The sequence below is a fragment of the Ruegeria sp. CDSA079 genome (assembly GCF_059612245.1).
In genome coordinates, this window is the sequence record NZ_JBXWQF010000017.1 from 56,469 (window position 1) to 98,371 (window position 41,903).

37 protein-coding genes (1 of these 37 only partly in view) are annotated in these 41,903 nt (G+C 56.7%); 15 read left to right on the plus strand and 22 right to left on the minus strand.

Annotated elements, in window-relative coordinates; translation table 11 throughout:
* From xdhA to AC2FJZ_RS16565, 7 genes are all read left to right on the plus strand, one after another.
* Window positions 1-301, plus strand: the 3' end of a protein-coding gene (gene xdhA / locus AC2FJZ_RS16535; RefSeq protein WP_496778995.1) for a xanthine dehydrogenase small subunit. 1,058 nt of this gene lie to the left of the window's left edge; only the last 301 of its 1,359 coding nucleotides appear in the window; its start codon lies off the left edge, out of view; the stop codon is at window positions 299-301.
* Entirely contained in the window at window positions 298-2,700 is a 2,403-nt protein-coding gene (gene xdhB, locus AC2FJZ_RS16540; RefSeq protein WP_496778997.1) for a xanthine dehydrogenase molybdopterin binding subunit, read from the plus strand. The genes xdhA and xdhB overlap by 4 nt, the downstream gene beginning before the upstream one ends.
* Window positions 2,700-3,635 (plus strand): xanthine dehydrogenase accessory protein XdhC, encoded by a 936-nt coding sequence (gene xdhC, locus AC2FJZ_RS16545; RefSeq protein WP_496668778.1) that lies wholly within the window; start codon window positions 2,700-2,702, stop codon window positions 3,633-3,635. Before xdhB ends, xdhC begins: the two co-directional genes overlap by 1 nt.
* Entirely contained in the window at window positions 3,632-5,149 is a 1,518-nt protein-coding gene (locus AC2FJZ_RS16550; RefSeq protein WP_496778998.1) for an ABC transporter ATP-binding protein, read from the plus strand. The genes xdhC and AC2FJZ_RS16550 overlap by 4 nt, the downstream gene beginning before the upstream one ends.
* Window positions 5,150-5,212: 63 nt before the next feature.
* Entirely contained in the window at window positions 5,213-6,295 is a 1,083-nt protein-coding gene (locus tag AC2FJZ_RS16555) for an ABC transporter permease (RefSeq protein ID WP_496779000.1), read from the plus strand.
* Entirely contained in the window at window positions 6,295-7,215 is a 921-nt protein-coding gene (locus AC2FJZ_RS16560) for an ABC transporter permease (RefSeq protein ID WP_050604173.1), read from the plus strand. The genes AC2FJZ_RS16555 and AC2FJZ_RS16560 overlap by 1 nt, the downstream gene beginning before the upstream one ends.
* A 32-nt stretch (window positions 7,216-7,247) precedes the next feature.
* Complete coding sequence (locus AC2FJZ_RS16565) at window positions 7,248-8,321, plus strand: BMP family ABC transporter substrate-binding protein (RefSeq protein ID WP_496779002.1); 1,074 nt, start codon at window positions 7,248-7,250, stop codon at window positions 8,319-8,321.
* 79 nt (window positions 8,322-8,400) lie between these two features.
* Here the strand turns inward: AC2FJZ_RS16565 and AC2FJZ_RS16570 are convergent, their stop codons facing one another.
* From AC2FJZ_RS16570 to ugpB, 6 genes are all read right to left on the minus strand, one after another.
* Window positions 8,401-9,150 (minus strand): DeoR/GlpR family DNA-binding transcription regulator, encoded by a 750-nt coding sequence (locus AC2FJZ_RS16570; protein ID WP_496779004.1) that lies wholly within the window; start codon window positions 9,148-9,150, stop codon window positions 8,401-8,403.
* Window positions 9,151-9,171: 21 nt separating this feature from the next.
* Window positions 9,172-10,149, minus strand: a complete 978-nt coding sequence (locus tag AC2FJZ_RS16575) for an HAD-IIA family hydrolase (RefSeq protein WP_496779006.1) — start codon at window positions 10,147-10,149, stop codon at window positions 9,172-9,174.
* Window positions 10,146-11,231 (minus strand): ABC transporter ATP-binding protein, encoded by a 1,086-nt coding sequence (locus tag AC2FJZ_RS16580; protein WP_496779008.1) that lies wholly within the window; start codon window positions 11,229-11,231, stop codon window positions 10,146-10,148. Before AC2FJZ_RS16580 ends, AC2FJZ_RS16575 begins: the two co-directional genes overlap by 4 nt.
* Before the next feature lies 1 nt (window position 11,232).
* Window positions 11,233-12,081 carry a sn-glycerol-3-phosphate ABC transporter permease UgpE gene (gene ugpE, locus AC2FJZ_RS16585; protein WP_496779010.1) on the minus strand — a complete coding sequence of 283 codons (849 nt, stop codon included), beginning with the start codon at window positions 12,079-12,081 and terminating at the stop codon, window positions 11,233-11,235.
* Entirely contained in the window at window positions 12,081-12,962 is an 882-nt protein-coding gene (ugpA, locus tag AC2FJZ_RS16590) for a sn-glycerol-3-phosphate ABC transporter permease UgpA (RefSeq protein WP_496668767.1), read from the minus strand. The genes ugpE and ugpA overlap by 1 nt, the downstream gene beginning before the upstream one ends.
* Before the next feature lie 76 nt (window positions 12,963-13,038).
* Window positions 13,039-14,355 (minus strand): sn-glycerol-3-phosphate ABC transporter substrate-binding protein UgpB, encoded by a 1,317-nt coding sequence (gene ugpB, locus AC2FJZ_RS16595; RefSeq protein ID WP_496668766.1) that lies wholly within the window; start codon window positions 14,353-14,355, stop codon window positions 13,039-13,041.
* A gap of 482 nt (window positions 14,356-14,837) precedes the next feature.
* Here ugpB and AC2FJZ_RS16600 point away from each other — a divergent pair, with 482 nt between their 5' ends.
* A complete protein-coding gene (locus AC2FJZ_RS16600; RefSeq protein WP_496668764.1) occupies window positions 14,838-15,836 on the plus strand; it encodes a LacI family DNA-binding transcriptional regulator in 999 nt (332 codons plus the stop codon).
* Here AC2FJZ_RS16600 and AC2FJZ_RS16605 read toward each other — a convergent pair whose 3' ends face one another.
* A complete protein-coding gene (locus tag AC2FJZ_RS16605) occupies window positions 15,837-16,970 on the minus strand; it encodes a Gfo/Idh/MocA family protein (protein WP_496668762.1) in 1,134 nt (377 codons plus the stop codon). It lies immediately after the preceding gene.
* 38 nt (window positions 16,971-17,008) lie between these two features.
* Window positions 17,009-18,112, minus strand: a complete 1,104-nt coding sequence (locus AC2FJZ_RS16610) for a Gfo/Idh/MocA family protein (protein ID WP_496779012.1) — start codon at window positions 18,110-18,112, stop codon at window positions 17,009-17,011.
* A gap of 112 nt (window positions 18,113-18,224) precedes the next feature.
* Between AC2FJZ_RS16610 and iolC the strand changes: the two genes are divergently transcribed.
* Genes iolC through AC2FJZ_RS16625 form a run of 3 tightly spaced genes read left to right on the plus strand, consistent with a single transcriptional unit; the run spans window position 18,225 to window position 20,887 of the window.
* Window positions 18,225-19,205: a 5-dehydro-2-deoxygluconokinase gene (iolC, locus tag AC2FJZ_RS16615; RefSeq protein WP_496779014.1), complete on the plus strand. Its 981-nt coding sequence runs from the start codon at window positions 18,225-18,227 to the stop codon at window positions 19,203-19,205.
* A gap of 9 nt (window positions 19,206-19,214) precedes the next feature.
* Window positions 19,215-20,051 carry a 5-deoxy-glucuronate isomerase gene (locus AC2FJZ_RS16620; RefSeq protein ID WP_050604164.1) on the plus strand — a complete coding sequence of 279 codons (837 nt, stop codon included), beginning with the start codon at window positions 19,215-19,217 and terminating at the stop codon, window positions 20,049-20,051.
* Window positions 20,048-20,887 (plus strand): class II fructose-bisphosphate aldolase, encoded by an 840-nt coding sequence (locus AC2FJZ_RS16625; RefSeq protein ID WP_496779016.1) that lies wholly within the window; start codon window positions 20,048-20,050, stop codon window positions 20,885-20,887. The genes AC2FJZ_RS16620 and AC2FJZ_RS16625 overlap by 4 nt, the downstream gene beginning before the upstream one ends.
* 15 nt (window positions 20,888-20,902) lie before the next feature.
* Here the strand turns inward: AC2FJZ_RS16625 and AC2FJZ_RS16630 are convergent, their stop codons facing one another.
* The 10 genes from AC2FJZ_RS16630 to iolG all read right to left on the minus strand — a co-directional run bounded on the left by AC2FJZ_RS16630 (window position 20,903) and on the right by iolG (window position 31,481).
* A complete protein-coding gene (locus AC2FJZ_RS16630; protein ID WP_496779018.1) occupies window positions 20,903-21,682 on the minus strand; it encodes a TIM barrel protein in 780 nt (259 codons plus the stop codon).
* A gap of 27 nt (window positions 21,683-21,709) precedes the next feature.
* Window positions 21,710-22,468: an SDR family NAD(P)-dependent oxidoreductase gene (locus AC2FJZ_RS16635; protein ID WP_496779020.1), complete on the minus strand. Its 759-nt coding sequence runs from the start codon at window positions 22,466-22,468 to the stop codon at window positions 21,710-21,712.
* Complete coding sequence (gene iolB / locus AC2FJZ_RS16640; RefSeq protein ID WP_496779022.1) at window positions 22,465-23,271, minus strand: 5-deoxy-glucuronate isomerase; 807 nt, start codon at window positions 23,269-23,271, stop codon at window positions 22,465-22,467. The genes AC2FJZ_RS16635 and iolB overlap by 4 nt, the downstream gene beginning before the upstream one ends.
* A gap of 47 nt (window positions 23,272-23,318) precedes the next feature.
* Window positions 23,319-24,500 carry a phytanoyl-CoA dioxygenase family protein gene (locus AC2FJZ_RS16645; RefSeq protein ID WP_496779024.1) on the minus strand — a complete coding sequence of 394 codons (1,182 nt, stop codon included), beginning with the start codon at window positions 24,498-24,500 and terminating at the stop codon, window positions 23,319-23,321.
* A gap of 48 nt (window positions 24,501-24,548) precedes the next feature.
* Window positions 24,549-25,448, minus strand: a complete 900-nt coding sequence (gene iolE, locus AC2FJZ_RS16650) for a myo-inosose-2 dehydratase (RefSeq protein ID WP_496779026.1) — start codon at window positions 25,446-25,448, stop codon at window positions 24,549-24,551.
* The gene (gene iolD / locus AC2FJZ_RS16655; RefSeq protein ID WP_496779028.1) at window positions 25,445-27,277 is read right to left on the minus strand and encodes a 3D-(3,5/4)-trihydroxycyclohexane-1,2-dione acylhydrolase (decyclizing); all 1,833 of its coding nucleotides are present in this window, start codon (window positions 27,275-27,277) and stop codon (window positions 25,445-25,447) included. Before iolD ends, iolE begins: the two co-directional genes overlap by 4 nt.
* 147 nt (window positions 27,278-27,424) lie before the next feature.
* On the minus strand, window positions 27,425-28,246 hold the full coding sequence (locus AC2FJZ_RS16660; RefSeq protein WP_050604157.1) for an ATP-binding cassette domain-containing protein: 822 nt from the start codon (window positions 28,244-28,246) through the stop codon (window positions 27,425-27,427).
* Between the two features lies 1 nt (window position 28,247).
* Window positions 28,248-29,354, minus strand: coding sequence for an ABC transporter permease (locus AC2FJZ_RS16665; protein WP_496668742.1), 1,107 nt, complete (start codon window positions 29,352-29,354; stop codon window positions 28,248-28,250).
* A gap of 68 nt (window positions 29,355-29,422) precedes the next feature.
* On the minus strand, window positions 29,423-30,343 hold the full coding sequence (locus AC2FJZ_RS16670; RefSeq protein WP_050604155.1) for a sugar ABC transporter substrate-binding protein: 921 nt from the start codon (window positions 30,341-30,343) through the stop codon (window positions 29,423-29,425).
* Window positions 30,344-30,467: 124 nt separating this feature from the next.
* The gene (gene iolG / locus AC2FJZ_RS16675; protein WP_496779030.1) at window positions 30,468-31,481 is read right to left on the minus strand and encodes an inositol 2-dehydrogenase; all 1,014 of its coding nucleotides are present in this window, start codon (window positions 31,479-31,481) and stop codon (window positions 30,468-30,470) included.
* Between the two features lie 518 nt (window positions 31,482-31,999).
* Between iolG and AC2FJZ_RS16680 the strand changes: the two genes are divergently transcribed.
* From AC2FJZ_RS16680 to AC2FJZ_RS16695, 4 genes are all read left to right on the plus strand, one after another.
* The gene (locus tag AC2FJZ_RS16680; RefSeq protein WP_496668738.1) at window positions 32,000-32,185 is read left to right on the plus strand and encodes a hypothetical protein; all 186 of its coding nucleotides are present in this window, start codon (window positions 32,000-32,002) and stop codon (window positions 32,183-32,185) included.
* 16 nt (window positions 32,186-32,201) lie between these two features.
* Window positions 32,202-32,426: a hypothetical protein gene (locus AC2FJZ_RS16685; RefSeq protein ID WP_496668736.1), complete on the plus strand. Its 225-nt coding sequence runs from the start codon at window positions 32,202-32,204 to the stop codon at window positions 32,424-32,426.
* Window positions 32,411-32,722: a hypothetical protein gene (locus tag AC2FJZ_RS16690; RefSeq protein ID WP_496668734.1), complete on the plus strand. Its 312-nt coding sequence runs from the start codon at window positions 32,411-32,413 to the stop codon at window positions 32,720-32,722. Before AC2FJZ_RS16685 ends, AC2FJZ_RS16690 begins: the two co-directional genes overlap by 16 nt.
* A 434-nt stretch (window positions 32,723-33,156) precedes the next feature.
* A complete protein-coding gene (locus AC2FJZ_RS16695; protein ID WP_496779032.1) occupies window positions 33,157-34,749 on the plus strand; it encodes a GMC family oxidoreductase in 1,593 nt (530 codons plus the stop codon).
* Between the two features lie 58 nt (window positions 34,750-34,807).
* On the opposite strand, the gene AC2FJZ_RS16700 is transcribed toward AC2FJZ_RS16695, so the two are convergent.
* From AC2FJZ_RS16700 to AC2FJZ_RS16715, 4 genes are all read right to left on the minus strand, one after another.
* Window positions 34,808-35,737, minus strand: a complete 930-nt coding sequence (locus tag AC2FJZ_RS16700; RefSeq protein ID WP_496668730.1) for a hypothetical protein — start codon at window positions 35,735-35,737, stop codon at window positions 34,808-34,810.
* 478 nt (window positions 35,738-36,215) lie between these two features.
* Window positions 36,216-37,631 (minus strand): FAD-binding oxidoreductase, encoded by a 1,416-nt coding sequence (locus tag AC2FJZ_RS16705; protein ID WP_496779034.1) that lies wholly within the window; start codon window positions 37,629-37,631, stop codon window positions 36,216-36,218.
* A gap of 119 nt (window positions 37,632-37,750) precedes the next feature.
* Window positions 37,751-38,008 (minus strand): DUF4242 domain-containing protein, encoded by a 258-nt coding sequence (locus AC2FJZ_RS16710; RefSeq protein ID WP_058274660.1) that lies wholly within the window; start codon window positions 38,006-38,008, stop codon window positions 37,751-37,753.
* Window positions 38,009-38,035: 27 nt separating this feature from the next.
* Window positions 38,036-41,635 (minus strand): adenylate/guanylate cyclase domain-containing protein, encoded by a 3,600-nt coding sequence (locus AC2FJZ_RS16715; protein ID WP_496779036.1) that lies wholly within the window; start codon window positions 41,633-41,635, stop codon window positions 38,036-38,038.
* Window positions 41,636-41,903: the final 268 nt, after the last annotated feature.

Sequence of the window (41,903 nt, forward strand, 5' to 3'; positions counted from 1 at the left end):
CGTTTGCGGGTGTTTCAATGTCACGGTTTCGGACGGCAGCGTCACACAGGCACGTATCGCTTTCGGCGGCATGGCCGGAGTTCCGAAACGGGCAACGCATGTCGAGGCCGCGCTGATCGGCAAACCCTGGACACGCGACGCCATTAAAGCCGCGCTCTCTGCCTTTGCTGACGATTACGCACCACTCACGGACATGCGCGCCTCGGCCACCTATCGTCTGGAGACGGCCAAAGCGATGCTGGAACGCTATTTCCTCGAAGACCAGGGTGAGATCACCAACGTGCTGGAGGTGTCGGCATGAGCGTAACCAAACCCCTCCCACACGATGCGGCCCCGCTGCATGTGTCCGGCTCAGCACGGTATGTGGATGACATCCCGACGCCCAAGGGCACGCTGCATCTGGTATTTGGCCTCAGCCCGATCGCAAAGGGCAAGATCACCGCGATGGACTTATCGGATGTGAAGGCCGCCGAAGGTGTCGTGATGGTGATGACGGCCGAGAATCTGCCTTTCGCCAATGACGTCTCACCCTCGATCCATGATGAGCCATTACTCTCAGACGGCACGGTTCACTATATCGGCCAGCCCGTGTTTCTGGTTGTCGCAACCAGCCATCTGGCCGCCCGCAAGGCCACCCGTCTGGGCAAGATCGACTATGCCGAAGACACACCAATCCTGACGGTCGAAGAGGCGCTTGCCGCTGACAGCCGGTTCGAGGACGGACCGCGCATGTACGCCAAAGGTGATGCGGACGCCGCCATCGCAAGCGCGGCGCACGTCATCGAAGGCACGTTTGAGCTTGGCGGACAAGAGCATTTCTATCTGGAAGGCCAGGCCGCTTTGGCGGTGCCAAATGAAGGCGCGGATATGCTGGTGCACAGCTCGACCCAGCACCCGACTGAGATACAGCACAAGGTTGCGGATGCCTTGGGCGTTCCGATGCACGCCATCCGGGTTGAAACCCGCCGTATGGGCGGCGGCTTTGGTGGCAAGGAAAGTCAAGGCAACGCATTGGCCGTTGCCTGTGCCGTTGCCGCGCGCGCCACAGGCAAAGCCTGCAAAATGCGCTATGACCGCGACGATGACATGATCATCACCGGCAAGCGCCATGCCTTCCGAATTTCCTACAAGGCCGGGTTCGATGAGAATGGCCACATTCAGGGCGTGTCTTTCCTCCACTATGCGATCTGCGGCTGGGCGCAGGACCTGTCCCTGCCCGTCGCCGACCGCGCAATGCTGCATTCGGACAATGCCTATCTGCTGCCCAATGCGCGGATCGAAAGCCACCGATTGAAAACCAACACTCAATCCGCCACCGCCTATCGCGGATTTGGCGGCCCGCAAGGCATGGTGGGTATAGAACGGGTTATGGACCACGCGGCACATGCACTTGGTCTGGACCCGGTCGAGCTGCGCCGCCGGAACTACTATGAACCGGCCCACGCAGTCGTCGAGCCTGCACCAGTCGAAAAGCCTCTGGGCCATCCCGACCCGCGTGAAGACTTGACCAGCCGGGGCGCTGTAGAGACAGGGGACGCCCCCATGCGCCCGTTGCCCGCAGGTGGCAACACGACGCCCTACGGCATGGAGATCAGCGATTTCGAACTGCACGGAATGACCGAGGCGCTACTGAAGTCCAGCGACTACGCTGCGCGCAAAGCGGCTATCGATAAATGGAACGCCGAGAACAGTGTGATCAAGAAGGGCATCGCCTTTTCTCCGGTCAAGTTTGGTATCTCCTTCACTCTGACCCACCTGAACCAGGCCGGTGCTTTGGTGCATGTGTATCAGGATGGCTCGGTCCATCTGAACCACGGCGGCACCGAAATGGGTCAGGGACTGTTTCAGAAAGTGGCGCAAGTCGCGGCCTCACGCTTCGGCATCCCGCTGGAGATGGTCAAGATTACCGCCACCGACACCGCCAAAGTACCGAACACATCGGCGACGGCAGCGTCTTCGGGCAGTGACCTGAACGGCATGGCAGTGAAAGCCGCCTGTGATACGATTCGCGACCGGATGGCAGACTATCTGGCTGAACGGCATCAGGCCAATCCTTCTGCCGTCACATTCTCCGACGGCCACGTTTCGGTGGGCGAAGAGCGCTATACCTTCGCCGAAGCTGCAGCGCTGGCCTATCAGGGCCGGATCAGCCTGTCGGCAACGGGTTTCTACAAGACACCCAAAATCGAATGGGACCGGATCGCAGGACGCGGACGTCCATTCTTCTACTTCGCCTATGGTGCGTCGATAACCGAGGTTGCCGTTGACACGCTGACCGGCGAGAACCGCATCCTGCGCACCGACATCCTGCATGATGCGGGTGCATCGCTGAACCCGGCGCTGGACATCGGACAGGTCGAAGGCGGCTATGTGCAGGGCGCAGGCTGGCTGACGACCGAGGAACTGGTCTGGGATGGCAAGGGCAACCTGCGCACGCACGCGCCCTCGACCTACAAGATCCCCGCCTGCTCCGACCGGCCCGACATTTTCAATGTCACGCTTTGGGGTGGTGCAAACCGCGAGGACACCATCTATCGCTCGAAAGCGGTCGGGGAGCCACCTTTCATGTTGGGCATCTCGTCATGGCTGGCCCTGTCCAACGCGGTGGCAGCCTGTGGCGACATGTACCCTGCACTCAACGCACCTGCCACCGCTGAAGAAGTCTGGCGCGGTGTCCAAAGGATGAAGGGAGGCATCTGATGGGATTTGATCTGGAGGCTTTGAGGGAGGCAGTCAAAACCCACGGACAAGTGGTCCGCGTGGTCATTGCCGGGATCAAAGGATCATCCCCGCGCGAAGTCGGCGCGGCCATGCTTGTCTGGAAGGACGGGCAAAGCGGCACCATAGGTGGCGGTACGCTGGAATTTCAGGCGGCCGAGGCGGCGCGGGCACAAACCCAAGCTTCGCGCCTGACCCACCACGCGCTTGGACCCGAGATGGGACAATGTTGCGGTGGCGCGGTTTCGTTGCTCAGCGAGGTCTATGACCGCGCGGCGCTGGAAACGCTGGATGAAACACTCATCGTGCGTGCCACATCTGGCGGGGAGATGCCGTTATCGGTCAAACGATTGCTGGCAACCGCGCGTGGCCAGGGGATCACTCCTGAACCCCAGATAGTCGACGGCTGGATGATCGAGCCGGTGCACAAACCAACCCGACACCTCTGGATCTGGGGTGCCGGTCATGTCGGACGGGCTCTGGTGGATGTTCTGTCACCGCTGCCCGACCTTGCAATCACCTGGATCGACACCGGTCCGGATCGGTTTCCGACCACCACTCCCAAGGGTGTAACCGTGGTTCCGGCAGTAAAACCGGCCGAGCTGGTCCGACACGCACCGACCGATGCCGAGCACCTTGTGCTGACATATTCACACAATTTGGACCTGGAACTGTGCAACAGGCTGCTTTTGCATGATTTCCGCTTTGCGGGACTGATCGGCTCGGCTACGAAATGGGCGCGATTCCGGTCGCGGCTGGCGGCGCTTGGGCATTCGCCCGAGCGGATCAGCCGGATAACCTGTCCGATTGGCGATCCGAACCTGGGCAAACACCCGCAGATGATCGCCGTTGGCGTTGCCGCGCAACTGTTGCGCCCGGCCTGGCAGAACGAGTTGAAGAAGGACCTGAGCGCGTGACCACTCCACTATTGAGCCTGCAAGGGCTAACCAAAGCCTATCCCGGCGTCGTGGCCAATGATCAGGTGTCTTTCGACATCGGCGAGGGCGAAGTTCACGCCCTGCTGGGGGAAAACGGCGCCGGAAAATCGACACTGGTCAAAATGATCTATGGATTGGTGAAGCCTGACAGCGGCACCATGCTGTTGCGCGGCCAGCCTTTCGCGCCCCCTGAACCTCGATCTGCACGGGCTGACGGTATTGCAATGGTGTTTCAGCACTTTTCGCTCTTCGACGCGCTGAATGTGGCCGAGAACATCGCGTTGGGGATGGAGAATCCACCGCCAATGGGCGATCTGGCCTCACGTATCCGCGAAGTGTCCGAGGCATATGGCCTGCCACTGGACCCGTTCCGCACTGTTGGGGATCTGTCCGCAGGAGAGCGTCAGCGGGTCGAGATCATCCGCTGTCTGTTGCAAGACCCCAAGCTGCTCATCATGGACGAGCCGACGAGCGTGCTGACTCCACAAGAAGTCGACATCCTGTTTGAGACGCTGAACAAGCTGCGCTCCGAAGGCACATCGATCCTCTATATTTCGCACAAGCTTGAAGAAATCCGGACGCTGTGTGATCACGCGACGATCCTGAGACTGGGTAAGAATGTGGGCGAATGCGTGCCCGCCGAGACATCCGCGCGGGACATGGCCGAGATGATGGTGGGCTCGACCCTGCAGACGCCTGAACGCTCGGGGCGTGACTTTGGTGAGGTTGCTCTGGATGTCACTGGGCTATCAGTGCCGTCGCCGTCGGAATTCGGCACGGCGCTGAAGAACATCCACATGACCGTCCGCAAGGGCGAAGTTCTGGGCATTGGTGGCGTTGCCGGGAACGGACAGGATGAATTGCTGGGTGTGCTGTCGGGTGAAATCCTGACCGCTGCGGATGCGATCAAGTTCAACGGTCTACGGATCGGCAAACTCGGCCCCACCGCGCGGCGCAAGCTGGGTGTGCTGACAGCCCCCGAAGAACGGCTGGGCCATGCAGCAGCCCCGGATATGAGCCTGACGGAAAACGCCTTGCTGACCGGATCGGTGCGGGAACGGCTGGAGAGTAATGGTTTCCTGAAATGGGCCGAGACCAAAAGCTTTGCCGAGAAGATTATCAGCGCTTTTGACGTTCGCACGCCGGGTCCTGAGAATGCCGCGCGGTCTTTGTCCGGAGGGAACTTGCAGAAATTCGTGATTGGTCGCGAAGTGTTGCAAAACCCCGACGTTCTTGTGGTGAACCAGCCCACCTGGGGCGTGGATGCAGCGGCGGCGGCAGCGATCCGGCAGGCCATTCTGGATCTGGCCGCTAAGGGAACTGCGGTAGTCTGCATCAGCCAGGATCTGGATGAATTGATGGAAATTTCGGACAGCTTTGCGGCTTTGAATGAAGGACGGCTAAGTGCACCGCGCCCAACGACAGGTCTGACTGTGGACGAGATCGGCCTGATGATGGGTGGTGCCCATGGCATGGAGGTGGCGCATGTGTGATCCGTGGCGTCGCCTTCGGCGAGAGTTTTTAAGAAAAGATGAAGAATGTGGGGGGCTGAGCAGATGATTGTATTGGAGAAGCGGCCACAGCCGTCCAAGGCGTGGTCTTATGCGACCCCTCTGGTGGCGGTGCTGGCGACAATGGTGTTTGGAGGGGTGCTGTTTACCATTCTGGGCAAGAACCCGATTGAAGCCATTGGCACTATTTTCTGGGAACCGCTGTTTGGCGAGTTTGCCTTCTACTACCGTCCACAATTGTTGGTCAAAGGCGCACCTTTGGTTCTGATTGCCATCGGTCTGTCGCTGGGCTTTCGGGCCGGTATCTGGAATATCGGTGCCGAAGGGCAATACATCATGGGTGCCATCTTTGGCGCTGGTGCTGGTCTGGCCTTCTATCCTTTGGATGCGTATTACATCTTCCCGATCATGGTGATTTCGGGCGCGTTCGGCGGCTGGCTCTGGGCGATGATCCCGGCCTTTCTGAAAGTACGTTTTGGCACGAATGAAATCCTGGTGTCGCTAATGCTGGTCTATGTGGCCGAGCAGATGCTGGCCTCGGTCTCGCTGGGACTTTTGAAGAACCCAGAGGGCTTTGGCTTTCCCGGATCGCGCAACCTGCAGCAATATGACAGCGCGCATAACGCCGAGCTGATCGCCGGGTCCGGCATGCATTGGGGTGTGGTGACAGCACTGATCGCCGTGATCTTTGCGTATGTGCTGCTGAACCGGCACATGCTGGGCTTTCACATCCGTCTGACGGGTGAGGCGCCACGTGCTGCGAAGTTCGCGGGTGTGAATCCGGCGCGGCTAATCCTGTTCTGTCTGGGTTTGTCCGGGGCACTGGCCGGGCTGGCGGGGATGTTCGAGGTCTCCGGGCCTTCGGGCGTAGTCAGCATCGATTTTAACGTTGGCTATGGCTTTACCGCGATCATCGTCGCTTTTCTGGGCCGCCTGCATCCGGTGGGTATCCTGCTGGCCGGCGGCCTGATGGCGCTGACCTATATTGGCGGCGAAATCGCGCAGTCGAAGCTGGGCTTGCCGGCCGCAGCGATCCAAGTTTTCCAGGGGATGCTTCTGTTTTTCCTGCTGGCTTTCGATCTTCTGACCAACTACCGCATCCGTGCGGCTCGTAGCGAGGTAGCGTAATGGACCTTGGTGAAATCAATCCCGTCCTTCTGGTTGCCTCGCTGATGGTGGCCGCAACCCCCCTGCTGCTGGCCGCGATCGGAGAGCTGGTCGTCGAGAAAGCAGGCGTTCTGAACCTTGGTGTCGAGGGTATGATGATCGTGGGCGCAATCAGTGGCTTTGCCATCTCGGTCGAGACCGGATCGCCCTGGCTAGGCTTTGTTGCGGCGGCAATTGGTGGTGCAGTGCTGTCGCTGCTGTTTGTACTGCTGACACAGGTGGCATTGGCCAATCAGGTGGCAAGCGGCCTTGCACTGACGCTGTTCGGTCTGGGGTTCAGCGCTTTGATGGGGCAAAGCTATGTGGGCGTCAAACCCCCGAGTATGGGTGATATCCACATTCCGGTACTCAGCGACATTCCCGTCATCGGGCCGATCCTGTTCCAGCATGACCCGATCCTCTATGTTGGCATCGCTTTGACCGCAGCGGTTTGGGCCACGCTCAAATATACCCGTGTCGGTCTGATCCTGCGCGCGGTTGGTGAAAACCACGATGCCGCGCACGCGCTTGGTTATAAGGTCATCAAGATCCGCGTCATGGCGATCCTGTTTGGCGGGGCCTGCGCGGGTTTAGGCGGCGCCTATATCAGCCTGATCCGCGTGCCACAGTGGACCGAGGGTATGACCGCGGGTGTGGGCTGGATTGCTCTGGCGCTGGTGGTATTTGCCAGCTGGAAACCATGGCGTGCCTTGTTGGGTGCTTACTTGTTTGGCGGTATCACCGTGTTGCAGCTTAATTTGCAGGCAGCAGGCGTTGCCATCCCCGTCGAGTATCTGGCAATGTCGCCTTATATCATCACGATCCTTGTGCTTGTGATCCTTTCGGCCGACAAGAGCAGCGCACCTGCCGCATTGGGCCGGATCTTCCATGCCTCACACTAGGGGCCAACTGAACCAACTTGGGGAGTAACTACATGAAATTCAAATCACTTCTGACAATGGCTGCAATCGCGCTGGGTCTGGCGACTGGTGCCGTTGCGCAAGACAAAACCAAAGTCGGTTTCGTCTATGTCGGCCCCGTGGGTGACGGTGGCTGGACCTATGAACACAACAAGGGCCGTCTGGCCGTCGAGGATCACTTTGGCGACAAGGTTGAAACCGTCTTTGTTGAATCGGTTCCCGAAGGTCCCGATGCCGAGCGTGTTATGACCCAGATGGCGCTGGAAGGTGCCGATCTGATCTTTACCACTTCGTTCGGCTACATGGATCCGACCATCAACGTGGCCCAGAAGTTCCCGAACGTGAAGTTCGAGCACGCGACCGGCTATAAGACCGCCGACAACGTCTCGGTCTATTCGGCCCGTTTCTATGAAGGTCGCGCTGTTCAGGGCCACATCGCGGGTAACATGACCAAATCCAACATCATCGGATATATCGGTTCATACCCGATCCCCGAAGTGATCCGTGGCATCAACTCGGCCTATATCCACGCCAAGAAGGTGAACCCGGATGTCGAGTTCAAGATCGTCTGGGCATACACGTGGTTTGATCCGGCAAAAGAGGCTGACGCCGCCACTGTTCTGATTGAACAGGGCGCGGACGTTATCCTGCAACACACCGACTCGACTGCCCCGCAGGCAGCTGCGCAAGAGGCGGGTAACGTTGTCACCTTTGGTCAGGCCTCGGACATGAGCGAATATGCTCCGTTCCCGCGCGTCTCGTCGATCATCGATGATTGGGCCCCCTACTACATTGCGCGGACCCAAGCTGTCATGGATGGCACATGGGAAAGCGCCAACACATGGGACGGCATCCGGGAAGGCATGGTTGCAATCGGCGAGATCACGGAAGCCGTTCCTGCCGATGTCAAGGAAGAGGCCTTGGCACTGAAAGCCGCCATGGCTGCGGGTGAGTACCACCCCTTCACCGGCCCGCTGAAAAAGCAGGACGGTAGCGACTGGTTGGCTGAAGGCGAAACTGCTGACGACGGCACGCTGGCAGGCATGAACTTCTATGTCGAAGGTTTGGAAGGCGACATCCCGCAGTAAGCTGCGTGTATAACTTAAAGAAAAGGCCCGCCAAACGCGGGCCTTTTTTCATCGCAGAGCCCAGCCCGGCACACAGTGCTCAGGTGTTCAGCTCTGCGACCTGATGCAGGGTCAAGCCATCAATCGCGCGAGGCGGCGCAGCGTTTGTCACCATGGTGTCGATCCTGTCGAAACCGGCAACCTGAAACTTCGGCGATGTTTTCCATTTCTCCGCATCGGCCACCAGCAGCGACTGTCGGGATTGCTGCAGGATCATACGGCTGACATCCGCGTCAATGGGTTTGAAATCCAGCAACCCGTATTCGGTAGACAAGCCGCCTGCACCGATAACACCAAAGTCGGCACGGAACCTTTGATAATCCAACAGAGTTTGCCCGCCAACGACGTCACGATCTTCGGGCCGCAAGACCCCGGCGGTAAAGTGAACCTCGGCTGAGACCGAACCGCAAAAAATGGTCGCAACCTCAAGATTGTTAGTGACAACAGTCAGGTCGGAATGCTCCAGCAAGGCCTCGGCCACGTGTTGCACAGTGGTTCCGATGCCCAGCATGACTGTTGCGCCCTGCGGAATCATTTGGGCGGCGGCCTGACCAATGGCGCGCTTTGCCCCCTCGTTCATCACACGACGCGACCTGAAATTCAGATTGACAGGATTGCTCGGCGCCACAACCCCGCCATGAACACGGCGCGCAAGGCCCTCGTCGCACAGCGCGTTGATGTCCCGTCGGATGGTCTGTGTGGCCACGTTAAAATGTTGGGACAGGTCCGTAATTGATTGCAGACCCGACTGGCGGATGAGATCCAGGATCGTCCGTTGCCTGTCGTTCAAGTCCAAAAATCCAGATCCCTCTCAAATGCTCGGCGCAATCCAGTCCGGAAACACCCCACTCTCATCGATGTATTTCTGCACGGATTGCCCAGCAAACAAACCATGGTTGGTGATCAAAACCGAACCCCAGCCGCGCGATTGGCCCCCCAGAATATCTGTATGCAATGTATCACCCACCATGACAATGCGACGAGGATCAACCGCACCTGTGCGACGTTCGATCTCTTCGTAGACCGAAGCAAAAGGCTTACCGTGAAACGTTGGCGTTATCCCGAGACGGGACTGCACATCATGCGCATAGAATCCGGGCTCTCGCGTTAGACCGGTTTCGCGGGGCGCAACCAGATCAGGGTTTGCCACGACAACCGGTCGGGGATTTCGGGCCAGACTGTCCAGCAAAAGCGCCTGCCGCCCACTGTTCCAATCCATTGTGCTTAGGAAAAGGAAGCCGCCCGCCTGATCGTAAACCTCGATATCGTCCAGCAGGTGCAACGTGGGAACTTCTACCTCATCCTGGGTCCAGTTGGCAGGGGCCGCTGTACCCCATCGTTGCCCGATGGCCAGTTGCGGCATGTGATTCTCGCACACCATCCTGCTGGACACGATCTCACTCAGCGAAAAGTCGAAACCCAGACCCCGGAACACACCCTGCGCTTGGGCGGCGGCATAGCTGGCTGCGTTGGTCAGAACAAATATCGTTTTACTGGCCGCACGCAGATTTTTGATCCGTTCCGCCGCCGCCGGGATCGGAAGCTTTCCGGTATTGAGCACGCCATAAGCGTCAAAGACAAAAACGTCAGCCTGATCCGTGATCGCTCCCAGATCGGGGATGTGGTGCATCCCGCCTGATCGGCTTGGCGTATCTGGCAGCCGGTCCCGAATGTCTTCATACCATTGGAAAGCCATACCCGGCGTGATCGCGCACGAGATATCGTCCCAAATGGGACCTGTCGGTTCAGGTCGCGGGGTGATCGCCTGAGAGATCGAATCTGAGCTCATGTATTCAAACGCTGGCCGCTGGCTGTGTCGAAAAAATGCAGGTCCGACAAAGCCGCGCCCAGTTGCAACTCGCTTCCGGGTTCGGGCATGTGCACCCCCTGAAGACGTACACCGAGCGGTGAGGCTGTGCCGTTGATAGAGACCTCGCCATGCACGATCGTGTCGGCGCCCAATTGCTCGACAAAGCCTGTTTTCAGCTTCACATGCATCGCATGATCTTGTCCCCGATGAAGATGCTCGGGACGGACACCCACGCTCACCGAGGTACCTGCCGGTGCATGTATCGGCGCGTCTGCGGCAATCATCTGCTCTCCGATCTGCAACGAATGCCCATCAGATCCGACAGTCGCGTCGATAAAGTTCATCGCCGGGGTGCCGATGAATTCCGCAACAAAGCGTGTTGCGGGGCGCAGATATAGATCCATCGGCGTGCCGATCTGTTCGATCTTTCCCTCGCTCATGATCACGATACGATCAGCCAGCGACATCGCTTCGACCTGATCGTGGGTCACATAGATGAAGGTACCGTTCAGGCGCGCATGAAGCGCCTTCAGCTCGGCCCGCAATTGGGTGCGCAGCTTGGCGTCGAGGTTTGAAAGCGGCTCGTCAAACAAGAACACTTTCGGTTTGCGTACGATGGCGCGACCCATGGCGACCCGCTGGCGTTGACCACCCGAAAGCTGACGCGGTTTGCGGTCCAGGTAATCCGATAGCCGCAACGTGCGCGACGCCTCGGCAATACGCTCGGCGATCTCGTCCTTGGGCAGTCCTTCGTTTTTTAGACCATATTCCATATTCGCACGCACAGTCATATGCGGGTAAAGGGCATAGTTCTGGAATACCATGGCAATGTCCCGGTCTCCGGGTTCCAGATCGTTCACCCGACGCCCGTCAATATCCAGATCACCTGTCGTGATGGTTTCCAGACCCGCAATCATCCGCAGAATCGTAGATTTTCCACAGCCCGATGGGCCCACCAACACGATGAACTCACCATCCTGAATCTTAATATTGACGTCGCGTACAGCCGACACGCAGCCGGGATAGGTTTTGCCCAGTGACCTGATGCTCAGATTGGCCATATTATTTCTCGCTTTCCACAAGCCCTTTGACAAAGAGCTTTTGCATTGCAATCACAACCAGAACCGGCGGGATCATCGCCAGAACGGCCGTACCCATGATAAAATGCCAGACAGGAAGACTTTCACCCGAATTCACCATGCGTTGAATACCCATAACGATGGTGTATAGCCCCTCGTCCGTGGTTACCAAAAGCGGCCACAGGTATTGGTTCCAGCCGAAGATGAAAAGGATGATGAACAGCGCCGCTATGTTCGTACGGCTCAGCGGCAGCAAAATGTCCCAGAAGAAGCGCAGTGGTCCGGCGCGGTCGATCCGCGCGGCCTCGACCAACTCATCGGGGATGGTCAGAAAGAACTGACGGAACAGAAGCGTCGCGGTCGCAGATGCAATCAGCGGCACGATCAACCCCGCGTAGCTGTTGAGCAGCCCCATTTTGGTGACGACGTCAAAGGTTGGTAGAATGCGCACCTCGACCGGCAGCATGAGGGTGATGAAGATCATCCAGAAGAACACCATGCGGAACGGGAACTTGAAATAGACCACCGCATAGGCCGAGATGATCGAAATGGCGATTTTGCCAAACGTGATCCCCAGCGCCATGATCGCACTGTTCAGCATCATGCGGCCCAGCGGCACACCACCCGCTTCGGGCAGGCCCTGGCTGATCAGCAGGGAATAATTCTGCCAACCCTGATCGCCAAACCACATCGGGATCGGGGATGAGGAAAGTGCATCGGCGCTATGTGTTGATGCCACCAGCGCCATCCAGACCGGAAAGCATAGAAAAAGCACTCCGATTATCAGCGCAGCATGGGTCAGAACGGTCAGGAAGGGGCGATTTTCGACCATCAGTAGTTCACCTTGCGCTCGATATAGCGGAATTGGATGAAGGTCATGCCGACCACCAGCGCCATCAGAACAACTGACTGCGCGGCTGAGCTGCCATAGTCCTGACCAACGAAGCCGGTGGAATAGACACGATAAACCAGAATCGAAGTCGCATCGACCGGGCCGCCTTCGGTTGTGGCGTGGATCAGTGCAAAAGTGTCAAAGAAGGCATAGACCAGATTGATCACCAGCAGAAAGAATGTGGTGGGCGTCAGCAGCGGGAACACGATGGTCCAGAATCGCCGCGCCGGGCTGGCGCGATCAATGGCAGCTGCTTCGATCAAGGATTTCGGGATGCTTTGCAGACCGGCCAGAAAGAACAGGAAGTTATAGCTGATCTGCTTCCACGCCGCCGCGACAATCACCAGCAACAACGCCTGGTCGCCATTTACGTAATGATTCCAGTTCACTCCCAGCGCCTTGAGCCAATAAGCGACAATGCCAAGGCTTGGGTTCATCAGGAAATACCAGATTACGCCAGCCAAAGCCGGTGCAACTGCATAGGGCCAGATTAACAGGGTACGATACGCGGTCGCGGCCCGGATCACTCGGTTGGCGGCTACCGCCAGACCCAACGAGATGCTCATGGCCAGCGCAGCGACCGAAACGCTGAAAATCAGCGTGGTTCGGAAAGATCTGAGATAACCGGGATCGGCGAACAGCTCTGCATAATTCTGCATTCCAACCCAGTTGCGGGAAAACCCAAACGCGTCTTCAACATAAAACGAGCTTTCCAGCGCCTGATAGGAAGGCCAGAAAAAGAAAATCAGCGTGATGGCGATCTGCGGTGCAACCAACAAATACGGCAGCAGCTTGGATCGGTAGACGACGCGTTTCTGCATGTCAGATCTCGGCAGTCAGTGGGATCGAAAACGCGGCCCCCTACAATCAGAGGGAACCGCGCCATGAGGGGGTATCTTAGCTGTTCGCGCCCTGGAACTTACGCAGCAGCGTGTTACCGCGCTTTACAGCGTCATCCATTGCGGTCTTGGCATCTTTTTCACCCGACCAGACAGCTTCAAGCTCTTCGTTGATCACATCGCGGATCTGAACGAAGTTGCCAAAGCGCAGACCTTTCGAAGCCGGTGTCGGCGCGTTCAGGCTCAGCTGTTTGATGGCGGTGTCGGTGCCCGGATCGGTTTCATAGAAACCCTGTTCCTTCGACAGCTCATACGCCGCCGTGGTGATTGGAACATACCCGGTGGTCTGGTGCCAGTAGGCCTGCTGTTCGGGCGCTGAAACGAACTGGAAGAATTCAGCCGCGCAGGTGTATTCGGGTTGCTCGTGGCCGTTCAGAACCCACAGGGTCGCACCGCCGATGATCGAGTTCTGCGGCTCGTCTGCCAGAGAGGAATCCAGCGGCAGCATGGCCTGACCGAATTCGAAGTCCTTGATGTCGCTCTTAAAACCACCGTAATAGGCCGAAGAATTGATCCACAGCGCAGTCTCACCGTTCACGAATTGCCCACGGCTGTCTCCACGGCGACCGCCATAGACGAATAGACCTTCTTCGCCCATGTCTGCGATGCGCTGGATGTGATTTACAACGGCATCGTTGTTGAAGGTGAATTCGGTCGACAGGCTGGCGAAGCCGTTTTGCTCGGTGCCCATGGCAACATTGTGCCAGGCCGAGAAATTCTCGATGTTCGACCAGGATTGCCAGCCGAACGAAAACGGCTTTTCGACACCATTGGCCTTCAGTGCGCGCGCAACTTCTTCAACTTCGTCCCAGGTGGTCGGAACGGCAACACCTGCCGCATCCAAAGCGGTCTTGTTGTACCACAAAACCGGGGTCGATGAGTTGAAGGGCAGTGACAGAAGGTTGCCGTCGGTATCAGTGTAATACGAAATCACGGCGGGCAGGTATTTCGACTGATCGAAGTCGATACCCGCGTCTTTCATCAGTTTGTGGACAGGGTAGATTGCGCCTTTGTCGCCTGCAGCCATCATGGTGGCGGTGCCGACTTCGAACACCTGAACGATATGAGGCTGTTCGCCCGCGCGGAAGGCGGCAATCGCGGCGGTCATGTTCTCGGTGTAGTTGCCTTTGTAGGTCGAGTTGATCACGCAGCTGTCCGACTGAGCATTGAAGTCAGCAGCAAACTTGTCGGTGATTTCGCCCAACTGGCCACCCATGGCGTGCCAGAATTTAACTTCAGCCTTGTCGGCTGCAAAGGCGGCGGGGGCAGCGAAAACCGCAGCGGTCGCGGCAGCGTATTTCGTCGATGTTTTCATTGGATCCTCCAGGCTGGGTCACAAAGCGATATTGGGCAAGTCGTGTCATGTTCGACGCCTGTCCGCCGCCTACTGCGATTCTGTAACGTTCATATGAAATTTCTCTGTGTTCATATGAACTAAGATGCTGAATTAGCATTGGAGTTAGAGGTCAAATTGGATGGGTTTATTTCAAATGAACGCGTTGTTTCCTTTTCAAATACAGACGTCGGCCAGCACAGCTTGCTGAGCGCAACTGCATTGTTTCAAAAGCATTGGTTTTGAATGTGTGCTGGGCCAGCGACACTGAAACGGCAGGAAAAGCTTGATCCTCCCCGCAGGTTCGGGGCACATAACTGACGTTTCAAAGAAAGGTCTTCCGGTTCAAGATCAACTCTGCACTGTTTTGCAACCGGTTGCGGTAATTAGCCGATGGTGCATAATGAACTGACAATGAAAATCACCTCGACATCCCTTTCCTTTTGCCCTTGGAGTCACCGCCCGTGAGCGTGACCTTAAAAGACGTCGCTGCCCTTGCAGGTGTATCGCGATCTGCTGTTTCGCGCACCTTCACCGAAGGCGCCTCGGTCTCGGCAAAAACACGCAGCAAGGTCGAAAAAGCGGCACGCGAACTGGGCTACAGCCCGAATGCTCTGGCCTCGTCCCTAACGACCGGACGCACCAAACTGATCGGGTTGATTTCGAACAATTTTCACAACCCCATTTTCCTTGAGGTTTTCGATCAGTTCACCCGTGCCCTTCAGGAACGCGGCCTGCGCCCGTTGATCGTGAACCTGACGGATGAGACCGAACCCGCCAATTCGGTCCGAATGCTGCGGCAGTACTCGGTGGATGCGGCCATCGTGGCGTCGTCGACGCTGCCACCCAGCTTTGCCAAGGCGTTTCATGATGCTGGCGTGCCCGTGGTGCATACGTTTGGACGGTCGGCCACTTCGCCCGAAGTGCATGTCGTTGGAATCGACAACGCGGAATGCGGACGTATGGCCGCCCGCGAACTTTTGGCACGCAAATATACCCGCATCGGCTATCTGGGCGGACCTCAGGATGCGACCTCGGCCCTGGACCGGCATCGCGGCTTCATGGAGGAATTGTCCGGCCACCCTGAGATCGACGTGAGCCATTGTTTTGCCGGGGCCTACTCTTTCGAGGCTGGGCGGGCAGAAATGCTGCGCCTTCTCTCCGAAACTCCGGCCGAAGCTTACTTCTGCGGCGACGACATCCTGTCTATCGGCGCGCTATCGGCGCTGAAAGATCATGGGTTGAAGCCGGGTCAAGACATTGGAATCATCGGTCTGAACGACATGGAAATGTCGCGATGGGAAAACATCGACCTGACGACGATTCACCAGCCGATCAAGCAGATCATCACCTCATCCGTCGATCTGATTGTCGAGATGTTGAAAGAGCCTCAGCGCTATCCCGAGGCCCGTATATTCCCCTGCCGCGTAATTGAGCGGGGCACATTGCGGCCCCGCCCCTGATTAGCGAAACATCGGCGGACGGGCGTCCTTCCAAGCCCCACCTGCTTTGCCCGAAGCAACGGCTGCATAGACCGCAGCGATGGATCTCACTCCATCCGCTGCCCCGGGCAGCCCGTCCCGGACTTCACCGCGAATTGCATCTGCCAGATCGCAATAGATATTGGCCACCGCCAGAGGGAATCCCTCGGGGTGCGCGATGGCGACCCGAGACAGACGCTGAACTTCGTCATGCAGATCGCCCTCGCCCTTTTCGATGATTTGGGTGCGCCCACCCACAGGCGTGTAAATCAACTGGTTGGGTTGCTCGGATGCCCAGCGCAGCCCGCCGGTTTCGCCAAAGACCTGAATATCAAAGCCATGTTGCCGTCCGATCGCCACCGATGATGTCCAAAGGCGTCCAACCGTGCCGCCTTCCATACGGAAGTTGATCATTGCATCGTCTTCCAACTCACGGCTGGAGATAGTCGAGGCCATATCGGCGGCAAGGGTCTTCACCTCGTCATCGCAGATAAAGCTAGCCATATGCAGCGCGTGGATACCGCAATCGGCAAACTGCCCAGAGATCCCTGCCATAGCTGGGTCATAGCGCCAGCGGACACGCGGGTTGTCTGCGTCGGTGGCGTCGCCATGATGACCATGGCTGAAGTTCGTCACAACCAACCGCACCTTGCCGATATCGCCTGCACGCACCATCGCACGGGCCTGACGCACCATCGGGTAGGCAGAATAGCAGTAGTTCACCGCGCAGATCTTGCCCGAAGCTTCGGCCACGCGGACGATCTCTTCGCCTTCTTCCACCGTCATGGTCATCGGCTTTTCGCACAAAACGTTGAAGCCAGCTTCCAAATAGGCCTTAGCAATCTCGAAATGGGTCGAGTTGGGCGTCGCAATAGTCACCAGATCAATCCGGTCATCCCGGTCTTTCTCGCCCGCCAGCATCTGTTGCCAGTCACCATAGGCGCGGTCAGCAGCAACACCCAGTCGCTGCGCGTATTCCCTGCCTGCTTCGGGCCGGTGATCCAGCGCGCCAGCGGCAAATTCAAACAGGCCGTCAGCCTGAGCGCCCAAACGGTGGGCAGGCCCAATCTGGCTGCCTTCACCACCCCCGATCATGCCCCATCTCAACTTAGCCATGGTCATCGTCTCTCTTTAGAATTTCATAGGTTCAGCGATCAGAAATCGCTGATGTCTTTCCATCGCCGCTGATCTGACGATGCCAGGGCAGCGGCCAGCACACGGTTCACTTCATGCCCATCGCGAAAGGTGGGCCAGGCCGCTTCTCCGGTTTGAATGGCCTGCAGGAAATCCTTGGCCTCGATGATAATCTGATCCTGATATCCGGTTCCGTGACCCGCGCCCTGACAGAAGGGTTCATAATCCGGGTGCGCGGGGCCTGTCAGAATCTTTGTAAACCCGCGCGAAGCTTCGGGCCCTTCCCGCTTATACAGCCACAGCGCGTTCTGGTCTTCCTGATCAAACCGGATCGCGCCTTTTGTGCCTGATATTTCATAAGCGTAACCCATTTTCCGACCCGTCGCGACCCGGCTGAAATACAGGTTACCCATAACCCCGTTTTTGAACCGGCACATCATCTGGGCATGGTCGTCATTTGTAACCTCGCCACCCGGGCGGGTTTTGTGCACCGTCTCCACATCGGCCATCACCTGCGCAATCGGGCCAACAAGTGCCATCGCGCCGTTGACCATATGCGGCGCCAAATCTCCAATTGTGCCATTGGCCATTCCTGTCGTGCGCCACGTGGCTGGGGCCTGCGGATCGGCATAAAAATCCTCGGTATGCTCACCCCTGAACCACGTGATGTCACCGATCTCACCATCGGTGATCAACTGGCGGGCGTACTGGCTGGCGGGTGTGCGAATATAGTTGAACCCCACCATGTTCACGGCACCCGCGGCTTCGGCTGCCGCAACCATCGCCCTGCTGTCTTCAAGCGATGCTCCTAGTGGTTTTTCACACAACACGGGCTTGCCCAGATCAAAAGCCGTTTCGGCGATCTGACGATGCGTGGATTGAGGCGAAGCAATTACAATGGCTTCGACCTTGGGGTCTTCAACCAGCGCGCGCCAATCGTCAGTCGCGCGCGCAAAGCCATAGGCTGTCCGGTAACGTTCAGCGCTTTCGGGGCTGGATGCACAAATGACCTCAAGCCGGGGCCTCAACGCGGTGTTGAACACCGCACCAACTGCCGACATGGCAACTGAATGGGCCTTGCCCATATAGCCGCCACCCACAATTCCAATTCCGATTTCAGGCATCTGCAACGGCTCCGAACATATCATTTGCAACCGGTTGCAAAATCAGTATCGTGTGAATCGATTCAACGCAAGGTCCAAACTTTGCCGACCCCACTGTGCCGGAGGACATGACTTGAGCGCTTTGATAGACGGTATCAAAGGAAACCGCTTTGCCGTTTTCGGGCGAGCAGGCATGGACCTGTATGCAGACCCCATCGGTGTCAAAAGCGAGGATGCCGACACGTTCCATGCCGATCTGGGTGGTTCATCCGCAAACATATGCACCGGGTTGGTGAAGCTGGGCAGTCAGGCCTCGCTGATCACGTCTGTCTCGGATGATGCTGTTGGCCGGTTCTGCCTGAACCGATTGCGACACTATGGCGTCGATACATCCTTTATCCGGGTATTGGGTGGTGAATATCGCATGTCTCTGGCTGTTTATGAAAGCCGGATCGAGAACTTTCAGAATGTCATCTACCGCAACGGGGCCGTCGATTTTCAGGTCACTGAAGAGGACATGGACAAGGTCGACTATTCATCCTTCTCGGCAGTCATCTCGGCAGGCACGGTTTTTGCCTCCGAGCCATCGCGCGGCGCTACGTTCCGTGCGTTCGAATACGCACGAGCTGTTGGTCTGCCAATCATCTTCGATATCGACTACCGCCCCTACAGCTGGCCCTCGCCCGAGGTAGCCGCCGAGATCCTGTCGCGGGCCGGAGACGCCAGCGACCTGATCGTCGGCAATGACGAAGAGTTCGGGTTCATGGCTGGAGGCATCGAAAAGGGCTTTGCCAAGGCCAAGGAACTGGCAGAAAAACCTGGTCGGCTGGTTATCTACAAGATGGGTGAAAAAGGCGCCGTCACATTGATGGACGGGCAAGAGATTGAAACCGGCATCTACCCGGTCACCGCCGTCAAACCCAATGGGGCTGGCGACAGTTTCATGGCGGGCCTATTGGCTTCAATTGCTACCGGGCACGACCTGAAAGACGCTGTCATGCGCGGTTCGGCCTGCGCATCGATCGTGGTGTCAAAGCCAGGGTGCGCGCCAGCCATGCCCACGACCGCTGAACTGGATGCGTTCCTCGCCTCACACCCCGGCCCAACCACATAGGAGACTCCCATGCACATCGCGCCCTATGACAACCAGAACAAGCCAATCGTCGACGCCGATGATCCAACTGTCCCGTTGAACTATTTCAACATCGTCAAACTGAAAAAGGGCGAAGCGTTCGAATATCAGGTTCCCGGCTATGAGACCTGCATCGTGCCCGCCACCGGCAGTGTCGACGTGGACGTCGAAGGCGTTGCCTTCGCGAAGCTGGGCAACCGGGGCGAAGATGTCTGGGATGGCGACCCCGAAGGCGTTTACGTGCCCGTCGGTGCAAAAGTGCAATTGGTTTGCGTTTCAAATGAAGCCGAAGTCTTCATTGCCGGCGCCAAATACGACAAGGTGCTGGACCCGTTCGATGTGCGGGAACACGACCTTGTGCAATACGGCAGCGACGACACCAAAACTCACCGTAAGATCAAACACATCCTTGGCCAGAAACAGCACGACAAAGTTGGCCGCCTGTTGGTGAGTGAGCTGTTCACCGTTGGTCAGGGCGGCTGGTCAGGCTTTCCCAGCCACAAGCACGACACCAACCGCCTGCCGGACGAGACCCGCCACGACGAGACCTATAATTTCCGCTTCAAGCCCAACTGGGGCTCGGGCCTGCAGATGTTGCAACGCGAGGACAACGAACCGGGCGATGCCTATCACATCGTGGATGGCTCAACGATCTGCATCGACAATGGCTATCATCCCTGCTGTGTTCTGCCGGGCTATGAGATGTATTATTTCACCATCCTCGGTGGTCTGACCCAGCGTTCGTTGGTGCAGTATTTCCAGCCCACCCATGCCTATCAGATCGAAACGATCCCAGGCATCAAAGACATGATCGCGAAGTTCAAATGACTCTCGTCACATTGAAAGACGTCCTGCAACCCGCCTATGAACAAGGTTACGCCGTGGGCGGGCTTGTCACCCTCGGCTGGGAAGACATGCGCGCCTATGTGGCAGCGGCCGAGGCGGAAAATGCACCGGTGATCCTGCAAGCCGGCCCCAGTTGCCGCGAACACACGCCGCTGCCCGTACTGGGTAAAATGTTCCGGTATCTCGCCGAAAACGCGTCGGTTCCGGTCGTTGCACATCTGGATCACGGCTACACGTTCGAAGACTGCAAGATTGCGCTGGACAGCGGTTTTACCTCGTTGATGTTCGACGGGTCGCGCAAACCTTTGCAACAAAACATCGACGAGACCGCCGCGATTGCCGAGATGGCTCATGCGGCCGGGATTTCATGCGAGGGCGAGATTGGCTTTGTCGGTTACTCGGGCGGTGAAGGATCCAATGGCACCGACCCCGAGGAAGCTGCGGAATTCGCACGTGAAAGCGGGGTGGACGCGATGGCGATTTCGGTCGGCAATGTTCACCTTCAGCAGAACAAGGAAGGTGGTTTGGACGAGGCGCGTATCGCCGAGATCGATGCCATGACCAAGGTACCCCTGGTCATTCACGGCGGGTCGGGTGTGCCGGTGGAGCAGCGCATGAAGCTTGCGCAAAAGACATCGATCTGCAAGTTCAACATCGGGACCGAGCTGCGTATGGCGTTCGGTACAGCCATGCGCGAGGCTGTCAACCGCGATCCGGATCGGTTTGATCGCGTCTCTATCCTGAAAGAAACACACGACCCGGTCGAGGCCGCTGCCCGCACTGTGATCCGTGCCTTTGGTGCCCCGCCGCAAAGGTAAAGCGCCCAAACTCCCTTAGATCGTAAAGGCAGCCCGGAAAGCCTCGAGCGCTGTTTCCGGGTCCCCCGCGGCAGTCGCCTCGAGGCCGACGGGGCCACGATAACCCATATCCTTGAGCGCCCGCGCAACAGCGGCATAGTTGATCTCTCCGGTTCCCGGTTCACACCGGCCGGGGTTGTCGGCAACCTGAACCTCTCCGATCCATGGCAGGCATTTCTCGCACCAACGGACCAGGTCGCCTTCCCCGATCTGTGTGTGATAGAGGTCCAGATTCATCTGAAGACGCGGGTGGTTGATCGACGAAACCAACGCCAGAACATCCCCGGTCGATCCAAAAGGGCAACCGGGATGATCCAGCAGGTTCAGGTTCTCCAGCGTGAAAACAACATCTTCGTCTTCGGCCAGGTCACAAATGCGGTGCAAAGTGTCCCGTGCCTTCAGCCACATGTCACCGGTCACGACGTCATGCTGCCAGATCGGAATTCCACCATCACCCAAACCGGTCCCGTGCAGGTTCAGACGATCCACGCCCAGACGCTTGCCAATCTGCGCGGTCTCACGCGCCGATGCCAACAACATGTCAGCCCCTTCCTCATCCGCAAGACGGCCCTGAAGATACCCGTCCATGATCGTGTAATTCGCGCCAACGCGTTCCAACTTGTCCAGATCCCACGCTGGCCAGTTCCACAGGCCGACACCAAACCCCATCTCGGTCAACCGCGCAGCGCGCCAATCCATGGGTTTGTCCAGCCACAGCATCTCGGCACATGCCGCCAGTTGAAAGGGTTGAGACATGTCAGCTCTCCAATTGTTCTGAATGGTTCAGATCGAGCCACCCTCGACCATGAAGTTCCCAGCGCTGCACATGGCAGCATCGTCAGAGGCCAGAAACAGCACCATCCGCGCGACATAGACCGGTTCAATCGGGTCCGGCAGGCACTGACGGTCCACCTGCTTGGCCAGGGCCTCGGGCGTGACCCACAGATCTTTCTGACGATCGGTCATGATCCAGCCGGGCACAACCGTGTTCACACGGATGCGGTGATCACCCAACTCGCGCGCCATGGTTCGGGTCAGGCCGTGTACTGCGGATTTGGCGGTGGCGTAGGCCGGAAATCCCGCGCCGGCCTCCCACCAGGAATTCGAGCCAATGTTGACGATCGAGCCTTTGCCTTTGGCGATCATACCCGGGGCCACGGTCTGAATGGCAAAGAACATATGGCGGATATTGGTCGCCATGCGCTCGTCCCAATACTCGGGCGTCACATCGCGCCAGTCGTGGCGGTCATCGTGGGCGGCGTTGTTGACCAGTACATCCGCTTCTCCCAACTCCTCTACCAATTGCCCCAACGCATCCTGCATGGCATCGATATCGCGCAGATCGCATTGGGCGAATGCATGCGCGCCGTTCAGCTCCGACAGCAAAGCAAGCCCGGCATCAGCGTTGAGATCCAGGAACCCGACCTTTGCCCCCTGATCGGCAAAAGCGCGAACGGTTTCCGCGCCAATTCCCCCAGCCCCGCCGGTTATGAAAACCGTTTTGCCTGCAAGGCTTGGGTAATTGGCGAAATCTTTGCTCATCCGTCACGCTCCATGATCCATTCGACCTCGGGGGCCGGTACAAATCGCCACTTCCGCAGGGGCCCTGCCATGACGTTCAGATAGTACATCTCAAACCCATAGGGCGCGCCGCAAGGGTGATGACCGCGCGGGACGGTCACAACATCGCCATCAGAGACCGCCATCGTCTCATCCAACTGTCCGTCATCCGTATAAACCCGCTGTATCCCGAACCCGTTTGCAGGGTTGAGACGATGATAATATGTCTCTTCCAGATAGGTCATCCGGGGGAAGTCATCCTCGTCATGACGGTGGCTGGGATACGAAGACCAGTGCCCATTTGGCGTAAACACCTCAGTCACCAACAAACTGTCGGCGTAGTCCTCGTTCTCCATCGCTATGTTATTGATGTATCGCGTGTTCACGCCCTTACCGCGTTCGGTGAGTGTGATGCCATCCGGTCCAATGCGACGCGCTTGGTGACCGCCTTTGCCCGGAGCCGAGCACACGGCCACAACGCAATCGGTTTCCGCCACCGCCTCCCAGTCCGTCCCGTTCGGCAGATACAAACAATGCGGTGGCGTCTTTTCGAACACGTTCATTCGGTCGCCCAACACGCCCCAATCCTGCCCGGCTCCGGTGATCTTTGCCTTGCCTTCGACCATCACGAGAATGACCTCTCGGTCCCCAGTGGCCTCGGCCGCCCTGTCCCCTGCCTTCAGGTGATAAAGCCCGAAACCCACATACCGCCACCCGGCGCTGGCTGGCGTGATGTCATGCACCTTGCCACGGGTGCCGAAGGGCTTCTTGAGCAGATCTGCCATAGTTCTTCTCCGATTGGAGCGGGCTCGTTGGTCCGCCCGTTTGGGCCTTAAGCGGCTTGTCGTGACTGCAATGCTGAAAGAGCGTCAGAAAGCTCTGTATCACTCCACCCGTCGGATAGGGCGCGGTGCAGGATGTCCGCCTGACTGTCTGGCGCGTTGCCACCAACCGGTGGGTCCGTATCAAGGTTGGTCGGGAAGGGATAGCCCTCGGCTGTTGCCCCGACAGCAGCGTCGATTTCCGCGGCGCTCAGATCGCCGCGTTGCCTCAAAGCCGACAGCGCAGGAAACACGGCCTGTGTCATAGCAGTACGATTGACGGCTTCCATCGCGCGTCCGAAAGCTGACGACACCTGAAGCAGGTTGGCCATCCTGTGAATGTTGTTGCTGCTATTCTCACCCGCTGCGTGGAACAGCGCGGGATTGAAGAACACTGCGTCCCCTTTGTTCAGCGGCAACTGGATGTAGGCTTGCTCGAAATGATCCCGATGCGCCGGATCATGAAATGCCAGATACCCCGGCGCGTAGAGCTGCGAGAACGGCAACAGTTTGGTTGGCCCGCTTTCCACTGGCATGTCGCAATGCGCGACGGCCCCTTGCAAGGTCAGCGAAGCCGTCACCAGATGGGCATGTGCCGGATACCGCGCGGCACTGTCCGCCGTTTGAAAGCCCAGATGGTAATCCCGATGCGCCTGTTGTGCTTTGCCACCGGGTCGCACCTGATTGACCTGCGCGGTCATCTGGTAATTCGGCCCCAGCCAGGCCTCGCACGCCGCTGCAATAGCCACATTCCCGAAATACAGCGCAAAGCCCTCTGGGTCACGCATGCACTGCTTTTGCAATGCGTTCCATATCCGGTCATTGGCGCCCGAGGCTGCAAAGTGGTCGCCCTCACCACCTGTGCCCTCGCGTTCCTCCTTGATGATCTGTTGGAACACTCCGGTCGCCCGGTCGATCACGGACGTATCCGCAAAAGCGCCGCTAAGAACGATCACGCCCGCCGATTTATCAAGCACGCGCGCCCATTCTGCCAGCAGCGCTTTTCTTTGATCTGCATTCTCCAAGGCGGGGCGCAGCGCGTGCATGTCGTAGATCGGAACGTTCTTTTCCACCGAAGCGGCATGAGGGACCGCATCGAGCGTCAGGTTTTGCGAGGTCAACACCTTGAATTCATCCAGATCACAGGATTCCCGGTCGAAATAGCCGACATATCCAAGTTCCTGATGTACCATGACATACTCCTCTTTCATGGCTTCGGTGTTGCCCTTTGAGGCGGTGATTTAGGTGGTGATCTCCAACCCTGCCTTGCCGCAAACTTCGACGATATGGTCGTAACCCATTTTGGAGTACTCATAGGGCGGCGCCTTGGCGGGGTCCTGCTCTGCCTCGACCACGATCCAGCCGTTATAGTCCATCGCTTTCAACGCATTGGCTACGGCCTGAAAATCGATGCAGCCATCACCCGGCACTGTGAATGCACCGGCGATCACTGCATCCAGGAAACTTCGATTGTTCTCGCGTGTGTCCTGTACGATTTCGGGTCGGATATCCTTGAAATGTACATGATGAACCCGGTCGCCCCAACGGTTCAGTGTGGCCATCACATCGCCGCCACCAAACAGCAGATGGCCCGTATCGAAGCACAGCTTCAATTCGGGGCCGGAACCCTCCATCAGCCAGTTCACTTCATCTTCGCTTTCGATGATCGTGCCCATATGATGGTGATAGGCCATCGGCATGCCCTGATCTGCCATCCACTTGGCAAGTTCGGTCAGCTTGCCCGCATAGGCCAGCACCTCATCCCGCGACAGTTTGGGGCGATCATTGACAGGCGTTCCGATCTGCCCCTGAACGGTATTGGAACACTCGGCGTAAACGATACATGGGCTGTTCAGCGCGACGAATTGTTCGACCTGTTCGCGCACGACGCCGATCTCGGCGTCAAGGTCATTGACCAGAGTGCTGCCCGAGCACCAACCACCACACAACGCTATGTTGTTGGCATCCAGATACGCGCGCAGCCCTTCGGTGTCGGCGGGCATCCTCTGGCCGCGTTCGACACCTGTGTAACCGATCTCGCGCGCTTCTTTCAGCGCCTGCTTCATCGTGTAAGCTGCGGTCAGGTCCGGCAGATCGTCATTTTGCCAGGCAATCGGAGAGATACCGATCTTCACGCTCATTTCGTGTTTCTTTCCTTGATGGCGGTTTCATAGGCCGCACGTTTTTCATTCACTTCCGGGCGGACGCTGACCTCGGGCACTGCCACTTCCCACCACGTTCCGCCATATTCGGTCGATGGGTAGGGATCGGTGTCGATCACCACGACATAGGGGCCTTTGACCTCACCGCGTTTGGCCAGCGCGTCTTCAAGCTCGGCAATTGAACTGACCTTGACCGAGGTAGCCCCCATCGCTGCCGCATGGGCTGCAAAATCGATGGCCGATGCCGTTTCGTGTACGGTGTGGTCGAGAAGGTTGTTAAACTCGGCCCCGCCTGTCCCCATTTGCAGACGGTTGATGCAACCAAACCCCCGGTTGTCCGTGACCACAACGGTGAACGAGATCCCCATCATCGCCGCCGTCGCCATTTCCGAGTTGGCCATCATATAAGTACCGTCACCGGTAAAACAGGTCACGTCGCGGTCCGGCTGGGCCATCTTGATGCCCATGGCACCGGCGATCTCATAACCCATGCAGCTGAAGCCGTATTCCATGTGATAGGCACCAGGGCGCGGAGCTTTCCACAGCTTGTGCAGCTCACCCGGCATTGTGCCGGCTGCGCACATCGCAACGGTGTTTTCATTGGCCGCCCTTTGCACGGCACCGATCACCTGCATATCCGTGGGCAGCGCGTTGCTGTCTGTCGGCGCATCGGTCAGCGCGTCAACTTTGCCAAACCAATCGGATTTCAACGTCGCAGGCAGGTCTGGCGCGCGATGATTACCCAGCGCCTCGGCCAGTTCATTCAGTCCAACGCGCGCGTCGGATTGCAGTGGCATCGCACCGTGCTTTTCGGCGTCATAGGCGGCGGTGTTCAGGCTGATCAACTCACGCTCAGGGTTGGCAAACAAACCCCAAGACCCGGTGGTAAAATCCTGAAACCGGGTGCCAACACCCAGCACAAGGTCGGCCTCGGCACAGATATCGTTGGCAGGTTCGCCACCTGTCACACCGATTGGGCCAATGTTCAGCGGATGATCCCAAGCCAGCGCGGATTTACCCGCCTGCGTCTCGGCCACCGGGATGTTATGCGCTTCGGCAAAGCTTTGCAGCGCGGCAGTTGCGTCTGAATAATGCACGCCGCCACCCGCAACGATCACAGGGCGTCTAGCCGCCTTGATTGCCGCCACAGCCCGCGCCAGTTCACCTTCATCCGGGCGAATGCGACGCTGATACCAGACGCGCGGCTCAAAGAAGCTTTCGGGATAGTCGTAGGCCTCGGCCTGTACATCCTGACAAAAAGCCAGCGTCACCGGCCCGCAGTCGGCCGGGTCCGTCATCGTGCGAAAGGCACGCGGCAGAGCCGTCAGCAGATGCTCGGGGCGTGTGATGCGGTCGAAATAGCGGCTGACCGGTCGGAAACAGTCATTCGCACTGATGGTTCCGTCCGAGAATACTTCGGGTTGCTGAAGCACCGGATCGGGTCCACGCGTTGCAAACACGTCTCCGGGCAGCAGCAAAACAGGCAGGCGGTTCACATGGGCCAGAGCAGCAGCGGTAACCATATTGGTGGCCCCCGGTCCGATCGAAGAGGTCACAGCCATCGCGCGCCTCCGGCCCAGTTGCTTGGCATACGCAATCGCACAATGCGCCATGGTTTGTTCGTTATGGCCGCGGTAGGTTGGCAAACTGTCTTTTACGCCATGCAGCGCCTCACCCAACCCGGCCACATTGCCGTGGCCGAAAATCGCCCAGACACCGGCGATAAAGGGCTCTCCGGCCTCGTTCATCTGTGCCCCAAGATAGCGTACCAGAGCTTGCGCCGCGGTCAGTCGGACTGTCTTGCTCATCATGATCCCTCTCAACTCGGAGCCGCCGTCAGCGGTCCGCGGGTTTTCTCATTTGCGAAGGTGCCAGACCTTTTCAGGGCCTGAAAACAGAGTGGCGTCAGGTGCCACAACCCGAAGGATGCCCCCCTTGGGGGCACCCGAGTACTTTTAAACCGTACCGCCCAGCGATCCCTCAAGCTCGGCCATTTCCTGACCACCTGCCATCAGGTCCTGCAATTGCTCGGGCGTGATTTCACCACGGGTTGCCGTGCCCAGCGTTTTGCCCCGATTGAGCACGGTGAACCGGTCACCCACCGCCAGTGCATGGCGTACGTTATGGCTGATGAAGACCACGCCAATACCATGGTTGCGCACTTTGTCGATGGTCGCCAGAACGTTCGACGTCTGGCGCACACCAAGGGCCGAGGTCGGTTCGTCCAAAATCAGGATCTTGGCCCCGAAATACACAGCACGGGCAATTGCAACAGTCTGACGTTCGCCACCAGACAAGGTACCGACAGCCTGATCCGGTCCACGCAGATTGATGCCCATCTTGCGCATCTCCTCCATGCAGACATCGTTTGCGTGATCCACATCGAACCGTTTCAGCAGGCCTTTACCCTTTGTGGGTTCGCGCCCCATGAAGAAGTTGCGCGTGACGCTCATCAGCGGGATCATCGCCAGATCCTGGAACACCGTCGCGATGCCTGCCTCCATCGCATCCCGAGGGGTGTCGAAATGCAAAGGTTTGCCTTCGAAAAAGATCTCGCCCTTGGTGGGTTTATGCACGCCGGACATGGTCTTGATGAAGGTCGATTTACCGGCACCGTTGTCGCCCAGCAAACAATGGCATTCACCCGGTTTGACGTCAAAGCTGACGCCGGCCAACGCGATGATATTGCCAAAGTGCTTTTCGATGTTCTTCATTTCCACGATGGGCGCCAGATCGGTCACCGTATCGCCGTGGTGGAACTTGGTATCTTCAGTCATATCAGCGCTCCCCGGTTACGCGTTTACGGATCGCATTGTTGAACAGAACGGCGATCAGAAGCATTCCGCCCAGGAAGACCTGGAACCAATCCTGATCGAAATCTGTATAGGTCAGGCCGATGACAACCATGCCGAAGATGATCGAGCCGAAGAATGCCCCGATGGCCGAGCCATAACCGCCCGTCAGCAGACAGCCACCGATTACGGCCGCGATGATCGCCTCAAACTCTTTCTGGAATCCGCGACGTGCATCAGTCGAGCCAGCATCGATCACCGTGATGATGGCCACCAGTGCCGCGCAGCATGCGGTCAGCATGAACAGCGAAACCTTGATCCGGTTCACTGGCACACCCGAGTTGGAGGCCGCAGTACTGTCACCGCCAGCCGCGAAAATCCAGTTCCCTGCAGGAGTGCGAAGCAGCACATAGGTTGCAACCAGTGCGAGCACGATGAACCACAGGATTTCGACCGGAATGCCAGGCACTTTGGGCGCACCGCTTTTGAAGGTATCAATCATGCCATTGGCTGCCAACCAGGAGAACAAGCTACTGAACGCTTCGCCCGAGAAGAACGGTGCCAGCCAGTCGTTTTCAACCACATCGCGCACGCCACGCAATTGAGTCGATCCTCCGGTGGCGGCCTTGAGGCCAACTAGTGACAGGCCGCGCAGGATGAACAGGAAGGCCAAAGTGACGATAAAGGACGGCAACCCGGATCGGATCACGATGTTGCCGTTTACCGCGCCAACGAGGCCCGCAAATACAAATGTCATGGGGATGGCGACGATCAGGGGCAACTGCCAGGTGACCACACAGACACCGAAGAACAAGCCTGCAAATGCCACCATCGAACCGATGGACAAGTCAAACTCCCCTCCGATCATCAGAAGGGCCGCACCTATTGCCAGAATGCCCAGCTGTGCCGCAGGTGTCATGAAGTTCATGATCCCGGCCAGAGTAAACATCGAGTCGTCTGCTGTGATGGCAAAGAAGATGACCACCAGGACAACACCGGCCATCGCACCGAGTTCGGGCCGTTTCATGAGCTTGGTCATGAAAGGTTCTTTTTTGACCCTTTCGTCCCCGGCAATTTGAGCTGAGTCACTCATCGTTTCCTCCCATTTGGGTGGGGACGGCGCTGCTGCGCCGCCCCGTTTGGTTCAGGTTTCGACGCGGATCAGCGGATTCCCTGCGAAGACAGCTCAATCACCTGAGCAGCTTTGTCCTGAGTGATCAGGTTCGGACCCGAGGGCACGTTACCACCAGGCATCAGGCCGTATTTGGCGTGCAGACCCATGAAATTCACCGACAGGTACCCTTGCAGGTACTGCTGCTGATCAATGGCAAATGCTGCGTCACCGTCCGCGATCGATTGCAGGAAGTTGGCCGACAGGTCGAAGGACGCAACATTCACATCACGGCCCGAGCCTTTGACGGCTGCGACAGTCGGTTCACCAGCCGAGCTTGCACCCAGCGCCATGACTGTGTCGACGGCTTCGTTTGCGGCCAGAGCAGCGGAAACTTTCGACTCGATTTCCGTCGGGTCGTTCGAGGTCGGCAGTACTTCAACGTTACCGCCAAAGCCTTCTGCAAAACCGGCGCAGCGCAGGTCCAGCGCAACGTTTCCGACTTCGTGGTTCACACAGATCGCTGTTTTACCGCCCATCGAAGCGAGTTCTTCACCGGCGGCTTTGCCGGCATCAAACTCGTCCTGACCCACGTGCAGCAATGCGCCCAGGTCTTTCGAGACGTCAGAACCCGAGTTGATCGAGATCACCGGAATACCGGCGGCAACAGCACGTTCGATTGACGGGCCAAGCGCGTCCGCATCCGGGATCGAAACGATCAGGCCGTCCGGTTCCTGGTTCACGGCAGCATCGATCAACTGCGACATGGCCACCATGTCGAAGGTTTCCGGCGCACGGTATTCCACGTTCACGCCGACATCTTTGCCGGCCTGCTCAACACCGTTTTTCACGACGTTCCAGAATGCGTCGTTGGCCTGACCATGCGACACGACCACGATTTCCTGCGCAAATGCAGGTGTCGCCAGAGCCAGTGCCCCAGCAGCAAGCGCGCCTTTAACGAATTTCTTCATTTCAGTTTCCTCCCAATGGTTCAGTCTGATCTTCTGTTGGGGTACCGGCCCCAATCATCCGGCTGTGCCGAATCTCAGTGGCTGCGGCGCTGGGCCGAGCTAACGTAAGTTTGAAGAAATTCGATCATTTTGCAACCGGTTTCAAAATTTCTTCCATCTGGATTGACCTACCGGCCTGCGCCGACAGCGTTGCAGCTTCGGCCATTGCCAAAGCTGCAACGCCGTCCTGCAACGTGACCGGAACCTCGGACCCGCCTTCAACGGCATCAACAAAAGCTGCCCACTCAACCCGGTAGGCCGTCATGTATCGTTCCAGGAAGAAATGGGTCGGCCTTGCCCCCACAACGCCGTCCACCGTTGATTTCACGACGGTGTTTTCCAGCATGTTCTGCGCCTGCAACAACCCGTCTGACCCCAGCACTTCAACCCGTTGGTCATAGCCATAGGCCGCGCGCCGCGAATTCTTGATGACTGCAATCCGGCCATCCGCGTAAGTCATTGTGACTGCCGCTGTATCCACATCACCAACCGCACCGATTTCCGCATCCACAAGCGATGATCCAACCGCCGATATAGTCTGCGGCACATCGCCCATCAGATAATTTGCCATATCGAAGTCATGAATCATCATGTCCCGAAACAGTCCGCCCGACACTTTTACGTAACTGACAGGAGGTGGCGCCGGATCAAATGAGGTGATCGACAAAAGCTCGGCCTTGCCAATTTCACCTGCGCTCAACCCGGCCTTCAACGCCGCAAAATTCGGATCAAACCGCCGGTTAAATCCAATCATCACAGGCATGCCGCGTGCAGATACTGTATTTAGACAGTCCATTGCCCGCTGTAGGTTTAGATCAACGGGCTTTTCGCACAGAACCGCCTTGCCTGCGCCTGTCGCAGCCTCGATCAAATCAGAATGCGTGTCTGTCGGAGTTGCAATCAGAATCGCATCAATTCCCGGGTCGGCGATGATCTCGTCCGAACTACGGGCTTTGGCGCCATGTTCGCTGGCTAGACTAGCTGCGGCATCGGGCAGAGCGTCGGAAACAGCTGACAGTATGCAACCCGGATGGGATGTAATCGCCTGCGCATGAACGCGTCCGATGCGCCCCGCGCCCAACAGTCCGACCTTCAACATGCGACTCTCCCGAATCTTGGTGTTGCGCGCAACAATGATTCTCTTTGCAACCGGTTGCAATATCTTTTTTCGTAACGTTGGCACTTTTGCGCGCCGAACTCGAAAACCCCTAAAACTGCGAAGCGGTCTTCAAATCGGAAAGCCTGCCAATCTTCGCGCGCTGAAATCCGCGCAGACTCGACCCTACGGGAATCCCCCAATATCGGAGCACGATGAATCAGGTTAATGATAGGTTAAGGAACACACACTACCACTCTGTGACCCCTTAAAGGGGCTGGCATGACCCCCTCGTCCAGCCCCTTATACACCACCAAGCAGCCACAACAGCGTCCCGGATCGAGGCCCTGATCATCTGTGTCAGATATCTGTTGGAAAATGGCGATCCCTGAAGGACTCGAACCCTCAACCTGCTGATTCCAGATCAGGCGCTATATCCAAAAATATTATATATATTCAGTGTCTTATACTGCTGCCCGTAAAACCTTGTCCCAAGGGTGTCCCGCTTGTAGGCTGAAACCATGGGAAAGGCAGCAACAAACAAGGACAGGCTGGACCAAATCGAACGCGCGTTTGGCAAGAAGCCAGGCGACGTGCCACAGACCGAGCAGGATGCAAAAGAGTGCGATACCTTGATAGAGGGATATCTGGTCAGGGACGACCCGGCACCGGCTGGTCCGTACCGGGCGAGTAAATGGACGATCTAAAGGGGGATTTCGAACAATGACGACCCGAAATGCCTCACGTTACGCGAAATACCCTGACAACCCGCTGTTGGCGACGCAGCGCGGTGGTGGGTTCAATCCTCAACTGCTGAACATGTACCTGTCATGCCTACCGCCTGACGTGGCCGCTGATTACCGGGCAATGGTTGACATAGATGGGTCTCTGATCCTGCTGCACGTCAGAGGCGGTATTACTGGCGCAAGAAGGTGCTGCGCGAGTTGACCGAACACTTTGGACCGATGCTTGGCCCTGACAACTGGAACTTTCGGTTCGGGTGTTTCTATTGCGGCACCGAGTTTACGCCACACCGGAAAGGCCACGTGTTCTGCACACCGACCTGCCGCAAGAACAGTCATCGGTTCTGGAAGGGTGAGAAGCGACGGGCCTTTGCATTGTCTGACCAGTACGAGCGCGCCAATGCGATTATTGCGATGGCGTTGGGTCGGTCTGACAGGCTCAAGCGGATCAAGTCCAGATTTGAGCGCATTGCGCGATTGTATGACGAGGCCCACACATGACGAGTTTGCACCGAAGCCCTGCCGAGTTTCTGGCAGCCCTAGCCCCGAGACACACAGGCTAAGTTTCTGGAAGACCAGTTATTGCAGTTTACCCCTTCTGGCTACATGGGCCGTTACAGCCCTGACAGGGCCGACGCGGCGATTCATGCGATCAACGTGTTGGGCGGCGCAAAGGCCCCGCCCTTGGTTGCGGCCTCGGTCGCCCCGGATCGCTTAAAACGCAGCTCTCGCGATACCACAAACCTAAACACTGCACTTTGGGCATCTCGGGTAACGCAAGGGCAGCTATCCATCCCGATCCAGTCATCCGACAAAAAGCCTCAGATGACCGAGTCGAGCCCAAAGCGGACATACCCAACCTCCGCAAAATGTGTTGCTTGATAAAGGGCAGACTGTCCGCCACTCTTTCCAGATTAGTAGTTTGGGGTTTTGTCATGACGGATAGTTTTGACGTTATTATCGTTGGCGCCGGAAGTGCTGGATGCGTCCTCGCCGCTCGTTTGACCGAAGATGTGAAGCGTTCCGTTTTGTTATTAGAGGCCGGCGGATCGAACGACGACCCCCGGGTTTCCACACCCGCCAAATTTGGCGCGCTCACCAATACACGCTTCGATTGGGCCTTTCGGACCGCTCCGCAGGGCGAGCTTTCGGGACGCCAGATCGCCTATCCGCGCGGTCGATGTATCGGCGGCACTGGTTCGATAAACTATATGATATACCTGCGCGGGCATCCGGCAGACTACAACACGTGGTCCCAAATGGGCGCAACGGGCTGGGGATGGGACGGTGTGCTGCCCTACTTCAAGAAGGCTGAGAATTGGGAAGTCGATGGAGATCCGTCGATCCATGGGGACGGCGGACCGCTGACTGTGACTAAGCCAGGCGAGCGGTCGCCCTTAACCGAGACATTTGTAGAAGCCTGCCAGCAGGCCGGGATTCCATTTAATGGCGATCTGAATGGCATGGAACTGGACGGCTGTGGTTATTTCCCCGCGACCTTGCAAGAGAACAGGCGGGGCAGCACCGCGCATACATACCTCTCTACGGCGATGGGGCGTCCCAATTTGACCGTTGTGACAGGCGCGACGGTCATGTCATTGCAGTTTAAGGGCAGTTCTGTGACCGGCGTGAATTATGTCGCCAAGGGAGAACTGAACCATGCAACTGCGCAGGAAACCGTCTTAGCGGCGGGCGCCATAGGCTCACCACAGATCCTGCAACTCTCAGGAGTTGGCCCAGCAGACCTGTTGAACGATGTCGGCGTCCCGGTGAAGCATGACCTACCCGGCGTGGGCGAAAATCTGCAGGATCACTTTCATTACCGCGCCCGTTGGGAAATTGATCAGCCCTTGACTTTCTTTGGCCGAAGCTCTGAGCAAACCGCGGAGATTGAGCGCCTCTACTCGGAGGAGTCGCGCGGTCCCCTGACAACGAACCACTTTGAGTCTGGTGCATTTCTGAGATCCGGACCCCATGTCGATATTCCCGATATAGAACTGCTTATGATCCCATATTTCATAAGCTTGGGAGCCCCGGAGTATCGCCCACCGGATCGCCACGGTTTCACAATCTCTGGTTTTCCGACCCGTCCTTGGAGTCGAGGGCGTGTGACTATAGCATCAAACGACCCATTGGATCGGCCCATTATCGATCCTGGATATCTAAGCGATCCGGCGGATGTCGATCTGATGCGCTCGATCATCAAGGAAGCGCGGAAGATTGTATCACAGGAAGCCTTTTCGAAGCTTAATCCGGTTGAGATATCTCCGGGGGCGGACACCCAGAGCGACGAAGAACTTCTTGCGGACATTCGTGAGATTTCGTCGACGTCCTTTCATCCCGTTGGCAGTTGCAGGATGGGGCAAAGCGATGATTGCGTCGTAGCTCCTGACTTGAAAGTGCACGGGCTTGAAGGGTTGAGCGTTGCCGATGCGTCTGTGATGCCGCAAATGAACACCGGACACCCCAACGCGCCGGTGATTATGATTGCTGAAAAAGCTGCCGACATGATCGCTGGGCGCGTTTGAGTGAAATAATTGCTAAGCATCAGACAACCGATTTTTTGTGACAGGATCAGGCCCCGACCTAAAACCGCAGACCGAAGCCTATCGAAAAACCGGAAAATCCTTCGGCAACTACACCGTTTAACATTACACGTCCCGCTTGAACGGCTGGCAGACCGGTCAGGCGAGTATCAATCTCAAGTCCTACGCCAGCTGTGGCCAGCCAATCGGTGCCTAGAACGGTTACACTGTCGCCGTGATACAGCACAACACCAGCATCCAGAACGAGTTGTGTTGGGAGTTCGAAGAGATTGACGTTTTCCAGCGGATAGCGATGACGTGAGAACAGGGTTGTTTGGTTTGAACTCGCACTTGCGTTCCCAGCCTCAGGCTCGTTGATCGGGTTAAAATCCAAGAATGTTTGACGGATACGATATTCCCCCTGCCACGATCCAAATTGCGCCTCTCGGAAGATACCAAGCGAAGCACCAACCCCGAATGCGTTTAAGTCTCCGTCGATCAAATCGTTGGAGCTAGATGCCGAACGCAGCAATGGAAAGCCGCCAAGAAAAGCATCCGCAGTCACTTGGCCAAGTGAAAGATGTCCGACCGGACGAACTTTCCACTCGTTTACCAATGGAAATTCCCAACCGATGCCGACCGTTGCTGCCACGCTTGACCAAGTTACATCCAACTCAGTGTCGGGGGCGATCTCTGGAAAGAAGAGTACCGGGTTATATTTTTGATAGGCAACAAGACCCTCTACATACAGCCCGTTTTCAAGTGGCTTGTAACCTCCTCGCAGTTGCGTCGAGCGTAGACTCTTGGCACCTCCGGAAGCATCAAGAAAAGAAAACGAGGATAAAGTCTCGTTTGGGGTGGCGGCGATACTCAAGACAGACAAAGCCGCTCGCGCTGCGGCCTCAGAGGCATCAGGGTCCACGCTTTGAGCATTGGATGGACTAGTTGAACTTGCAGTTGAAAACACCGCGAATGCAAGAAATCGTCTCAATGTACAGGCTCATTTGTTGGATAAAATGGAAGACTTAGCGATGTCCCTTAAGCTTAGCATTGCCGGGATAAGAATGCCCCGCCTTTTGCCATATTTGTTTTGCTGTTAGGCAATTTGGTCTCGATTGTGAGGGTCTCGCCCCCAACTGCTTCCTTAACCGCCTAAGAGGGGACCTAAATTGGGGAATACCAGTCAGCGATGTGAATTGAACCCGTCGCCGCAATGTCCGCTCCGCATTGATAACCCGTATCCAACAAAAAGTGGCAGGTGACAGCTTCGAGCCCAAAGCGGCCAAATGGTCAGCAAAACCCTGCCGTCGCAGCGGAACACGGAATTCGCCTGACAGTGGAAAAGACAGTGTCGACATTTTCGGCGTGAAAATATTTGGTGGTCTGAACGCGTAACCAAATATTTGTCGTCAAATATCAAGCATAAGCTCTAGACGTCGTATAGATCAGTCTTTCCAAGTCGGATAGCCCTACTCAGGCACTATGTTGTGATTAATCCTGAACAGATTCTTTGGATCATAGCTGCCTTTTATTTTCGATAGCTTCTCGCCGTTTAGGCCGTATGCACCAGCAATATGATCCGCTTCGTCTTCGGGCATAAAGTTTACATACGCGCTACCGGTCGCATGAGGCCGCATCTGATCATAAAGTCCCCGCGCCCACGCAATGCACTCATCATCCTTGTTCGAGTCTTCCCAACGAGTGTGAACATTCATTATGAAGTGTGCTGATCGTTGCGGATAAGCTGTTGAGTGGGGTTCAATGCGTGCCATTGCGCCACCTACATGCGCAATAAATACTTCGCAAGCAGGGTCGGGAAGGCTGGAAACCGCCTCGAGAAGACCTGCGATTGCTTCCGAAGAAAGCGCTTCGAAATCATGGCTTTTCCAATAGTTCCGAGCGCCCGGTGTAAGCAAAGGGTCGAATGCTGCTTGCCAGTCTACAAACTTGTGAGGTGAGATGACGTCGGCAATCGGTTCTCCTAGCGCGCGCAAGCCCGACATGGCTTTTTCACCATCGTCTATAGGACCACTGTAGCAAGCCGCAAAAATCAGCACCTCTCTCCCATGCCACTCTTCTGGTAGGAACGGGAGAGGAGGAGCTTTTCGCATCACGCTCCAGACGGTCAGCTCATCGGGTGAGTCATCTGCAATGGCTGCGAATTCTGCAAGCAGCTCTGGCGCCTTTTCGATCGGGTGAACGATCAGACCCGACAGAACATCGGGCCCAAGATCATGCAACTGGAACTCGAATGAGGTCACGACGCCGAAATTGCCGCCTCCACCTCGGATGGCCCAGAAAAGCTCCGGATGGCTTGTGGGCGAGGCGCTGACAATCGTCCCGTCTGCCGTCACAACTTCTGCCGACAGAAGATTGTCAATCGTCATTCCGAATTTCCGCGTCGTCCACCCAAAGCCGCCGCCAAGGGTCAGACCAGCGATACCAGTTGTCGAATTGATGCCGACTGGGACAGCAAGCCCATGAGCCTGGGTTTCGCGATCTACATCGCCAAGCAATGCACCCGGTGCAACCCGAGCAGTCTTGTTGACAGGGTCCACGTGTACTGATTGCATCTGGGACAGATCGAGCAATACTGCCTCGTCTGCGACAGCGTGCCCTGCAATTTGATGCCCACCTGATCGGACTGACATTATGAGGTTGGCGTCCCTAACAAAGTTTACAGCTTTCTGTACGTCGCTCGCCCCCATCGCGCGGATCACGAACCCAGGGTGACGTTCGAACATGCTGTTCCATGTAGTTCTTGCGCCTTCATATTCCGGAGTGCCCTGTAAGTAGACGCCGCCGCGAAGCGAAGAATTAAGCGCATCCAAAGCGTCTTGATCCACAGTTGCCGTGTTTCCGTCGAGCGTTTTTATGTCGTACATGCATAGGCCTCCCTGTTTTCAGGTCAGGCTTCTTGCGCGGCTGCCTCATATAGTTGTGACTTCCGATGCGTTGTCCCGCAGATAAATCGCCTCGGATTAGGGTTTTGAACTGCGAATACTCAGGCGAATATTCCGGGATCTATCTGATCCACGGGTGTTATGACATCGGCTGGGATGTTAAGGCGCTCGGCCGCCTTTCTGAGACTTTCCTCGTCAGGGGCCTCATACAGGCAGTATGTTTTGCGCTTGTCTGCGCTGAGGAACGAGAAAATCCACTCGACCCCGACTTCGTCATTGATCTCTTTGATGTGAATTTTGTCGTCGTCGCTGACGTTCAGCTGCTCGGCAAAATTTCTCTCAATTATGTACCTTGGCATAATGCTCCCCCAAGCATCTAAATGACTTTAAACAGCTACTCCCTCGAGCTTTGACCTAAGGGAAACCATACTCAATCGCTGTGAAATTGCCAACGCTTCCCCTTCTAGTTGAAACGCTAGTTCCAAATCATTCGTGCGGCCCCGTTGCCTTAGCGCGGATGCATATGCTGCCTTGCTGTGCGCAATCCACGGTGGGCATTTCATGCGCGTGTCTATTTCGATGGCCTTATGGAACATCCTCTCAGCGGCGTCCCAGTTTTTCAGCACCGTTGCCAGATTGCCCAGACGTCTTGCAGCCGCCCCGGCGCAAACTGTTGTTGCCCCAGCGGTGATCGTCAGCTCTTCGTATGGGGTCAGCATGTCATAGAGGGTCTCAGCATGTCCCAGATGCTCGACTGCGACACAAATGTCAGCAAGATAAGACAAAGTAGTTGAAAACATTGCATCAAGGGGAAGATTGAAGCCATTCTCTGCCATTTCATTCAATATGCGTTCAGCTGGTTCCTTGTATCCCAACTCGGCGGCAATAAGGCCAAATCCCGGTTTCCAAGAAATGTCTTCCGGGCTATCCGTCATCAGCTTCTTGATCACCGGTGCAACTTCGTGCAGCCGGTTTTGCTCGCGGCGAATGGTAAACATCTGAACACCGAAGACGCCCTCAACATGTTCTCCATGTGTCTTTCGACCGATTTTCACCGCTTCGTTGGCATGCATCTCTGCCTGCTCAAAATCGCCATCCATAATTGCAACCATGGCGCGTGCGTGCTTCTGTACCCAGTAGAGTTGCAGATGGTTGTCCTTTTCCGAAATCTCCGTCAGCAGATCGAGTGAATGATCCATCAAGTCGCGGTCGGCCATTTCGGCCCCGACAAAAAGACTAAGTGTCCGGTCCCGACCCTGATCAATACTCCCTAGGTTTTCGGCCGCTCGATGCATCGCATCAAGATTTTCACGCCAATGACGTGTCTCTCTGCCTTTGCGCGCGACGAATGGCGCCCCAAAATGCATCATCATCACCGAGAATTGGGATTTATAGTCCCCCAGTTTCGCGGCCAATTCCATTGATTGCTGACCATAGCGTGCGCCTTCAGAAAACTGGCCGACAAACATATGTGCCCGTGCAAGTTGGCTCATCAATCTGCACTGCCGTACTTCGTCATCGTCGGGAAGGTCGTTCAGAGCTCTAACACAAAGCTCAATGGCCTCGCCGTGTCTCTTACTCGACATCATACACGAGTCCGCAAAATGGTTCGCAGCATCAGCGGCGAGCGCCACATCGTGTATTCCACGGGCGGCGTCCGAGGCCTCTTTCAAAGCCGCTATCCCCTCTGGCAACTGACCCAGGCTGTCATGGCTGCGACCAATCAGGATTTTGGCTTTGATCGTTTCGACACCGTTGTCAGATCTAAGATTTTCGGCCGCTTTGAGTGTTTCCCTAGCGTTGACCATCGCCTCTTGGCTGGCGGATCTCGCCAATGCCATTTCAGTTGCCGTCTGCCATTTGTCGAACGCAGCACGCCATTCTTCGGCCTCTGAAAGATGGCGGGCAACCAACTCGGGCCGACGTTCAATCTCTGCTGACCGCAACTGGATCAATGCACGTGCCACGTTTGCGTGTTGTTGTCTGCGGGTTGAGCCCAGCATGGATTGATAGGCGGTATCCCGAATAAGGGCATGACGGAAAACGAAATACCCTCGATTGTGCCCGCTTTCAAAGATCAAACCTGTTCGAGACAGCTCTTCTATACGAGATTGAATTTCCGCACTCGCAAGACCTATTGCAGAAGCCAGCAAGCTAGGCTCGAACTCCCGTCCAATGACGGCTCCTGTTAACGCGACTTGTTTAGCCTCTGGTGAGACCGCGTCAAGACGTGCCATCAGTGTGCCTTTCAAAGACGCGGGTATGTGGACTTGCCCGTGTTCACCCGCCTCAACAATCGCCCGGGCCAGTTCCTCGACGAATAAAGGCACGCCGTCCGTCTTCTCAATGATTGCGGCAATCAGAGCATCGTCGGGTGCTTTTCCGGTGACATTGCGAACTAGGTTCGAGACATGGGTCGTATCAAAACGACGCAGTTGGAGCGTATGTACGTGCGCTTCCCCGTCATCATGGGCAAGTTCCCAGCCAGGCCTGTGGGTAATCAAAATCATTAAAGGCAGATCTCCGCAAATTGCTTTGAAGCGATCCAAAAGAGCTTGGGTGGAAGGATCAATCCAATGCGCGTCCTCAACACAAAGAATAACAGGACGCGTGCTTGCGCGCACCTGAACCGTGTGGATTAACGTCTGAATCGTGAGGTCACGTTGCTCCTGCGGAGACATATCGAGAACGCTTCGGGCAAGAGCACTGTGAGGCGCAACCAGTGCGGCAAAGACGGGCAGAACCTTTTCCCATTCCAAGCCCTCTCGGCTTTCCAACATTTTTTTAACAAGGTCGAGAATTTGGTCGTCATCAAAATCTGTCCCCACACCAGCATCCTGAGAAATCCTCTGGGCGACAGGGTGGAACGGGCTACTGGTAAGGTAAGGAGAGCAGTTCAGCCTGATAATATCAGCTTCGCTAGTCGCTACAGCATTAGCGAGAAACTCTTCCGCCAATCGCGATTTACCGATCCCAGCTTCACCGGCAAGCAGAACAACCTCTCCCTGACTGTTCTGCGCACGGAGCCATGATTGTAAAAGGATACCTTTTTCGTAGTCGCGACCAATCATGACGCTGCCACTTTCGTCCCTGTATGAAGCTCGAAACCGGCTTTCCGCGCTGTGTTCTGATACGACAGTCAAAAGGGTCCGTGGTTCTTTGAAACCTTTCAGTTCGGTTTGTCCAAGAGACGTAAACTCAAATAGCCGATGCAAAGTTTCTTCGGTCTCCTCAGCAGATAAAACAACTGAGTTAGGTTCTGCGTGTTCCTGAAGCCGCGCTGCCAGATTGACAATTGGCCCCGTCATGGCTCCTTCTTCGTAGGTGTTCTCACCGATCGTATCGCCAACTACCACTTCCCCACTCGCGATACCTAACCTGGCTGACAAGGGCTCACCGTCAGGTGTTTTTAGCTCTCTGACCCGTCGAACGGCCTCAAGACCAGCCTTTACAGCGCGAACTGCATGATCTTCATAGGCTGTCGGCCAGCCAAAAAACACCAGGAGACCGTCGCCCAAATACTTCGAGACGTAGCCGCCATACCCTCTAACTGCACCTGCAACCGCATCCTGGAAGCTCTGCAGCAGTTCGCGCATGTCTTCGGGGTCAAACCGGTTAGTCAACTCAGTCGAGGCGACGAGATCAGCAAACAAAACTGTTAAGTGACGCCTCTCTGCGATCGCCAATGAAGCAGGCTTCCTTGCAGATAAGGCCACGCCTTGCGATCTATCCGAAATGGGAACCCGACCGACTTCGCATGCATCCGAGTCTACGGCTTGTGGCGATTGAGACGAGTGCTCTTGGCCAGTCAATTCTTGAACCGCTGCCAGGATGATTTTTCGGTGGCCCAGACTAACCCCAAGCTCTTTAAGGTCATCGTTTGACAGTAATGGTAGTACACGTGCGTCGATATCATGCTGTGCAAAAGCGTCTGAGTATTGACCCAGTTCAAGATCGTTCAGCCAATTGTCGATTTTAACCGCCATAACATGATCATGCTTAGATACGGGACGCTAATCAAGAAAACGCTGTAAAAACGGGCTGATTTTTGGCGGCCAAATGTCTGCATTGCCTTTGAAGGAAATGACACCTACCTATGCAACTTTTTTCGGAATGTAGAGGTTATTTGCAGGCAGATCTCTCTCAGCGTGCATTTGCTGCACTGCCGCGAAAGGCAGCTTTGGGCTGATATTGTTGAAAAACAACGTGTTGCTGGCGCAGAGAGAGGCGTACCGAACTGAGCGCGAGTGCCTT

Bases quoted from the DNA above. Each gene is read 5' to 3' on its own strand.
- iolE (WP_496779026.1), bottom strand. From the start codon at position 25,448: ATGAGCGTGAAGATCGGTATCTCTCCGATTGCCTGGCAAAATGACGAT.
- AC2FJZ_RS16670 (WP_050604155.1), bottom strand. From the start codon at position 30,343: ATGAAGAAATTCGTTAAAGGCGCGCTTGCTGCTGGGGCACTGGCTCTG.
- iolD (WP_496779028.1), bottom strand. From the start codon at position 27,277: ATGAGCAAGACAGTCCGACTGACCGCGGCGCAAGCTCTGGTACGCTAT.
- AC2FJZ_RS16645 (WP_496779024.1), bottom strand. From the start codon at position 24,500: ATGGTACATCAGGAACTTGGATATGTCGGCTATTTCGACCGGGAATCC.
- AC2FJZ_RS16565 (WP_496779002.1), top strand. From the start codon at position 7,248: ATGAAATTCAAATCACTTCTGACAATGGCTGCAATCGCGCTGGGTCTG.
- iolG (WP_496779030.1), bottom strand. From the start codon at position 31,481: ATGTTGAAGGTCGGACTGTTGGGCGCGGGGCGCATCGGACGCGTTCAT.
- AC2FJZ_RS16710 (WP_058274660.1), bottom strand. From the start codon at position 38,008: ATGCCAAGGTACATAATTGAGAGAAATTTTGCCGAGCAGCTGAACGTC.
- ugpE (WP_496779010.1), bottom strand. From the start codon at position 12,081: ATGGTCGAAAATCGCCCCTTCCTGACCGTTCTGACCCATGCTGCGCTG.
- AC2FJZ_RS16625 (WP_496779016.1), top strand. From the start codon at position 20,048: ATGACTCTCGTCACATTGAAAGACGTCCTGCAACCCGCCTATGAACAA.
- AC2FJZ_RS16620 (WP_050604164.1), top strand. From the start codon at position 19,215: ATGCACATCGCGCCCTATGACAACCAGAACAAGCCAATCGTCGACGCC.
- AC2FJZ_RS16555 (WP_496779000.1), top strand. From the start codon at position 5,213: ATGATTGTATTGGAGAAGCGGCCACAGCCGTCCAAGGCGTGGTCTTAT.
- xdhB (WP_496778997.1), top strand. From the start codon at position 298: ATGAGCGTAACCAAACCCCTCCCACACGATGCGGCCCCGCTGCATGTG.
- AC2FJZ_RS16665 (WP_496668742.1), bottom strand. From the start codon at position 29,354: ATGAGTGACTCAGCTCAAATTGCCGGGGACGAAAGGGTCAAAAAAGAA.
- AC2FJZ_RS16580 (WP_496779008.1), bottom strand. From the start codon at position 11,231: ATGGCCAATCTGAGCATCAGGTCACTGGGCAAAACCTATCCCGGCTGC.
- AC2FJZ_RS16575 (WP_496779006.1), bottom strand. From the start codon at position 10,149: ATGAGCTCAGATTCGATCTCTCAGGCGATCACCCCGCGACCTGAACCG.
- AC2FJZ_RS16680 (WP_496668738.1), top strand. From the start codon at position 32,000: ATGGGAAAGGCAGCAACAAACAAGGACAGGCTGGACCAAATCGAACGC.
- AC2FJZ_RS16630 (WP_496779018.1), bottom strand. From the start codon at position 21,682: ATGTCTCAACCCTTTCAACTGGCGGCATGTGCCGAGATGCTGTGGCTG.
- AC2FJZ_RS16610 (WP_496779012.1), bottom strand. From the start codon at position 18,112: ATGCCTGAAATCGGAATTGGAATTGTGGGTGGCGGCTATATGGGCAAG.
- AC2FJZ_RS16635 (WP_496779020.1), bottom strand. From the start codon at position 22,468: ATGAGCAAAGATTTCGCCAATTACCCAAGCCTTGCAGGCAAAACGGTT.
- AC2FJZ_RS16660 (WP_050604157.1), bottom strand. From the start codon at position 28,246: ATGACTGAAGATACCAAGTTCCACCACGGCGATACGGTGACCGATCTG.
- ugpB (WP_496668766.1), bottom strand. From the start codon at position 14,355: ATGAAAACATCGACGAAATACGCTGCCGCGACCGCTGCGGTTTTCGCT.
- AC2FJZ_RS16560 (WP_050604173.1), top strand. From the start codon at position 6,295: ATGGACCTTGGTGAAATCAATCCCGTCCTTCTGGTTGCCTCGCTGATG.
- AC2FJZ_RS16695 (WP_496779032.1), top strand. From the start codon at position 33,157: ATGACGGATAGTTTTGACGTTATTATCGTTGGCGCCGGAAGTGCTGGA.
- iolB (WP_496779022.1), bottom strand. From the start codon at position 23,271: ATGGCAGATCTGCTCAAGAAGCCCTTCGGCACCCGTGGCAAGGTGCAT.
- AC2FJZ_RS16715 (WP_496779036.1), bottom strand. From the start codon at position 41,635: ATGGCGGTTAAAATCGACAATTGGCTGAACGATCTTGAACTGGGTCAA.
- AC2FJZ_RS16705 (WP_496779034.1), bottom strand. From the start codon at position 37,631: ATGTACGACATAAAAACGCTCGACGGAAACACGGCAACTGTGGATCAA.
- AC2FJZ_RS16605 (WP_496668762.1), bottom strand. From the start codon at position 16,970: ATGGCTAAGTTGAGATGGGGCATGATCGGGGGTGGTGAAGGCAGCCAG.
- AC2FJZ_RS16685 (WP_496668736.1), top strand. From the start codon at position 32,202: ATGACGACCCGAAATGCCTCACGTTACGCGAAATACCCTGACAACCCG.
- xdhC (WP_496668778.1), top strand. From the start codon at position 2,700: ATGGGATTTGATCTGGAGGCTTTGAGGGAGGCAGTCAAAACCCACGGA.
- ugpA (WP_496668767.1), bottom strand. From the start codon at position 12,962: ATGCAGAAACGCGTCGTCTACCGATCCAAGCTGCTGCCGTATTTGTTG.